The 55,147-nt window shown below is 65.2% G+C and carries 61 protein-coding genes and 2 pseudogenes (2 of these 63 only partly in view); 38 read left to right on the forward strand and 25 right to left on the reverse strand.

What is annotated here, in order from left to right:
- Positions 1-528: the start of an integrase gene (locus EB836_RS07135; protein ID WP_135538936.1), read on the reverse strand. 720 nt of this gene lie to the left of the window's left edge; the window shows 528 of its 1,248 coding nt (coding positions 1-528); it begins with the start codon at positions 526-528; its stop codon lies off the left edge, out of view.
- Positions 529-656: 128 nt separating this feature from the next.
- Here EB836_RS07135 and EB836_RS07140 point away from each other — a divergent pair, with 128 nt between their 5' ends.
- The 7 genes and pseudogenes from EB836_RS07140 (at position 657) to EB836_RS07170 (ending at position 5,749) form a co-directional block, all read left to right on the forward strand.
- Positions 657-1,685, forward strand: coding sequence for a WYL domain-containing protein (locus EB836_RS07140; RefSeq protein WP_135538938.1), 1,029 nt, complete (start codon positions 657-659; stop codon positions 1,683-1,685).
- Positions 1,686-1,891: 206 nt separating this feature from the next.
- The gene (locus tag EB836_RS07145; RefSeq protein ID WP_135538940.1) at positions 1,892-2,365 is read left to right on the forward strand and encodes a hypothetical protein; all 474 of its coding nucleotides are present in this window, start codon (positions 1,892-1,894) and stop codon (positions 2,363-2,365) included.
- Positions 2,362-2,859: a hypothetical protein gene (locus EB836_RS07150; RefSeq protein ID WP_135538942.1), complete on the forward strand. Its 498-nt coding sequence runs from the start codon at positions 2,362-2,364 to the stop codon at positions 2,857-2,859. The genes EB836_RS07145 and EB836_RS07150 overlap by 4 nt, the downstream gene beginning before the upstream one ends.
- A gap of 167 nt (positions 2,860-3,026) precedes the next feature.
- A pseudogene (locus EB836_RS18690) lies at positions 3,027-3,908 on the forward strand (glycerophosphodiester phosphodiesterase).
- Positions 3,909-3,921: 13 nt separating this feature from the next.
- Positions 3,922-4,701 carry a dihydrofolate reductase family protein gene (locus tag EB836_RS07160; protein WP_135538944.1) on the forward strand — a complete coding sequence of 260 codons (780 nt, stop codon included), beginning with the start codon at positions 3,922-3,924 and terminating at the stop codon, positions 4,699-4,701.
- Positions 4,698-5,207, forward strand: coding sequence for a flavin reductase family protein (locus EB836_RS07165; RefSeq protein ID WP_135538946.1), 510 nt, complete (start codon positions 4,698-4,700; stop codon positions 5,205-5,207). Before EB836_RS07160 ends, EB836_RS07165 begins: the two co-directional genes overlap by 4 nt.
- A 329-nt stretch (positions 5,208-5,536) precedes the next feature.
- Complete coding sequence (locus EB836_RS07170) at positions 5,537-5,749, forward strand: TrkA C-terminal domain-containing protein (RefSeq protein ID WP_240689693.1); 213 nt, start codon at positions 5,537-5,539, stop codon at positions 5,747-5,749.
- A gap of 18 nt (positions 5,750-5,767) precedes the next feature.
- Here the strand turns inward: EB836_RS07170 and EB836_RS07175 are convergent, their stop codons facing one another.
- From EB836_RS07175 to ligD, 4 genes are all read right to left on the reverse strand, one after another.
- Positions 5,768-6,190, reverse strand: coding sequence for an organic hydroperoxide resistance protein (locus EB836_RS07175; protein WP_135538949.1), 423 nt, complete (start codon positions 6,188-6,190; stop codon positions 5,768-5,770).
- Between the two features lie 61 nt (positions 6,191-6,251).
- Positions 6,252-6,668 (reverse strand): ChaB family protein, encoded by a 417-nt coding sequence (locus tag EB836_RS07180; protein ID WP_135538951.1) that lies wholly within the window; start codon positions 6,666-6,668, stop codon positions 6,252-6,254.
- A 101-nt stretch (positions 6,669-6,769) separates the two neighbouring features.
- Entirely contained in the window at positions 6,770-7,231 is a 462-nt protein-coding gene (locus EB836_RS18695; RefSeq protein WP_346763079.1) for a hypothetical protein, read from the reverse strand.
- 7 nt (positions 7,232-7,238) lie between these two features.
- Positions 7,239-9,239, reverse strand: coding sequence for a non-homologous end-joining DNA ligase (gene ligD, locus EB836_RS07185; protein ID WP_346763080.1), 2,001 nt, complete (start codon positions 9,237-9,239; stop codon positions 7,239-7,241).
- Between the two features lie 216 nt (positions 9,240-9,455).
- On the opposite strand from ligD, the gene EB836_RS07190 reads away from it, so the two are divergent.
- Entirely contained in the window at positions 9,456-10,886 is a 1,431-nt protein-coding gene (locus EB836_RS07190) for an MFS transporter (protein WP_205683328.1), read from the forward strand.
- Between the two features lie 196 nt (positions 10,887-11,082).
- A pseudogene (locus EB836_RS07195) lies at positions 11,083-11,706 on the forward strand (Ku protein); the annotation flags it as partial.
- Between the two features lie 41 nt (positions 11,707-11,747).
- On the opposite strand, the gene EB836_RS07200 reads toward EB836_RS07195, so the two are convergent.
- Positions 11,748-13,004: a phospholipase D-like domain-containing protein gene (locus EB836_RS07200; RefSeq protein WP_240689697.1), complete on the reverse strand. Its 1,257-nt coding sequence runs from the start codon at positions 13,002-13,004 to the stop codon at positions 11,748-11,750.
- Between the two features lie 46 nt (positions 13,005-13,050).
- On the opposite strand from EB836_RS07200, the gene EB836_RS07205 reads away from it, so the two are divergent.
- Positions 13,051-13,899 (forward strand): hypothetical protein, encoded by an 849-nt coding sequence (locus tag EB836_RS07205; RefSeq protein ID WP_240689720.1) that lies wholly within the window; start codon positions 13,051-13,053, stop codon positions 13,897-13,899.
- A 259-nt stretch (positions 13,900-14,158) separates the two neighbouring features.
- Here the strand turns inward: EB836_RS07205 and EB836_RS07210 are convergent, their stop codons facing one another.
- The gene (locus EB836_RS07210) at positions 14,159-14,569 is read right to left on the reverse strand and encodes a hypothetical protein (protein WP_135538953.1); all 411 of its coding nucleotides are present in this window, start codon (positions 14,567-14,569) and stop codon (positions 14,159-14,161) included.
- A gap of 103 nt (positions 14,570-14,672) precedes the next feature.
- On the reverse strand, positions 14,673-15,032 hold the full coding sequence (locus tag EB836_RS07215) for a hypothetical protein (RefSeq protein WP_135538955.1): 360 nt from the start codon (positions 15,030-15,032) through the stop codon (positions 14,673-14,675).
- A gap of 79 nt (positions 15,033-15,111) precedes the next feature.
- Between EB836_RS07215 and EB836_RS07220 the strand changes: the two genes are divergently transcribed.
- On the forward strand, positions 15,112-15,546 hold the full coding sequence (locus tag EB836_RS07220; RefSeq protein WP_167854387.1) for a hypothetical protein: 435 nt from the start codon (positions 15,112-15,114) through the stop codon (positions 15,544-15,546).
- 50 nt (positions 15,547-15,596) lie between these two features.
- Here the strand turns inward: EB836_RS07220 and EB836_RS07225 are convergent, their stop codons facing one another.
- The 3 genes from EB836_RS07225 to EB836_RS07235 are packed head-to-tail and all read right to left on the reverse strand — an operon-like array spanning position 15,597 to position 17,523.
- Positions 15,597-16,580: a M56 family metallopeptidase gene (locus EB836_RS07225; protein WP_135538959.1), complete on the reverse strand. Its 984-nt coding sequence runs from the start codon at positions 16,578-16,580 to the stop codon at positions 15,597-15,599.
- Positions 16,577-16,966, reverse strand: a complete 390-nt coding sequence (locus EB836_RS07230; protein WP_135538961.1) for a BlaI/MecI/CopY family transcriptional regulator — start codon at positions 16,964-16,966, stop codon at positions 16,577-16,579. Before EB836_RS07230 ends, EB836_RS07225 begins: the two co-directional genes overlap by 4 nt.
- The gene (locus tag EB836_RS07235; RefSeq protein WP_135538962.1) at positions 16,963-17,523 is read right to left on the reverse strand and encodes a hypothetical protein; all 561 of its coding nucleotides are present in this window, start codon (positions 17,521-17,523) and stop codon (positions 16,963-16,965) included. Before EB836_RS07235 ends, EB836_RS07230 begins: the two co-directional genes overlap by 4 nt.
- A gap of 119 nt (positions 17,524-17,642) precedes the next feature.
- Between EB836_RS07235 and EB836_RS07240 the strand changes: the two genes are divergently transcribed.
- The 5 genes from EB836_RS07240 to EB836_RS07260 all read left to right on the forward strand — a co-directional run bounded on the left by EB836_RS07240 (position 17,643) and on the right by EB836_RS07260 (position 22,502).
- Complete coding sequence (locus tag EB836_RS07240) at positions 17,643-18,362, forward strand: thioredoxin domain-containing protein (RefSeq protein ID WP_167854388.1); 720 nt, start codon at positions 17,643-17,645, stop codon at positions 18,360-18,362.
- A gap of 3 nt (positions 18,363-18,365) precedes the next feature.
- A complete protein-coding gene (locus EB836_RS07245) occupies positions 18,366-19,559 on the forward strand; it encodes a hypothetical protein (protein ID WP_135538966.1) in 1,194 nt (397 codons plus the stop codon).
- A 79-nt stretch (positions 19,560-19,638) separates the two neighbouring features.
- Positions 19,639-20,385: a thioredoxin domain-containing protein gene (locus tag EB836_RS07250; protein ID WP_135538968.1), complete on the forward strand. Its 747-nt coding sequence runs from the start codon at positions 19,639-19,641 to the stop codon at positions 20,383-20,385.
- Entirely contained in the window at positions 20,385-21,341 is a 957-nt protein-coding gene (locus EB836_RS07255) for a cytochrome c biogenesis CcdA family protein (RefSeq protein WP_135538970.1), read from the forward strand. Before EB836_RS07250 ends, EB836_RS07255 begins: the two co-directional genes overlap by 1 nt.
- Positions 21,342-21,344: 3 nt before the next feature.
- A complete protein-coding gene (locus EB836_RS07260) occupies positions 21,345-22,502 on the forward strand; it encodes a hypothetical protein (protein WP_135538971.1) in 1,158 nt (385 codons plus the stop codon).
- Between the two features lie 96 nt (positions 22,503-22,598).
- On the opposite strand, the gene EB836_RS07265 is transcribed toward EB836_RS07260, so the two are convergent.
- Positions 22,599-22,976: an IclR family transcriptional regulator C-terminal domain-containing protein gene (locus tag EB836_RS07265; protein ID WP_167854389.1), complete on the reverse strand. Its 378-nt coding sequence runs from the start codon at positions 22,974-22,976 to the stop codon at positions 22,599-22,601.
- Here EB836_RS07265 and EB836_RS07270 point away from each other — a divergent pair.
- Positions 22,944-24,011 carry an enoyl-CoA hydratase-related protein gene (locus EB836_RS07270; RefSeq protein ID WP_135538975.1) on the forward strand — a complete coding sequence of 356 codons (1,068 nt, stop codon included), beginning with the start codon at positions 22,944-22,946 and terminating at the stop codon, positions 24,009-24,011. The two genes, EB836_RS07265 and EB836_RS07270, sit on opposite strands and share 33 nt — an antisense overlap.
- Before the next feature lie 34 nt (positions 24,012-24,045).
- Here the strand turns inward: EB836_RS07270 and EB836_RS07275 are convergent, their stop codons facing one another.
- From EB836_RS07275 to EB836_RS07285, 3 genes are all read right to left on the reverse strand, one after another.
- Positions 24,046-25,329 (reverse strand): MFS transporter, encoded by a 1,284-nt coding sequence (locus tag EB836_RS07275; RefSeq protein WP_135538977.1) that lies wholly within the window; start codon positions 25,327-25,329, stop codon positions 24,046-24,048.
- A gap of 97 nt (positions 25,330-25,426) precedes the next feature.
- Positions 25,427-26,308 carry a formate dehydrogenase accessory sulfurtransferase FdhD gene (fdhD, locus tag EB836_RS07280; protein ID WP_135538979.1) on the reverse strand — a complete coding sequence of 294 codons (882 nt, stop codon included), beginning with the start codon at positions 26,306-26,308 and terminating at the stop codon, positions 25,427-25,429.
- Positions 26,309-26,312: 4 nt separating this feature from the next.
- Positions 26,313-26,879: a MogA/MoaB family molybdenum cofactor biosynthesis protein gene (locus EB836_RS07285; protein ID WP_240689699.1), complete on the reverse strand. Its 567-nt coding sequence runs from the start codon at positions 26,877-26,879 to the stop codon at positions 26,313-26,315.
- Positions 26,880-27,023: 144 nt separating this feature from the next.
- Here EB836_RS07285 and ftsW point away from each other — a divergent pair, with 144 nt between their 5' ends.
- Positions 27,024-28,289: a putative lipid II flippase FtsW gene (gene ftsW / locus EB836_RS07290; protein WP_167854390.1), complete on the forward strand. Its 1,266-nt coding sequence runs from the start codon at positions 27,024-27,026 to the stop codon at positions 28,287-28,289.
- A gap of 78 nt (positions 28,290-28,367) precedes the next feature.
- Positions 28,368-28,886: a hypothetical protein gene (locus tag EB836_RS07295; protein ID WP_135538982.1), complete on the forward strand. Its 519-nt coding sequence runs from the start codon at positions 28,368-28,370 to the stop codon at positions 28,884-28,886.
- Between the two features lie 44 nt (positions 28,887-28,930).
- Here EB836_RS07295 and EB836_RS07300 read toward each other — a convergent pair whose 3' ends face one another.
- Positions 28,931-29,425, reverse strand: coding sequence for a hypothetical protein (locus tag EB836_RS07300; protein WP_135538984.1), 495 nt, complete (start codon positions 29,423-29,425; stop codon positions 28,931-28,933).
- Between the two features lie 452 nt (positions 29,426-29,877).
- On the opposite strand from EB836_RS07300, the gene EB836_RS07305 reads away from it, so the two are divergent.
- The 4 genes from EB836_RS07305 to EB836_RS07320 all read left to right on the forward strand — a co-directional run bounded on the left by EB836_RS07305 (position 29,878) and on the right by EB836_RS07320 (position 32,801).
- Complete coding sequence (locus EB836_RS07305; protein ID WP_135538986.1) at positions 29,878-30,417, forward strand: MarR family transcriptional regulator; 540 nt, start codon at positions 29,878-29,880, stop codon at positions 30,415-30,417.
- 91 nt (positions 30,418-30,508) lie between these two features.
- The gene (locus tag EB836_RS07310) at positions 30,509-31,651 is read left to right on the forward strand and encodes an LLM class flavin-dependent oxidoreductase (protein WP_205683329.1); all 1,143 of its coding nucleotides are present in this window, start codon (positions 30,509-30,511) and stop codon (positions 31,649-31,651) included.
- Entirely contained in the window at positions 31,648-32,214 is a 567-nt protein-coding gene (locus EB836_RS07315) for an NAD(P)H-dependent oxidoreductase (RefSeq protein ID WP_135538988.1), read from the forward strand. Before EB836_RS07310 ends, EB836_RS07315 begins: the two co-directional genes overlap by 4 nt.
- A gap of 110 nt (positions 32,215-32,324) precedes the next feature.
- Positions 32,325-32,801, forward strand: coding sequence for a DoxX family protein (locus EB836_RS07320; RefSeq protein WP_135538990.1), 477 nt, complete (start codon positions 32,325-32,327; stop codon positions 32,799-32,801).
- 38 nt (positions 32,802-32,839) lie between these two features.
- On the opposite strand, the gene EB836_RS07325 is transcribed toward EB836_RS07320, so the two are convergent.
- Positions 32,840-33,466: a TetR/AcrR family transcriptional regulator gene (locus EB836_RS07325; RefSeq protein WP_135538991.1), complete on the reverse strand. Its 627-nt coding sequence runs from the start codon at positions 33,464-33,466 to the stop codon at positions 32,840-32,842.
- Between the two features lie 81 nt (positions 33,467-33,547).
- On the opposite strand from EB836_RS07325, the gene EB836_RS07330 reads away from it, so the two are divergent.
- Positions 33,548-34,102, forward strand: coding sequence for a DUF1453 family protein (locus EB836_RS07330; RefSeq protein WP_135538993.1), 555 nt, complete (start codon positions 33,548-33,550; stop codon positions 34,100-34,102).
- Positions 34,103-34,138: 36 nt separating this feature from the next.
- Here the strand turns inward: EB836_RS07330 and EB836_RS07335 are convergent, their stop codons facing one another.
- Entirely contained in the window at positions 34,139-35,353 is a 1,215-nt protein-coding gene (locus EB836_RS07335) for an FAD-dependent monooxygenase (RefSeq protein ID WP_135538994.1), read from the reverse strand.
- Positions 35,354-35,484: 131 nt separating this feature from the next.
- On the opposite strand from EB836_RS07335, the gene EB836_RS07340 reads away from it, so the two are divergent.
- Positions 35,485-36,480 carry a TetR/AcrR family transcriptional regulator C-terminal domain-containing protein gene (locus tag EB836_RS07340; RefSeq protein WP_135538996.1) on the forward strand — a complete coding sequence of 332 codons (996 nt, stop codon included), beginning with the start codon at positions 35,485-35,487 and terminating at the stop codon, positions 36,478-36,480.
- Here EB836_RS07340 and EB836_RS07345 read toward each other — a convergent pair.
- Positions 36,477-37,067, reverse strand: a complete 591-nt coding sequence (locus EB836_RS07345; protein WP_167854391.1) for a TetR-like C-terminal domain-containing protein — start codon at positions 37,065-37,067, stop codon at positions 36,477-36,479. The two genes, EB836_RS07340 and EB836_RS07345, sit on opposite strands and share 4 nt — an antisense overlap.
- Positions 37,068-37,173: 106 nt before the next feature.
- Between EB836_RS07345 and EB836_RS07350 the strand changes: the two genes are divergently transcribed.
- Positions 37,174-38,706 carry an MFS transporter gene (locus EB836_RS07350; RefSeq protein ID WP_205683330.1) on the forward strand — a complete coding sequence of 511 codons (1,533 nt, stop codon included), beginning with the start codon at positions 37,174-37,176 and terminating at the stop codon, positions 38,704-38,706.
- A 55-nt stretch (positions 38,707-38,761) separates the two neighbouring features.
- On the opposite strand, the gene EB836_RS07355 is transcribed toward EB836_RS07350, so the two are convergent.
- The gene (locus EB836_RS07355; protein WP_167854392.1) at positions 38,762-39,361 is read right to left on the reverse strand and encodes a TetR family transcriptional regulator; all 600 of its coding nucleotides are present in this window, start codon (positions 39,359-39,361) and stop codon (positions 38,762-38,764) included.
- Positions 39,362-39,432: 71 nt separating this feature from the next.
- On the opposite strand from EB836_RS07355, the gene EB836_RS07360 reads away from it, so the two are divergent.
- The 3 genes from EB836_RS07360 (at position 39,433) to EB836_RS07370 (ending at position 42,554) form a co-directional block, all read left to right on the forward strand.
- Positions 39,433-40,665, forward strand: a complete 1,233-nt coding sequence (locus EB836_RS07360; RefSeq protein ID WP_135539001.1) for an FAD-dependent oxidoreductase — start codon at positions 39,433-39,435, stop codon at positions 40,663-40,665.
- Positions 40,666-40,772: 107 nt separating this feature from the next.
- On the forward strand, positions 40,773-42,002 hold the full coding sequence (locus EB836_RS07365; protein WP_135539003.1) for a calcium:proton antiporter: 1,230 nt from the start codon (positions 40,773-40,775) through the stop codon (positions 42,000-42,002).
- A gap of 99 nt (positions 42,003-42,101) precedes the next feature.
- Complete coding sequence (locus EB836_RS07370) at positions 42,102-42,554, forward strand: PaaI family thioesterase (RefSeq protein ID WP_135539005.1); 453 nt, start codon at positions 42,102-42,104, stop codon at positions 42,552-42,554.
- Between the two features lie 16 nt (positions 42,555-42,570).
- On the opposite strand, the gene EB836_RS07375 is transcribed toward EB836_RS07370, so the two are convergent.
- The 3 genes from EB836_RS07375 to EB836_RS07385 all read right to left on the reverse strand — a co-directional run bounded on the left by EB836_RS07375 (position 42,571) and on the right by EB836_RS07385 (position 45,715).
- Complete coding sequence (locus EB836_RS07375; RefSeq protein WP_135539006.1) at positions 42,571-42,855, reverse strand: helix-turn-helix transcriptional regulator; 285 nt, start codon at positions 42,853-42,855, stop codon at positions 42,571-42,573.
- 48 nt (positions 42,856-42,903) lie between these two features.
- Complete coding sequence (locus EB836_RS07380; protein ID WP_135539008.1) at positions 42,904-44,505, reverse strand: AMP-binding protein; 1,602 nt, start codon at positions 44,503-44,505, stop codon at positions 42,904-42,906.
- A gap of 127 nt (positions 44,506-44,632) precedes the next feature.
- The gene (locus tag EB836_RS07385) at positions 44,633-45,715 is read right to left on the reverse strand and encodes a DUF1524 domain-containing protein (RefSeq protein WP_135539010.1); all 1,083 of its coding nucleotides are present in this window, start codon (positions 45,713-45,715) and stop codon (positions 44,633-44,635) included.
- Between the two features lie 270 nt (positions 45,716-45,985).
- On the opposite strand from EB836_RS07385, the gene EB836_RS07390 reads away from it, so the two are divergent.
- Positions 45,986-46,189, forward strand: coding sequence for a DUF5808 domain-containing protein (locus EB836_RS07390; RefSeq protein ID WP_135539012.1), 204 nt, complete (start codon positions 45,986-45,988; stop codon positions 46,187-46,189).
- 149 nt (positions 46,190-46,338) lie between these two features.
- Positions 46,339-47,052, forward strand: a complete 714-nt coding sequence (locus tag EB836_RS07395) for a hypothetical protein (protein ID WP_167854398.1) — start codon at positions 46,339-46,341, stop codon at positions 47,050-47,052.
- Between the two features lie 96 nt (positions 47,053-47,148).
- On the opposite strand, the gene EB836_RS07400 is transcribed toward EB836_RS07395, so the two are convergent.
- Complete coding sequence (locus tag EB836_RS07400) at positions 47,149-47,940, reverse strand: sulfite exporter TauE/SafE family protein (RefSeq protein ID WP_135539016.1); 792 nt, start codon at positions 47,938-47,940, stop codon at positions 47,149-47,151.
- A gap of 84 nt (positions 47,941-48,024) precedes the next feature.
- Here EB836_RS07400 and EB836_RS07405 point away from each other — a divergent pair, with 84 nt between their 5' ends.
- The 5 genes from EB836_RS07405 (at position 48,025) to EB836_RS07425 (ending at position 52,945) form a co-directional block, all read left to right on the forward strand.
- Entirely contained in the window at positions 48,025-48,780 is a 756-nt protein-coding gene (locus EB836_RS07405) for a helix-turn-helix transcriptional regulator (RefSeq protein ID WP_135539018.1), read from the forward strand.
- A gap of 116 nt (positions 48,781-48,896) precedes the next feature.
- The gene (locus EB836_RS07410; protein WP_135539020.1) at positions 48,897-50,162 is read left to right on the forward strand and encodes an MFS transporter; all 1,266 of its coding nucleotides are present in this window, start codon (positions 48,897-48,899) and stop codon (positions 50,160-50,162) included.
- Between the two features lie 115 nt (positions 50,163-50,277).
- Positions 50,278-51,684, forward strand: a complete 1,407-nt coding sequence (locus EB836_RS07415; protein WP_135539022.1) for an MFS transporter — start codon at positions 50,278-50,280, stop codon at positions 51,682-51,684.
- Positions 51,681-52,340, forward strand: a complete 660-nt coding sequence (locus tag EB836_RS07420; RefSeq protein ID WP_135539024.1) for a GntR family transcriptional regulator — start codon at positions 51,681-51,683, stop codon at positions 52,338-52,340. The genes EB836_RS07415 and EB836_RS07420 overlap by 4 nt, the downstream gene beginning before the upstream one ends.
- Positions 52,341-52,639: 299 nt before the next feature.
- Positions 52,640-52,945: a helix-turn-helix transcriptional regulator gene (locus EB836_RS07425; RefSeq protein ID WP_135539025.1), complete on the forward strand. Its 306-nt coding sequence runs from the start codon at positions 52,640-52,642 to the stop codon at positions 52,943-52,945.
- Between the two features lie 42 nt (positions 52,946-52,987).
- Here EB836_RS07425 and EB836_RS07430 read toward each other — a convergent pair whose 3' ends face one another.
- Entirely contained in the window at positions 52,988-53,950 is a 963-nt protein-coding gene (locus tag EB836_RS07430; protein WP_135539255.1) for a WYL domain-containing protein, read from the reverse strand.
- A gap of 152 nt (positions 53,951-54,102) precedes the next feature.
- Here EB836_RS07430 and EB836_RS07435 point away from each other — a divergent pair, with 152 nt between their 5' ends.
- Positions 54,103-54,468, forward strand: a complete 366-nt coding sequence (locus EB836_RS07435) for a VOC family protein (RefSeq protein WP_135539027.1) — start codon at positions 54,103-54,105, stop codon at positions 54,466-54,468.
- A gap of 54 nt (positions 54,469-54,522) precedes the next feature.
- Positions 54,523-55,147: the 5' portion of an aldo/keto reductase family protein gene (locus tag EB836_RS07440; RefSeq protein ID WP_135539029.1), read on the forward strand. Its footprint extends 386 nt past the window's final position; only the first 625 of its 1,011 coding nucleotides appear in the window; its start codon is at positions 54,523-54,525; its stop codon lies off the right edge, out of view.

Raw genomic sequence — 55,147 nt, forward strand, 5'->3', positions numbered from 1 at the left:
TTTCGTCGACACGCGACGATCCCGATAGTCAGCTGATCGCGCGGTGCGCAGGTACCGGTCGATGGAGGCCGGACTGACCGTCAGCAGCTCGTCACGGACTCGACTGCTGTAGCCGCCGCGGCCGGGCATCAGCGCACCGTGCCGTTCGGCCGCGTCAAGGAGCTGAGGCATCACCGCGGCCAGATACTTTCCGCTCTGATATCCCGACCATTCCCACACCTTGACGAGCAGGGCCCGTGACTCGGTCGAATACCGGCAGCACCGCGTGCTCGGTTCTCCCCCAGCCGGGCCCTGGGCATCGGATCCGACCGCAGCCGTGTTGTCACTCACCACCCCGGCCGCGAGCTGCGCCAGTCGCCGCCGAGCGTGATCACGCGACCATCCGGTGAGAGTCATGATCTCGTCGAGGATGCGCCCCTTGTCCTTCTTCCGCGCCTCGGAATAGAGGCCCAGAAAGTCACGGACCAGGATCTGCGAATCCGCATTCGAATTGCCGACGATGTCGTGATTATCCTGTTGTTTGCTCATGAACGTCTTTGTTCCTCCGAATTCTGGGGGGGGTCGCATCGTAGTTTTCGATCAACCCCAACTCAATTCGCACGATGCTATTCTGTGATTAGGCAGGAGGTCTTCCTAATCGTCGGAAGACAGCGGAAATGTCACAGACCGCAGCACGGTTGCTCGGATTATTGTCATTGCTGATGGTGCCCAGGACCTGGTCGGGCACGGAACTGGCCGATCGTCTGGAGGTGAGTCCTCGGACCGTTCGGAACGATATCGGTGCGCTGCGCGACATCGGCTACGTCATCGACGGCACCCGCGGCAACGAGGGCGGCTACCGGCTTTCCCCGTTCAATTCGGCCATTCCGCCTCTGCCGCTCGACTCCGATGAGGCGGTGGCCGTCGCTGTCGGCCTCCACTCGGGGCTGAGCTGCATCATCGGCGGTATGGAGGAGACTTCGGCACGAGCATTGGCCAAGCTCGAACACATCCTGCCCGCCACGGTCCGCACCAGGGTGCACTCGCTGGCCCACTTCACCGTTCCGGTCACAGGGAACCAGCCGATGCCGATCGTTGAGCCCGGTCTCATCGTCAGCCTCATCGATCACTGCCACCGACACGAGCGACTGCGTTTCCGCTACCTCCCCGAGGACGCCCCCGGAAGTCAACCGACCGAGGAGCTCCATCTCGAGGTCGAACCCTATCGACTCGTCAACCGCCAGCACCGCTGGTACCTTCTCGCCTTCGACCCCACGGCCGATGATTGGCGGGTCTTCCGCGCCGAACGCATTTCGCCGAAGACTCCCAGTGGGCTCCGCTTCGAACCGCGCCCTCTGCCCGCCCGTGATATCGGCGACTATGTCGAACGGCACTCCATCGGGCCTCGTTGGCGACACTCTGCCACGGTCATCGTCATGGCACCGACCGCCGAAGTGAAGTCGATGATCATGCCCGCAGAAGGCACGGTCGAACCCGTTGACGACGATCGTTCGCTCGTGACCATCGGCGGACAGGATCCGACCACCATGGCGTTGGCCCTGGCAAGGTTGGAGGTCGATTTCGCTGTCGTCGACAGTTCCGAGCTCCGCGACAGTCTGCAGACGCTGGCGGACCGGTTGGGACGAGCAGCTGAGCAGAACAAGGCCGTCGGTCAACCGGATCGCCCCTCGGACATCTCTGGGTGAAAGGTTCAATCGCACAGTGAGCGCATTGTGCGATTGTGCGGAATTTGGCGGGCATGACCGGTGAGTCGTGTCCATTCATTGTGCCCAGATAATCCCCGACTGTAACTTTTCTGGACGCCTTTCAATCACAGATGAACATGATCTCGACTAATCGTCTGATGAAGAATTCGAAGAAAACAGGCTTGTCCCCCGAATGGAGAACATCGATGCTCGTGCTGTTCCGACACGCTTTCATCGTCCTGGCAGCCGTCCCCCTCATAGCAGGATCCATCCCCGCCGAGGCGGTCCCGAAGAGCACGGATCCCCTCGGCCCCGAATCCGCCCAGTCCCTCGATATCCGTCCGCGCCAGATCGCCAGCGAGGAGTTCGTCACCGGAAAGAACTCGGTGCGTATCTCCGTCGAGGGCCTGTATCCGGACGAGGAGGTGCGACTCGATGTCGATGCCGCACCCCGCGAGATCGACGACTTCCAGCAGACGAAGCGGGTCGGTCAGAACGGGTCGGTGACCTTTGACGTCATGGGAGTCTCCGCATCGGACCCGAACCGGTATGCCGGGAACTACCGAGCTCAGGTCATCACCATCGGCGGAGACCGCACGGAACGGATGACCGCCGCGTTCACCGTGATCGCGGTCGCGCCCCACACTGACCGTCTCAAACTCGACAGCGTTCCCCGATGAGCAGCGACCGTTCATCTGCCGCACCCGCAGCGACCTTCCACGCCGAGCAGCTGACCACCCGCATCGGCAAGGTGAACCGCACCTACGCCCGCTTCTACGGTCCAATGTCGCTGCTGGTCATGCTCATGTCGTTCTTCCCCTACTACTCTCAGGGGGCCGAAAGCACGACGACCTACGGAAATCTGTGGCAGGAGGTCCTCCTCACCGGTCACGACACCGATGTCTTCGCCCTGGTCGTGCTGCTCCTCACCGCCGGATTGCTGGTCCCGGCCTCGGCTGGAAGGGTCTCGACGACCGGGCTCATCGGCATCCTCACCGGCTCGATCATCATCGGGTGCACGCTCCTGCAGTCGCCGGGCTATGTCAGCCCACCGGCGCTCACGATTTTCGGCATCGTCGATATCGTGCTGAGCTTCCTCATCGCATCCGTCGCCGTCATCCACGCCTTCCACCTGTTCGCCCTCGACCTCGAATTCCAGCAGCGCTTGAGCTGACGACGTCGGCCTCCGAGTCCGTCGGCCGCACGAACCGACACCTACGGCTCGAAGCGCCCTCGTCTCTCGCCTCCGGCCCGACCGTTCTCTGCCCGTTCGCCTGACCGGCCGGCGGCGTTCACGGCGTCTTCGCCGCAAGGTCGCCTGCTCTCCGTAGCGTCACCGGCATGACACCACAGAGAGCGACATCCACCCGTTTCCGTCCCGTGACGATCTTCGCCACTGCAGTGCTCGCCGCCTCCGCTGCCTTCGGCATCGGCCTTGCCCCCGCCTCGGCCGCCTCCCTCGGCTCGAGCGACGATGCACCGGGACTCGCTTCACCCGGTGACCACGACTTCGCAGCCCCTGACAGAGTCGCCGACGTCGCCTTCCCCACCACGATCTCCCACCGCGGCGGAGCCGACGTCTACCCCGAGGAATCGATGGAAGGATTCACCGCCTCGGCGAAGGACGGGTTCCTCCCGGAGATGGATATCCAGTTCCTCGAGGACGGCACCCCGGTCCTCATCCACGATGACACCGCCGACCGCACTCTCAACGGTGTCAGCTGACCCATTCGGGATCTCAGCCGGGAGGAATGGGACTCGGCGACGATCAAGCACCCCACCGGCGGAGAAGAGGCCGCGACGGTCACTCTCGACGAACTCCTCGACGAGATGGGCGGCGAGGTCGTCATGGCGCCCGAGATCAAGCCCGGGGCCACCTCGGCGGAGGTCGTTCAGGTCCTCGACGAATTCGACGAACGCGGACTTGCCGACTCCCTCATCGTCCAGTCCTTCGACTTCGAAGCGGCGAAGACGATCGCCGAACGCGGGTACACCTCGCTCTACCTCATGGGCGCCACCCTGCCGAAGGAATCACCTCAGGAGATCGCCGAAGCCGGCATCGAATGGGTGGGACCGAGCGCGAAGATGCCGACGAACACCATGCGCACACTCGACAAGGCCGGCTTCCACGTCGCCCCCTACACCCTCGATACCGCGAAGGACGGGCACCGACTGCCCGGATGGATCGACGGATTCTTCACCGACGATGCCTGGAGCAGATGAGTAGACTGCACGGATGGAGCCTCTCGAACGCAGTGCACCGATCCCGGACCCGCTGACGCCCTACCTCGAGGTCGACCGGTCTCAGCCGCGGCACGAATGCTGGGTGACCGGACACATGGTCGCCGGCCTCGACGGCACCGCCGCCATCCACGGCCGCGTCGGCGCACTGTCGACGGCACCCGATCAGGAACTGTTCCGACGGATGCGCCAGGTCGCCGATGTCGTCATGGTCGGTGCGCAGACGGTGCGCAACGAAGGATACGCACCGATACGGCTGAGTCAGGACGCTCAGGAGCAGCGGCGCCGAGGCGGCCAGTCCGCGATGCCGCCGGTGGCCGTGGTCAGCCGCAGCCTCGACCTCGACTGGTCATCATCGGTCTTCGCCGCCGCCCCTGACCATGCCAGGACGCTCGTCATCACCTGTTCGAAGGCGGACCCCGGTCGCCTGGCGGCTGCCGAGAAGGCGGCGACGGTGATCATCGCCGGCGAAGACCGGGTCGAGCCGGCAGCGGCCCTGCAGGCCCTGGCCGGGCTCGGGCATCGTGTCGTCCTCTGCGAGGGCGGGCCCAGGTGGCTCGGCGAACTCGTCGCCGCCGACCGTCTCGACGAGCTGTGCCTGTCGATCTCCCCGCTCATGGGCGGCGATCCGCTGCCGGTGAGCATCGCACCGTCGGGAGCGGGCATCGCCGACTTCGACCTCAAGTCCACGATGGTCGAGGACAGCACGCTCTTCCTCCGCTACGAGGCGGCCGCGGCGAAGACCCCGGCAGACGCTGAGAGGAGCCCGAAATGAGTGAGACGGGAATCGACGACCTCATGGCCTCGGTCGACTCTGCGCTGATCGTGGTCACCACCTCAGCGGAAGGGGAACCGGCCGGGTGCCTGGTCGGATTCCACACCCAATCGAGCATCTCACCGGAGCAGTACTGCTTCTGGCTGTCGAAGGCCAACCACACCTACCGGGTCAGCCTGCGGTCGACTCGCTTCGCCGTCCATTTCCTCACCTCCGCTGACCTCGAGTTGGCCCGCCACTTCGGGTCGCAGACGGGTGAGGACACGAACAAGTTCGCCGACCTCGACCACACCACCGCCGAGGAGGGGGTGCCCCTGCTGACGGATCTGCCGAACCGTATCCTCGTCGAACGCCTCGCCATGCTCGACGACGGAGGCGACCATGTGGCCAACACCTGCCGGGTGCTCTGGGCGGAGTCGGCCGGGTCCTTCGAGCCATTGCGTGCCTCGCAGGTCGGTGGCCTCTCCCCCGGTCATTCCAGCGAGGAACGTGCTGTGCATCCCTAGCCGTCGGCGCCCGCCTTGGCCCAGACGGCACAGCCTCGTTCAGCAGTCGGCTCTCACTCTGGAACGTGCGCCGATTAATGAGGCTGCACCAAAGACGACCCTTTGTGACCTTGGCGAACAGCAGTACTGTCGAGCCATGGTGACAATGGCGGAAGTCATTCGGAGTCGACAGCATGCCGTCTGTCCATAATCCTCATCGCAATGCCATCGACCGTGTGGTCGTGACCAATCTGGCCGCCTGCTCATCGGAACAGGCCTGCTGATGCTGCCCGCCGCGACAACCACTCCCGGCGGTATCTCGCTGCTGTCTACTCTTTTCACTGCGACCGGTGCGCATCTCGGATCCGCCGCTGGCCTCATTCGACATCAAGCGCGAATACGGAGTCAGCGTGGTGGCGTTCAGGCGGGACGGCGAGGAGAGCTGGGACATCGCCGATCAGGATGTCACTCTCTACGCCAACGATGAGATCCTCATCGCGGGAAGCCCCCGAGAGGTGGAGGACTTCAGCACCCTCGACGAAGAGGACGACGAGGAGGACTGAAGTCCCGAACCACTGCTCTCAGACGGCGACGACTTCGACCGGGATATTGCCGCGGGTGGCCTTGGAGTACGGGCAGAGTTCGTGGGTGCGGTCGACGAGCTTCTGTGCGGTCTCGTGATCGACATCGGGAATGGAGACCTCGAGCCTGACCGACAGTCCGAAGCTCTCACCCTCCTTGCCGATTCCCACCTGCGAGTTGACCACCGACTTCGAGGTGTCGATGCCCTGTTCCTTTCCGGCCAGGCCGAGTGCGCCCTGGAAGCAGGCTCCGTAGCCGACGGCGAAGAGCTGTTCGGGGTTGGTTCCGCCGCCCGGTCCTCCCTGCTCCTTCGGCGTGCGCAGATCGACGTCGACCATCTTGTCGTCGGTGGCTCCGTGTCCGTCTCGGCCACCGGTGATCTGGGCCTTCGCGGTGTAGGCGATGCTCTCAGGTGTGTTCAACTTCTTCTCCTTCTCGTCCGGGCTGAAATTGATTCAGCCGTGTGCTTTCGTGCTGGGCTGTTCAGGACCTGTTCTTCGTCTTCCGGCTGCTTTCGCGTTCGAGCGCTTCGACGAGTTCGTCCTTGGTCATGGTCGAGCGGCCAGAGATGCCGAGTCGCTTCGCCTCTGCATAGAGGTGCTCCTTCGAGGCATTCGCATCGACACCGCCGGCTGTCTGACGGTTGGTGTTCTTCCCGCCCTTGCTCTGGGAATCGGAAGGCCCGGGCGCAGGTTTGGCCTCCCACCGGTCGCCGACCTTCTCAAAGGTGTGTTTGAGCGCATCGTAGGCGACTCGGTGGGCCCGTTCCTCATCGTGATACTCATCCATCGCCGAGTCGTAGGCCTTGGCGAACGTGCGCTGAGCCTTCTGGCTCGACCGTTTCAGTGTTGCGGGCAGCTCCGACTTCTTCGGGGTTCCCGAACTGGTGGTTTTCGGCATGATGACCACTTCTCCTCAAGGTGTCGAGGTCATGGTGCCACTGACACTAACGCAGTTCCCCCGTTCATGTAAGGGGGCGCAGAGTCGGCAGCGATCCCCGTTCAGATACGGACGTCACCCGGGTCGACGTCATCGCGCAGGCCCCGCCAGATGGGGTGGCGCAACCGTCCTGCATCGGTCTCTCCTGCGTAGCGGACTTCACCGACCAAGGCGGGCCGGACCCAGTGAGCATCACGTGATTCGGCGTCCGGAACCTCGAGCGGCGGTGTCTTCCGTGACAACCGGTCGAGGCTGCGGCGCAGCGAGCGCAGCCCGTGTTCGTCGAAGCCGGAGCCGACGCGGCCCAGATAGACGAGATCGTTTCCGTCATAGGCTGCCAGCAGGAGGGAGGCGAAGGTCGGCGAGCGCTCTCCGGTGCCGGTGCGCCAGCCCACGATGATCACGTCTCGGGTCATGGAGTGCTTGAGCTTCACCCACGTCTGCGTGCGTCGACCCGAGAGGTAGACGCTGTCTCTCCGCTTGGCCATGACGCCTTCGAGTCCGAGCTGCTTGCTGGACTCCATCGCTTCGTCAATGCTTCCCTCGAAGGCTTCCGGGACATGGATGCTCTCGCCCTCGGACACGTGGCCCCCCCAGCCGCTGCCGCCGATCGACATAGGGCACGCGCAGGAGGGAGTCCTCTCCTGCCTCGAGCACGTCGAAGACCATGAGGTGCACGGGCGTCCTCCGACGCTCGCGCTCGACGTCGGCCGTGCGGCTCAGCCCCATGCGCCGCTGGAGACGCCCGAAGTCGGGGCGGCTGCCGGGCCCGAGGGCGACGATCTCTCCGTCGAGGACGCAGTCGGAGTCGACGCAGTCCGCCAGTTCCGCCAATTCGGGATAGGTCTGAGTCATGTCCTTCCCGTTGCGGCTGGTGAGGACGACTCCTCCGGGAGAGTCTCCGCTGGCTGCTCTCACCGTCGCGAGGGCACGGATCCCGTCCCATTTCATTTCGAACGCCCAGTCCTCGGCTTCTCGTCGTACCGAGCCGAGGTCTCCGATGCGAGCGAGCATCGGCTGGATGTCCGATGCTCGCGGCCCTCCGTCCTGGCCGGTCGCAGACTTCGAAGTCTGGTCGGACTTCGACTCTCTCCCGGTGATGAGGTGGATCATCCAGTTTTTTTCGGGGTCCTTGTTCGGACCATGCTCACCGGTGTTGAACAGGGCGAAGCGGCGCACTCCCCCGAGCCCGCCGTCCTTCCGGCCGTGGAGGACGGCGATGATCTCATGCCCGTCCTCCCACTTCTCGACCTCACAGGTCCCGGCGTCCCAGATCGAGACCTCGCCGGCGCCGTATTGGCCCTTGGGGATCCGTCCTTCGAAGTCGGCGTACTCGAGCGGATGGTCCTCGGTCTGCACGGCCAGACGGTTGTGCTTCGGATCGGTCGGCGGGCCCTTCGGCAGCGCCCAGGAGACGAGCACCCCTTCGTGTTCGAGCCGGAAGTCCCAGTGCAGGCTGCTGGCATGGTGTTCCTGGATGACGAAGCTGAGGTCGCGTCCGCTCGTACCGTGCCTGTCGGGGATAGGTTCGCTCGTGTGCTTCGGATCCCGTTTGCTCCGATAGATCTCCAATCGATCGCGCTCGGGTTCCTGCGGTGCTTCGACACTGCCGCCGGTCGCCTCGGTGAGGGGCTCGAGCAGGTCTCCGTCGTTGTCGAGACGGTCGAGGACCTCTTCGAAACGCAGCTGTTCGACAGTCGTCGGATCATCGAATTCGGGCCAGGTGCGGGGCGCGGCGACCGTCGGAGCGAGTCGACCGCGCAGGGAGTAGGGGGCGACGGTGGTCTTCGCCGCCGAGTTCTGCGACCAGTCGATGAGCACTCTGTTCTGCCGCAGGGTCTTCTTCATCGCCGAGACGATGAGGTCCTTGTGGTCGGCTTCCAGGCTGCGGGCAAGTTCGTGGGCGACATCGGAGATCTCCTGGGACGTCGCGGTCTCGTCCAGCGGAGCGTAGAGGTGGACACCTTTCGAGCCGCTGGTGACGGGGAATACGTCGAGGCCCATTCCGTCGAGCAGCTCGCGGACGAGCTGGGCGACTTCGACACAGTCGGCCAAGCCCCGTCCCGGTCCGGGGTCGAGGTCGAAGACCATCCGATCGGGGTGCCTGCTGTCCGAGGAGATGGTGCCGGGATCCTTCGCCCCGCTTCGCACCGTCCACTGCGGCACATGGATCTCGAGTGAAGCCATTTGGGCCAGATACGTCAGCGTCGCCAGGTCGTTGACCAGCGGGTACCGCTTGGATCCGGTGGAATGGCGGATCGCGCGCGAGGGGATCCACGACGGGGCGGAGTCGGGCAGATCCTTCTCGAAGAACACCTGTCCCGGCTCCTCGGCCGTGCCGACGCCGTCGACCCAGCGTTTGCGCGTAGCGATGCGATCCCGAGCATGACGGATGAACGGCTCGGCGACCCTGGCGAAGTAGTCGAGGACTTCGCCCTTGGTCGTCCCCGTCTCCGGGTAGAGGGTCTTGTCGAGGTTGGTCAGCGTCAGCCGATGGCCGTCGACGGTGACCTTCTGCTCCTGACGTGGCATGGGCACCTCCTGTGGACTGCAGGGTACTCGACTTCGGCGCAGCGCACGAGGGGGCACCACAACGCTGCCCGGACGTGGTAATGTCCCGAGCGCAAGCGCCCACCCTGCCTCGGGCAGGCATCCGGGCCGAGTTGGTCCGGCTCAGTTGAGCGACACGGAAACGGGTGTGAGACCACCGCTCGATCACACCCGCAGACAGTCGGGAGGTTGAGAATCATGAGCGAATCCTCATCGGACGAGAAGATCCCCACGCCGGACGGCATCGACATGAGCAAGATGCCGCCGGAGGACAAGCGCACACTCAAGCGCGCCATCGGAGGCTCGGCGCTGGGCAACGCCGTCGAATGGTTCGACTACGGCGTCTACTCCTATGTCTCGGTCTACATCGCCAATGCGTTCTTCCCCGGAGAATGGGGCGTGGCCCTCACCTTCGCCTTCCTCGCCCTCTCCTTCGTCTTCCGGCCGCTCGGCGGTTTCGTCCTCGGCCCCTTGGGCGACAAGATCGGGCGCCAGCACGTCATGGTCCTGACCATCATCATGATGACGATCCCGACCACACTGATCGGCATCCTGCCCACCTATGCCACTCTGGGCGCCTTCGCCCCGATCCTGCTGCTCCTGTGCCGGATGGTCCAGGGCTTCTCCACCGGCGGGGAGTACGGCGGTGCCGCGGTCTACATGGCGGAATCGTCACCGGATAGAAGACGTGGCTTCTGCGGTTCCTTCCTCGAACTCGGCACCGTGGCCGGGACCGCCTCGGCGGCTCTGGTCTGCACCATCCTCCTCGTCCTCGTCGGCAGCGACGGCATGGACGCCGGCTGGTGGCGTCTGCCCTTCCTGCTCACCCTGCCGCTGGGCGCAATCGCTCTGTGGCTGCGGATGAAACTCGATGAGCCCGAGGCCTTCTCCGAGGCGACGTCGCGGCAGAAGACGACGAGGAAGCCCTTCCGGGATCTGTTCCGCGGATATTCGAAGCAGATCACGATGCTCATGGCGTTCGTCGTCCTGCTCAACATCGGCCAGTACATGGTGCTGACCTATATGCCGACCTATCTGGCCGATACGCTGGGGCATTCGGAGGTCGAGAGCAACTTCATGCTCATCGGCCTGCTCGCGGCGATGATGGTCGTCATCACCCCGCTGGGGCGGCTGACGGACTCCATCGGCCGCAAACCGGTGCTGTACACCTCGGCGATCGGTTTCATCCTCCTCTCCGTTCCCGCCTTCATGCTCATGCACGCTGAGGGCCCCGGCTGGCAGATCCTCGGGTTGGGCATCATCGCCCTGCTCCAGGTGATGCTCCAATCCTGCGTCTCCGCGACACTGCCGGCGATCTTCCCCACGCAGGTGCGCTTCTCCGGATTCGCCATCGGCTACAACATCTCGACGGCGATCTTCGGCGGCACGACGGCGGCGGTGAACACCTTCGTCATCAAGCAGACGGGATTCGACCTTTTCCCAGCCTTCTACCTGGTCGCGGCCGGTATCATCGGTCTCATCGGCATCCACTTCTTCAATGAGACAGCCGGGCGGCCCATCAATGGTGACACGCCCCCGGGCTCCGAAGACGAGGAGCTCGCCGAGATGGGCTATGAGCTCATCGGGTTCAACGACAACGGTGTCGGCGAGGAGAAGGCGACCATGTGATCACACCTGCAATGCTGTGTTCCATCCATTGCCAGGCAGCAGCCGAGGCCTTCTCCTCGTAGAAGTCCCCGGGCGACAGGGGCTGGCCAAGCTTCGGGGCCTGCGTTTCAATGGAGGGATGAGAGCGATTTGGGCCGGGTCGATTGCGTTCGGCCCCGTCAATATGCCGGTGAAGCTGTAATCGGCGACCGAAAGCCACGATGTGCGGATGCACCAGGTGCATGAAAAGGATGGCGGACGCATCCGCAATCAGCTCCGCTGTCAGGAGTGCGGCAAGGTCACCGACTACGAGAACTTCGTCAAGGCCTACGATGACGGCGATCATCGCGTCATCCTCACGGACGAGGATTTCGAGGCGCTGCCCGCCGATGACAGCGACGACCTCGACGTGCTGCAGTTCGTCCCCAGTGATCAGATCGACCCGATCATGTTGGAGCAGTCGTACTTCCTCGAACCGACATCGAAGACGCCCAAGGCCTATCTGCTCCTGCGCAAAACGCTCGAGGACACGGACCGGACAGCGATCGTCAAGATCACACTGCGCACCCGGACCCGACTGGCGATCCTGCGGGTGTGCGGAAAGCTGCTCATGCTCCTGACGCTGCGCTGGGCCGATGAGATCCGTGACGTCGATTTCAAGGGTGTCAATTCCCGCGCCCAGATCTCTGACCAGGGTGAGACGCTCGACCTCGAGGAGGCCTTCCCCGAGGACGAGGAGGATGAAGCGCCGTCCGGCGACGTCATCGACCTGATGGAAGCGCTGTGCAAATCCGTGCACAGCATCCGTTCGCAGAAGCAGACGAAGAAGCGCACAGGCTGAACCTGCCGAAGACCAGGATCAGGGGAACGGATGAGCCCGCATCACAGCCAGGGGCGCATCGGCACGAGCACACGTTCGGCGAGCTTGGTCAGCCGGTGGCGGTTGAGCCACTCGGAGCCGAGTTCGACACAGTGTGCGGAGTCGCTTTCGAACACCTTCTCCATTTCAGCGGCGAATGCGCTGTCGATGACTTCGACATTGGTCTCGTAGTTGAAGGTCAGCGACAGTCGGTCGATGTTGGCCGTACCCACCGTCGACCATTCGCCGTCGACGGTGGCGACCTTCGAATGGATCATGCTCGCGGTGTAGAGCAGGACCGTGACCTCGGAGTTGATCATCTGCTCGAAGAACCCTCGTGAGAGCCAGTCACCGAGGATGTGGTTGGACTCCTGCGGAACCATCACCCGTACGTCCACTCCCCGACCGGCGGCTTCGATGAGGGCAGCCAACAGCTGCTGGTCGGGGATGAAGTACGGAGTTGTCAGCCAGATCCGCGTCCGGGCCCGGGCGAAGGCGTTGAGGTACATGTTCCGAATCGGATAGACGAGGTGGATCGGAAGATTCGCCGAGACCCGAAGCTTCGATTCCCAGGCCGCAGGAGGAACCCAGGGGATCTGTTCGTCCGCGTCGTGGAATTCGTTCCAGACCTGCGTGATCGTCTGCCGCAGACCCCAGGCCCCGGGACCGACCGATCGCAGGTGGGTGTCACGCCAGTGACGGGCGTAGAGAGCTCCGATGTTGAATCCGCCGACGAATGCCACATCATCGTCGATGACGAGGATCTTCGAATGGTTGAATCCCGAGTGGCGCATCGGTCCGCGCCAGAACCGCCGTGCCACCGTCGGCAGGCGCAGTACATGAATGGATTCGGAGAGCTGATGGTAGAACGAACTCGGGACCGACAGGTTCGCGAAGCCGTCGTAGATGAGGTGGACTTCCACCCCGCGTGCGGAGGCGGCGTTGAACGCGTCGATGAACCTCTGCCCCACCTCGTCGTTCTTCCAGATGAATGTCTCCATGAGGATCGACTCTCGGGCGGAGCCGATCGCATCGAGCATGTCATCGTAGAGGGTGGAACCGTCAGTGTAGATGTTGAGTTCGGACTGTTCGACCGTCGAGCTGAAGGTTCCCGGTCGCGGAGCGATGCGCGACTTCCGTCCTCGTTGCTGGATGAGATCGACGGCCATCGAAGCAACGACGGTCGCCGGCACCGCGCTGGCCACGCCGGCAATCGCCCAGGGGATGATTCGCTGCAGTCCGCTGACATGGCGGAGGGCCGAATTTCTCACAGGAGACACTCGTTCACTCTATCGCCTCCACCCCGTCAACCTCCATCAGGTGAAGATGCTGCTCACTCCCCCGAGTCCGACGAGGCAGCCGTCGACCCGACACGCGACGGCCACACCCTCTTACGCCTCTGCCGGAGCTGAACTATTCTGGCCGGAATTCGCCACCGACCTGCTGCAGTTCGCCAAGGGTGTGATCGCCGCGACCGCGGCGTGGTGGCTCTCGGACTCCGTCCTGGACAGCCAGATGGCTTTCCTTGCGCCGTGGACCGCGCTGCTGACAGTCCATGCCACCGTCTACAGGTCGTTGTCGCGAGGTGTGCAGACGACGATCTTCGTCCTCGGTTCCGGATTCGATTCTCAGCAGCCGCTGCTCGGCAACCGATTGCTCGAACTCGGTCTCGGTGTGGCCGTCGGCCTCGTGGTCAATCTCCTCGTGGTCCCGCTCCTGCAGGATCGGCAGGCGGCACGCTACATCGACAGCGTGAACCGGCAGATGGGAGACGTGCTCATCGACATGCCGGACCAGTTCCATCGCGCATGGGACGCAGATGCTGCCCAGCAGTGGTTCGAACGCACAGAAGCCATGACCCAGGAGCTCGAATCCGCATGGCAGACCGTGCGATTCGCCCGCGAGAGCCGACGCATCAATCCCCCCACAGCGCTGCGTTCCAGCAGACTGGGCCGACGGGCCGCCGCCGATGCCGGACGGTCCATCGCCGATCCCGATGCCGAGGTCCAACCGATCTTCGACCGCCTCGAGCAGCTGCCGACCGATAGCTCGAAGGATCTGACGCTTCCGCAGATCGCCTGGCCGTTCTACGGCTCACTCATCACGAGCCTGCGCCACATCGTCGTCATCGTCGACGACGTCGCCTCGGCACGCAGAGCACGAGAATCGGGCTGATGCGCGCGAGCTGAGTCTCCGATCACCCGTTGAGCCCGAGCCCGGCCTATGTCTCGTCACCTCGGCGCTCGAGCCTGCCGCGTCGATTGTGCCAGACAGCTCCCTGCCTGATCGCTTCGCGCACGGCCGCACGGAAGCGTCCCGCCCCCATCGGCGAGCCCCGATCGCGCGGTAGAGTTCCACCTCGCCGACAGGTTCCATGCGGTGGACGAAATCGATGATCCCGTTGACCTCGTTGGCAGAGACCCCGGTCGGAACATCACCTGAGGACGCCGAGGGCCACGGCGCATAGATGCCGGTCAAGTGTGACGGGGCCGGCGAAATCGCTCAGCGACCACAGGTAGATGAAGATCGGCACGTTGGCCATTGCCACACCGTAAAACCCGTGGAAGAGCGTGACGAGGTTGAAGGTGATTCCGTTGCAGAGGAACGCCTGTCCGACAAAGAGGATGAGGCAGAGGATCGACCGTTTGGGGTAGATCGTGAACGCGACCTTCATGATCTCGACGAAGGAGATCGTCTTCCGCTGTCGCACGGTGATGGTCTTCTCCGGTGCCGGCAGGGCCTGGGAGGTCTCCACCTCGACGCCGTCTTCGATGTCGCCGACGATGCGCTCGGCTCCGTCCTTCTGCCCAACAGGAACCGTTGATGATGAGGTCGATACGTCCACGCACGCGGGCCGGGATGAGTTCGTCGATTGCCGAATTCACGGCCGCGTATTCGCCGCCGATCCCGGCGCCGGTGAGGAAACGGGTGTATGACCCGACCGCTCATCACCAGGGGTTGGCGTCCTGCCACCGACGGAACCAGTACGGGTCGCCCTGATAGTGGGACTTCTCCGGTCGGCACCCGCGCAGATCCGAGTGCTCTCCCAGCCAGGTTCGCACCACGGACTGGACCTCATCCATGCGTTCGAGCCAGTCGTCGAGCGGCAGCAGGAGGACCGCCTCGTCGACGGCTTCGAGACGGCACGAATAGGTCGGCAGTCCCTCGGTGATCTGCGAATGCGTGTAGCTGATCTGGTCGCATCCGGTGGTGAGGTAGAAGCGGATGTACTCGCCGCAGACATATGAGCACAGCGTCTTGAAGTTCTGGTAACGCACAATCCATGCCGGCACCTCGTATTCGGACATAAGTTCTATTATGTGTTACTGAACGTCGTCTCACCAGCCCCGAGCACCATTCCACGTGTAATCGGGCCAGGGCAGATCGATGGGCGCCTCGAAGTCCTCCGCCAAGAGGGGCGGCATCGGCTCAGCGTCGACCCTGCGGGCGAATTCCGATTTCGCGTCGGCCAGAGAGCGGGTGACGAAACCTCTCGATGCAGGTGTCATCCGCATCTCAGCTATCCAGCCCGGCGGCATCTCGCGCAGCCGGTTCTCCATCGGTCTCGGGATCTCCGCCCGCGGGGACGTCAACGCAGTCCGAGAGCTGATTCTTGCCACACCAGCTATCCACTTCGCCGCCCGCACCCACGGCAGCTTCGACTTCATCGCCACCGTCCATGGCCAGGTCTCGAGCGAAGTGCTCGCGACTGTTGAGTCTCTGCGAACCCTGCCGGAGGTCGCTTACCTGGATTCGTGGACCCACCTCGACCTCGTCAAGGAAGGATATGCCCGCAGCGTCGGACACGAGCTGCGCCTGTGAGAGTACGGACGGAAGACAGAATCCGGCTTGCCCTCGCCCCAGGACTGCCTTCAGGGCAGGGTGCAGCCAGTGAGCAGGACCCCGACGTAGGTGGCGATGACCGAGGAGAACAGGACGCAGAAGGCGGCCAGAGCACTGCTCAGAGCCGCAGTCGGCAACAGCCCCGGGGACACCCTGACGGGCGCGACGAGCTGCCGGACCCGGTCGGGTCCGGCGATATTCAGCGCATATGAGCCGCCGAGGTGGCCGCTCTCCCCCACCTGGTGTCCGATCTTGAGAAGAGCACTGGCAAGCGCGGGTGTCCCTGCGACTTTCCGTGCACGGTCGTCGGCCGCGATCTCGAGGTAGAGAGGGACCGAGGCGGCGACCTCGGCGAAGAGCGGGATGAACCGCAGCGGCCGCACGAACGCCTCCACAACAGCCATGACGGCATGGTGGCCTTGGTCGACATGGGCTCTCTCATGTTCGACCACCGCCATCAGCTCACCGGGCTCCAGAGCCGAACACAGATCTTCCGACAGCACCACTCCCCCGTACCTGCGGGGCAGGGAGAACGCCAGAAGACGAGGACCGGCCACGGTCTTGACGATCCGTCCGGCCACCTCGACGTCCACGGCCTCGCGGCCGAGGAGACGCGCCGTCTCAGCGTTCTCTCGATGCCGCCGCCTGGCCAGAAGACCACCACGGATGAGGAATCCGAGGGAGACGACCAGAGGCAGGAGGAGGAAGAGGACCACGGGGACGAGCGTGTCGATCTGCGCACCGCCGAAGGGGTTCGCCGCGATGAGGCAGCGCTGGCACACGTCGCCGATGGGCATCGGCAGCACATCGGGGCCCTTGAGCAGCCATGCCGCCATGAGGCTGAGCGCGGACACCACGGCCCAGGACAGCAGCGGCAGGGACAGGAGGGCGAACACCGCCACGCGCGGCACGCGCATGAGCACCGGCGCGGCCGCGCGGACGAGAGCAGGGCCGGCCCAGGCAAGGACGAAGGCGAGAGCGGCGACGCACGCACCGCTGATCAGCATGCTCATTCGGCGACATCCTTCGCCTCGAGGTAGTCACGCAGCAAGCGGATGTCGGCGGCATCGATGCCTTCGACGAAGTGAAGGATCGAGGCCGCTCGGTCTCCGCCGTCGACCAGGGCCGCCTGCATCGTCCGCGCAGTGTGCTGCTCACGACTGACGACCGGAGCGTGGAGAACCGAGCGGCCGCGACGCTCGCGGCTGACGAGTCCCTTGCGTTCGAGGTTGGTCAGCACGGTCGCGATGGTGGTGTAGGCGGGCTCGGCCTCCGAGAGCTCGATGATCTGCCGAACCGTGAGCGGTTCGTGGTCCCACAGCAGTCCCATCACCTGCTTCTCGAGGGCGCCGAGGCGAATCGGCGAGGAGCTCGCGCCCCGGTCGTCGGTGTCAGTCATGAGCGGGTGCTCCGTTCGGGCGTGGGAAGCGGACACGAGTACTGGCCCTTGAGGCGGATGATCACGGCTGCCAGCAGGAGGATGACCGAGACTGCGGCCAGGAGTGGCTGGAGCGGTGCGAAGTAGGTCAAGGCGCCAGTGTAGCCCAGGGCCAGCAGCGCGATCTTGTTGCACACCGGGCATCCGACGGCGAACCATCCGAGCATTCCGCCCACGCCGCCGAGGACACCCGACCGCCCCTCGGAAGCGACCTCCGGACCGCGTGCCCCTACCTCGGGGGCGGAGTCCGGGCCGCTCGACCGCCCCTCGGATGCGGGCCCCGGGCTGCGCACATAGCTGGCGATGAGCATTCCGAGCAGCAGCGACGTGAGGATCCACACCGGGTAGTCCCACCACACGGGCGGGATGTCGCGGGCGAAGAGGGCATTGGGGATGAGCACCGTCGCGAACCCGATGATCACAGCGGACCCCGCGGCCGCGGCCGCGGCCACACCGATGCGCCTGCGGTCCCAGAGCAGGAGGCCCCGGTAGGCGTCTCTGAGCGCGTCGACAAACATGAGATCCCCTCTCTGACATGGTGACGACATGAGTCTACTATGCACATTAGTATACTATGGCCCATAGTAAATTGGTCGACTCGATCATGCCCCGACGCCCACACCCACAGGAGGCTTTTGTGCCCCGCACCGAACGCGGCCCCATGTTCTGGCTCGTCCCTCTGACCGTCATCATCCTCGCCACTGTCGTCATCGGCATCGTCATCGTCAACCAGGGAGGCTCCGATGCCGATACCCAGGGGCAGAGTACGAGTTCGCAGAACGATTCCGCCGAGGAGGACGTCGATCTGTCCTTCGTCGAGCACAGGGATTCCGAAGAGACGAACGCGGTCGGCGACGTCGATGCCCCGGCCACTCTCGTCATGTACTCGGACTACCAGTGCCCCTACTGTGCAACATGGAACGAGGACACCCTGCCGGCGATGCTGGACTATGTCGACTCCGGTGACCTCCGGATCGAAATGCGCGACCTCGCGGTCTTCGGCGAGGAGTCCGAGCGGGCCGCTCGTGCCGTCTTCGCCGCAGGCATGCAGGATGAGTACTGGGACTACCACAACGCCCTATTCGAAGGCGGCGAGCACCGCCCGAAATCCCAGCTCGACGATGACTCACTCGTCAGCCTCGGCGAGGAGCTCGGACTCGATCCTCTGCAGTTCAAGCGCGACATGAATTCGACTCAGGCCCACGAGGAGTTCGAAGCCGTCTCCGAGGAAGGGCAGTCGATCGGCGTCTCGAGCACCCCAGCCTTCGTCATCGGAGGCAAACCGCTGCTCGGCGCCCAGCCCACTCAGGAATTCATCGACGCGGTCGATGAGGCGCTCGCCCGGGCCGAGGACTGAATCATGACCCGCCCCGCAGCCCGCGCGATGATCCTGCCCGCCTGCCTGCTCACCCTGGCCTCACTGACGGCCTGCACGGGTCTCGATGAGAACAGCGCATCGACCGACCCCAGGCCGGTTCACTCGCCGGCCGAGACACTCGATCCGGCCGAGCCGGACGACCCCGGCACCGCCCGCGCCGGAGACAGCGAGACGGGCGTCGTCGACCCCGGCTGGGTCATGGCGGCACAGGAGGCCGACGGCGTGTTCCTGTCGCTGCACGAGAAGGACTCGGACCTCGAGTTCCGCGCCGTCGATTCCGCGGGGACGATCCTCTGGACGGCGCTGCGGCCGCGAGTCTGCTCCGGCTTCTTCGTCAGCGAATCAGAGGCCGGCCCCGTGGCCGTCCTCATGGACCAGCAGTCTGGATCGAACAGCTCACTGGCGACGACGGCCTCAGGCTTCGACCTCCACACGGGCAGAAAGCTCTGGGGCCCCGTCGAGGCGCCCGGGCCCCTGCTCGGCAGCGGGCTCGTTTTCGCCGGCGCACCGCAGGACTTCATCGGCAAGGGCGGCCCCCGCGTGGCCCTCGATCCCGCCACAGGGAAGAGGCTGGCTGCCGAGGCCGAGGACTCACCCCGGGTGATCACGCTGCTGGGCAGTCATCTCATCCTCGCCGACGGTGAGATGCTCATCGGCCAGGACCTCGGGGGCCACCGCCTGTGGATCCGCGACGCCGCGGACCTGGGGGTCTCAGCCGGCGAGGCCCGCGAGACGCCATGGGAAGCGATCGGCGGATCCCACGCACTCCTCGGCAGCGCCGGCGACCGGCAGCGCACCCTGATCGACCTGCGCTCTGGCGCCGCTGTCGCCAGCAACATCGACAGCGCCGGCTACGATGCGGGCAGCCACACCCTCATCACGGCCGATGCGCAGCTGCACGGCTTCGACCTCGACGGCACGAAGCGCTGGGACGCACCGCTGGCCGACGACGCCGAGCTCTCGGCCGTCGGCGACGGTCGGATCGTCACTGCAGCCGGGGCCGGGAACGGTCCGAACGGAACCGAGACGAGATCGGCAAGTGACGGCCAGACCATCGATGGGGCCGAGGACGATCCGGCCACCCGACGTTTCGGCGCTGCGCACCATATCGCCGAAACCGGCGCCCGCCTCTTCGGCGATCCCGACAGCCCCCTGCTGTCGCCGAAGAAGCAGTGATCGCGGCAGCGGAATTTTCGACCCGGAAGACCGATGATCTATAGTTTACTAAGCATCTTAGTAACCAAGGAGTGAGGGCATGGCCAAACATGCGGCGCCGCGCACGCAGTACCGCTGGTGGATCCCCGCCGCGGTGGTCGCCTCAGCCGCTGCGCTCGTGCTCATGATCCTCGTCATCGACCGGGGCGAGGACGACGGGACATCGCCCACGGCGGACAACGCCGGCCCTGCTCCGGAAGCCGTCGTCACGGAAGTCGCCGACCCTGAACAGTCCGACCTCGGCGAGGACGAATCCGCTGACGAATCCGATCCGATGTCCGATGGCCCTGTCGATGCACCGGTCAAACTCGTCGCCTTCTCCGACTATCAGTGTCCGTACTGCGCCTCCTGGTCGCAGGACACGCTGCCGACGATGCTCGACTACGTCGACTCCGGCGATCTGCGCATCGAGTGGCGAGAAGTCAATGTGTTCGGCTCCGCGTCCGAACAGGCCGCGAAGGCCGCCTACGCCGCGGCCCTGCAGAACAAGCATTGGGAGTTCCACGAAGCGCTGTTCGCCGACGGCAAGCCGCGCTCACCCGATGAGCTCACCCCCGAAGCGCTCACCGAGGTAGCCGACGACATCGGACTCGACACCTCCCGATTCTCCACGGACATGAACTCCGAGGAGACAGCGCAGGCCGTGCAGGACAACGCCGAGATGGGCACCGACCTCGGCGCGTTCTCCACGCCGACCTTCATCCTCGACGGCCAACCCTATGTCGGGGCTCAGCCCACGAACGTCTTCGTCGATGCCGTTGAATCGGCAAAGAAAGGACAGCACTGATGGACATCAGCCTGATCAGCGCCTTCATCGGCGGAATCCTCGCTCTGCTCAGCCCCTGCGCCGCACTCCTGCTGCCGGCGTTCTTCGGATCCACCGTCGGGGCGGGGTCTCGGCTGGTGCTCCACGGCCTCATCTTCTACGTGGGCATGCTGCTCGTCCTCATCCCCTTGGGCATCGGCGCCGGCACGCTCGGGGCACTGTTCACCTCCCATCGCGGCGCGATCGTCCTCGTCGCCTCGGTGATCCTCATCGTCTTGGGCATCGTCCAGTTCTTCGGATTCGGATTCGATCCGGCGAAGGTGCTGCCGGGAGCCGATGCCGCCCGGCAGCGCTCCGCGCAGGCGACGGGCTGGACGAAGACCTTCCTCCTCGGCGCCACGAGCGGGATCGCCGGCGTCTGCGCCGGTCCCATCCTCGGCGCGGTGCTCACCCTGGCCGCGACCAAGGGCAGTCTCGTCCTCGGCGGCATGATGCTCGCCGTCTACGGAGCCGGGATGGTCGTGCCGCTGTTCATCATCGCGGCCCTGTGGACCCGCGTGGGCACCCGGACGCGTTCGATGCTCCGCGGGGGTTCGGTGACGCTCTTCGGCCGCAGGATCCCGGTCGTCTCGATGGTCACCGGGATCCTGATGATCGTCATCGGCATTGTGTTCTGGGCGACGAACGGCTTGGTCTCGGCACCGTCGCTGGTGCCGACGACCACGTTGGCCCATGCTCAGGAATGGGTGAGCTCCTGGTCCTCGACCACGACAGACATCATCGTCGTCTGCGTGCTGGCGGTCCTCGCGATCATCCTGTGGTTCCGCCACGAGCGTCGGCGCGCCCGACGCGCCGCTGCCGCGGATCAGCGCGAAGCGTCCTCGGACAAGGACGGTGCGGCCGCCGACCAGAATGACTCGGACGCCTCAGCCGAGGCGTCAGCGAAGCCGTCTCAGTCACCGGGGGCGAAGCACTGAACCATGCGCAGCCGCAGACTCCTCTTCGCCCTCGCCGGACCGCTCATCGGTGTTTTCGCCCTCGCGGGCTGTTCCTCGGCCCCCGACGACTTCGACCGGGCACCGGAGCAGGTCACGACCGATCTCGATGCCGTCGACGCCTCCGATCTGCAGCTGCCGCTCATCATCGAACCCCTCGAACTCGTCGAGCCCGGGTGGGACCTGCCGCCGGCCCACCACGGTGAGGTCTTCCTCTCCGCGAGCACCGGCGACGAGAACCTCGAGTTCTCCGCCGTCGACGTCCACGGCTCGATGCTGTGGCAGGCGAAGCGCCCGAGCGGGTGCACCGGCTTCACCGTCAGCGTCGATGGCGACGGCGATCCCCTGGCCGTGCTCACTGATTCCGACTCGTCGACGGACTGTGACGAGGATGTCACCGCCAGCGCCTTCGATCTCGAGACCGGCAAGCAGAAATGGGGGCCCGTGGACGTGCCCGGCCCGATGCGCGGGCCCGGCACGGTCTTCGCCGCCGAGGATGCCGCACCCACTGACGCTCTCGCCCTCGACCCGGCCACCGGCGAGGCGGTGCAGGACGGATCCACGGATGTGCGCCACCTCGGCGAATATCGGGGAACGATACTGAGCATCGACGGTGAGAAGCTGCGCGCCACCGGTGAGGAGTCCTGGGAGCTGTCACTTCCGGACAACGGCTGGAACGCCGATGAGCTGCGTGCCGCGCCCGGGGCAGCCCCGGGTGAGACAGTCATCCACCTCGACGCCGGCGACGGTGTCGGGCCGGTGCTCGACCGGAAGACCGGTGAACTGCTCGATGACGATGCCCGCGGGGTGGCTGCAGACGCGAACACCGGGGCCATCGTCACCCTCGGAGCGCAGGGGCTGACGGTCATCGATGACACAGGTAAGAACGAACTGCCGGTCTCTGTGCCGAAGACCGTCGAGCTCGAGGCAGCCGTCGGGGGCCTGATCTATCTGCGCGAAGAAGGCACACTGCGGGTCCACAACGCCACGACGGGCAGTCTTGCCCGCGGCTATCCGGCCGAAGGCTCGGGTGTGGTCGCGGTTCCGGTGGCGTTCACCGAAGAGGGGCTGGGCACGCTGCAGGCCGGCGATCGGACACTGCTGGCCACGGACCGCGTCGTCGAGGATCCCGAAGAGTCCTGAGGAGGCGCCTGGACAGGTTCGGTCAGAGGGTGCCGACAGGACCGGTCAAGGATCTTCTCAGAGTCTCGTCCCGCTGAAACGCAGGGCGCCCCGTTCTCAGTCGCCCGGTCTCCCGACGGCTTGGCGGGCCGCTGCGGCGACGAGCGCACCGAGTTCTGCGAATCTCTCGTCGGGGATCCTCTCCTGCGGTCCCCAGATGCTGATGACCCCGATGGGGCTGTGCTGCTTTGCCCGGATCGCAGCCGAGACACCGTGCACGCCATGCTCCAGCTCTCCGGCGGCGACGCTGTAGCCTGCAGTTCGGATATCAGCGAGCTCGGCTTCCAGTTCCTCAGTACGCGTGTGCGTGGACTCGGTGTGACCGGTGAGCGGCGCGGCAAGAACGGCGCGCGTATCACTCTCGGGAAGCCACGCCAGCATCGCCTTGCCTGCCGAGGTCGCATGCAGCGAGACCCTGCGCCCGATCCACCGCACGGTATCAGGCTGGGAGTCGGCGGCACCTTCATCGAAGTCATCCGCGACTTCGTGACCCTTCTGCTGCCGGTCCGCCCCGAGGGGATCCGCACGGCCCTGCACTCCCTCAAGCTGTGGCCAGTGCTCGACGGGGCCCGCGGCCGACCACGCGCCGATGTCGATGCCGCTGTCGAGGCGATCAGCGTGATCGTCAACTGGGCCCTGGCCGACAGCACGGTCTCCGAGCTCGAGGTCAATCCGCTCATCCTTCGACAGGCCCCAACCACTGTCGAGACCATCGGCACGACGGCTCTGATCACCCTCGACCGGCCGAAGGCCAACGCCGTGGACGTCGCAACCAGCAAGGCCCTCTACGCGGCGTTCTCGAAGTTCGAGGCCGACCCTCAGCTGCGGGTGGCGGTGCTCACCGGCCGTGGCACGCGCTTCTTCAGCGCCGGCTGGGACCTCAAGGCCGCGGCCGGGGGTGAAGCAGTCGATGCCGATCACGGCCCCGGCGGCTTCGCCGGACTCACCGAGTACTTCACCCGGACGAAGCCGATCATCGCCGCCGTCAACGGCTTGGCCTTGGGCGGTGGCTTCGAACTCGCCCTGGCCGCCGACCTCATCGTTGCGTCCTCGGCAGCCGAGTTCGCGCTGACCGAAGTGCGGCTGGGCATGATCGCCGACTCCGGCGGGGTGCTGCGCCTGCCCAAACTCCTGCCCACGGCAGTGGCTCTGGAGATGCTCATGACCGGACGCCGGATGGGCGCGGCAGAAGCCGAACGGTGGGGCTTGACGAACCGGACCGTCGAGCCTTCCGAGGTCGTCAGCAGCGCACTCGAACTCGCCGAGGAAATCAGTTGCGGGGCGCCTCTGGCACTGCGGGCGATCAAGGAAGTGGTCTTGGCCACCCAGACGCTCGACGTCGAGGAGGGCTTCGCTCTCATGCGCTCGGGCCAGCTCGAGGGCTACCAGACGATGCTGAGCTCGGCCGATTTCTGCGAAGGTTCGCTGGCCTTCGCAGAGAAGCGCGGTCCTGTCTGGCAGGGTCGCTGACTACCTGTGCTCGGCCCTGGGATGCACCCTCGGTTCAGTGTGTCGTGCGCGCCGCGCGGATGAGCACGAGGGCGAGCAGCACGCACAGCAGATAGGACGCTCCGACGGCGACCCAGCCGAGCGGGAACCCGCCCGGCGAACCGACGACCACGCCCATTCCCAGCGGGCCGATGGCGAAGCCGAAGAACATTCCGGCCGTGACCATGCCGCTGGCCGAAGCCATCGAGCCCGCGGGGATGACGCGCATGAGCGCGGCCATGAGCACCACGGAGACCCCGAGTGCGGAGATGCCGTGGAAGGCCACGGCCAGCCACACCAGCAACGGCGAGCCGGCGGCGTCGGCGGTGAAGAAGAGGATCGCTCCGGCCAGGGCGATGAGGGCGAGGACGAGCAGAAGATGCGCCCCCGAGGCGCCCTTGGCCATGCGTCTGGCCCAGGTGACGCGGGCGATGACGCCGATGACTCCGGCCAGAGCCGCGGTAGCGCCGCCGAGGACGAGGGAGAAGCCCATCTCCCGCACGGCGAACAGGGGCATGTACACATTCGTCGCCTGCACGCCGATGCCGTTGATGAGCCCGAAGGCGGCCAGCGCCCACACCATTGCCGGGTGTCGGGCCGGTCCCGCAGGGGACGGTGCACGGCTGCGGTCGGCCGCCTCGGCGGGTGTGGCTGGGGTTGGGGTGCTCGGTGCCGCCTCTGCGGGCGCGTCTGCGGTGCCGACCTGTGAGCTCGGGGCGGGCAGCAGCGGGGTGGTGCGCAGGGATCGCCAGGTCATCGCAAGCAGGATGAGTGGAATGATCGCGACGGTCAGGGCGGCGCCGCGCCAGCCGACGCCGATCGCAAGCACGGGAAACACGAGGCTCGCAACGAGTTGGCTGACCTGGACTCCGGACTGTTTGATGCCGACCCAGCCGATCCGCTTGGCGACGGGGACGCGCTCGAGGAGGATCCGGTTGGTCACCCCGTTGGGGAAGGATTGGGCGATGCCGGACAGGCCTGCGGCGAGGAGCAGCATCCAGAACCCGTCGGGCACGGCCACCAGCAGCAGAGCGAGCGTGGCGAGGACGAAGATGAATGCCATGAGCGAGAGGTCGGAGTGCCGGTCGGCGAGCCTGCCCAAGGTCGCGTTGCCGATGGCCGCGGTGCCAAAGCAAGTGGTGGCCAGGAGACCGAATTGGGCTTCGGAGATGCCGAGCTCGGCAATGATCGAATCGCTGGTGGCGCTGAGGCCGTAGAGCAGGATGGGCCCGGCGGCCACGGCACCGAGGAGGACGGTGAGCAGCCCAATTCCCGGGGCTTTCCGGTCACTGCCGGTCATCGCCGACCTCTGCCGCTCATCCGAAGCTTCCCATCGCTGTTCTGTTCGTCTTGCTCCAAATGAGCATGGTATCCGGTAGGAGGCAGAGCCGGTCAGATCAGTCCACGCGCTCGGGATACGAATACACGTTGAACCTGCCCCTGCGGTTGAATCCGATGACGGTCACGCCGACCTCGCGGCCGTATTCGACGGCCATCGCCGAGGGGGCGCTGACCGCCGACATCATCGGAATGCCGGCCATCGCACATTTCTGCACGAGTTCGAACGACGCCCTGGCCGAGACCTGCAGAACGGTCGATCGCAGCGGCAGACCCCGGTTGGCCATGGCCCAGCCGATGACCTTGTCCACGGCGTTGTGCCGACCGACGTCTTCACGTCCGACGAGCAGTTCGGGTTCTTCTCGGGGATCTTCACCGACAGCGAAGAGTGCTGCGGCGTGGACTCCCCCGGTCTTGTCGAAGATCTCCTGGGTCTCGCGCAGCCGGTCGGGAAGCTCACCGATCCGGGCGGCCGAGATCAGCCGCGGGAACTCATAGTCTTCCTCGTCTTCGAGATGGCAGGAGGCGGGGATGAGCGGGAACGCCGAGGTCTTCGTGACCGCATCGGCGGCTGCGGTTCCGCAGATTCCGCACGAGGAGGAGGTGTAGACATTGCGGGCCGGGGCCGACTCGGGGTTCCACACCCCCGGTCGCAGTCGCACGCGGGCGACGTTGTAGTTCCGGGTTCCGTCGGGGGCGATTCCGGCAGAGAAGTTGATCTCCTCGATGTCATCCATCGCGGTCACGACCGCCTCGGAGAGCAGGTATCCGGAGATGAGCTCGACATCGTTCCCGGCGGTGCGCATGGTCACGGTGTACTGCTCACCGTTGAGCTGGATCTCCAACGGCTCCTCTCCTGCCAGGGAATCAGGTCCCGCGGAGATCTCGCCGGTGGCGTCGAACTTGTGGACTCGGGCGCGGACGGCCTTGCGCATCTGCATGGCTTCAGACCCTCGGTCCGTGATCGGTGGTGTCCTCGACCGACGTCTGGATGTGCTCGAGGAGGTCGTCGATGACCGTGATGCCGTCCTTGACCCCGCCCTTCGAACCGGGGAAATTGATGACGAAGCTGCGACCGCGCACACCCGCGACGCCGCGACTCATCACCGCCGTGGAGGTCGATTCCAGGCCCTTGCGCCACATCGCATAGATGAGCCCCGGCGATTGGCGCTCGAGAAGTTCGGCGGTGAACTCCGGGGTGCGATCGTCGGGGGCGAGCCCGGTGCCGCCGCTGGTGACGATGACGCGGGGACGTTCACCCTCCGGGGTGTCGACGAGGAGCGCGCGCAGCGCCTGACCGACGGGTTCGCCGTCGCGGACGACGACGGCATCGGGGGTCTCGTATCCGCGGCAGCGCAGCCAGTCGACGAGGATCGGGCCCGTGGTGTCGGCGGCCTCTCCCCTGGCCGCCGAGGTGGAGGCGATGATGACGGCGGCGGACCGTCCGGCGCCCAGGAGGGCATCGCCCTGACCATCGGCGGCGGAGTCGGTCACGTTCGTTGCAGTGCTCACGTCTCCATCGTACGTCCCACACTCCTGCACAGTCCGGCCGAACCTGACTACAGCTGGACTTGCAGCGTGGGCGGACTCCTGAAATGGTGGTCGGTCACAGCGGGACGAGATCAGTGAGGATTCATGGTGAGTCGGGAAAGTAGCATGGGCTCGGCACACTCCGAGTCATCGGCGAAGGGGCGCTCTCTGCGCGAGAAGTTCAGGAGACCTCCCCGCCTCCTGCCGGGAACGACGATGCTGGTCGTATCCTGCCTGTGCCTGGTCGGTCTCGGCCTGCTCATGGTGCTGTCCGCAACATCGATCACCTCCTATGACGGCTCGAGCGCCTCGTCCTTCTCCGTTTTCGCACGGCAGGGGGTCTTCGCAGTGGCCGGACTGACAATGATGGTCCTGGCCGCGCTCACTCCCGTCCGGGTCTGGCAGCGGATCGCCTGGCCTCTCATGGGCGGCGGTCTGCTGCTCCTCGCGCTGCCACTGGTGCCGGGGTTGGGCACCACGGTCAACGGAAGCACGAACTGGCTGCGGATCGGAAGCCTGCAGGCACAGCCTTCGGAGCTGTTCAAACCCATCCTCGCGGTCTGGTTCGCCGTGGCTCTGGCGCATCTGACCTCCCAGCACTACCGCCCCCGCAAGCTCCTGCTCACCCTCACTCCCGTCATCGTCGCGGCCGGGTTCATCCTCCTCGGAGGCGATCTCGGCACGACCCTGGTGCTCATGCTCATGGCATTGGCAGCGCTGTTCGTGTCCGGAGTGCCGAAGCGGTACTTCGCCATCGCCTTCGGGGTCATCGCAGCGGGCGTCACGCTCCTGGTCATCTCGAGCCCGTATCGGATGGCGCGAGTGCGTGCGATGTTCGCCAGCGACGCCCAGAGCGAGGCCGACGCCCTGGGCCAGCACTGGCAGTCCAACCACGGCCTGTTCGCTCTCGCCTCCGGAGGATGGACGGGAGTCGGTCTCGGAGCCAGCCGCGAGAAGTGGTTCTGGCTGGCCGAGGCCCACAACGACTACATCTTCGCCATCATCGGCGAGGAGATCGGACTCTTCGGAACACTGGCAGTCGTGGCTCTGTTCGGTCTCATCGCCGTGGGGCTCATACGCGCCTCACTGATGAGTCGGAACAGGCTGACGAAGATCCTGGGTGCGTGCGTCCTCGCCTGGATCGTCGGGCAGGCTCTCATCAATATGGGAGTGGTGACGACCCTGCTGCCGGTCATCGGAGTGCCCCTGCCGCTGGTGTCCTATGGCGGATCATCGCTGGTGGCCACGCTGACCGGCGTCGGCATCGTGCTGGCCTTCGCTCGCGCCTCTGACCCGGGTGCGGAACGCCCGCCTGCACACGGTTCGACGACCGATGTGAGCAAGACCGACCACCGCCGAGGCGAGCGCCGGGTTTCGCGGACATCAACGTGAGTCTCGTCCACCGTTGCCCTCTCACTGCCGGATGCGGACGATGGTGTTCGAAGAGCCGTACACGTGAGAGAGGACCCGATGGCGACTCCGAATGCGATCACCACTGGCCGGGGCGCCGATATCGACTCGTGGAAGCACCGCCTCGATGGCGGCTGTGCCCGCTTCTATGCACCTTTGAGCGTCGTGACCTTCGCGCTGACCTTCTTCGCCTATTACGCATCCGAGCCCGACAGCTCGGTTCGATATGGCAACCTCTGGCAGGAAGTCGCGCGGACCGGTCACAGCTTCGATGTCGCGGCCGTGCTCGTATTCCTCGCCGTCATCGTGCTCCTGGCCGTGGCAGCGCTCGAGAAGCTCGGTCCCGCTGGGCTGATCGCCTGTGCCACCGGGGCGGTCGTCATCGGCTCGATGCTGCTGACGACTCCTGGTTTCCAGCGCAAGCCCTCACTCACCGAGGCAGGGATCCTCGACGTCGCATTGAGCTTCCTCAGCGCCGCCGTGCTCCTCGGCCACGGACTGACCCTGATCATCCTCGACCTCGGCGAAAGGCGCCGCCGAGGCAGACCATCGGGATCGGCGCATGCGAAAAGCGCTTGAGAGACAGGCCGCGAATGTCTTCGAATGCCCATGGTCGGCCCGACTCACGGGCCCTGTGGGGATCCGTCCCGTTGCGAACGGATGAGATCGCTCTTCGCCGAGAAGCCGATCATCAGGGTCGGAACCGTGAGGACAAGGGCCCAGGCGACTCTGCGGGAGCGCTGTTCCCCGCAGAGGGCCACTCTGAACGTCTTTTCGGTCTCGAGCCTGTTCACCTTGGCTCTCGCCGTGGCGGCGACGCCGATGTCGGCGGCAGTGTCCATCGCGAACTCGGTCTCTTCGAACATGCTCACGGGGTAGGTCGTCGTCGGACCGAGGGCAGGGAAGCAGATGAAATGATCTCCCTCATAGAACCGCTGGTTAGCTCCATGACTGCCGAGCGTCGGAAGAATGAGCAGCAGGAAGATGACAACCGCGCCGCTCCAGGCGAGGATCCTCTTGCTCTTCGAACTCGACTCCAGACGCGTGTCCTGCCGCTGTGAGGATGCAGAAGTCCGCGCGGAGTGCGGATCAGGCGATGATTGTTCGTGTTCGGACATGTCTGACAGTGTGGCTGCAGGCAATGCCGGGGTCGAGGGCTTCACACGCCTCATAACGATGCCCGCGAGCTCCCCATGTCGATCCGGGGAAGTCCGGTCGCCCCTACCGTGCCACCGCATTCAGTGTCGCGTCATCATCGACCACCATCGTGTGATTGCAATTTCACCCACTCATGGAGAACGCTGTGCACGCTGCGAAGGGCGGCAGGGAACTCGACGGACTCCCCGCCTCGGCAAAACAGTGGTCGCCATCGGATGCTTCGTGCGCCGAAAAGTATCCGATCGTGACCACCGCTTGAGCCGCAGGCCCGCGCTATGAGTCTGCAGCGGATCCTCCAGCCGCTCCCGCAGCGGATCCTGCACCTGTTTCCGCGCCCATGCCTTACCCCCACTTCAGTCCAGGTATTGTGAGGACGAATCGCAGCGAGTGAGACGTCGGCAGAGGAGGCACAGTGGAGGAGCTGTCACTGAGCACGCTCATCTGGCTGCGGATGGCCCGCTTCGTCCAGAACAGCAATCAGCTGTCCAATGAGCACCTGCGTCGGTTCGGACTCTCCGTCGCCCAATTCGAAGCCCTGGCCCATATCCGCAACTTCCAGCCGATCACTCAGACCGACCTGGCCCGCGGACTGACGGTCAGCGGAGGCGGCATCTCCCGGATGCTCGCTCGCCTCGAGCGCGAGGGCCTCATCTGCCGGCAGCAGGACTGGAAGACCAAACACATCACGCTCACCGACAGGGGCGCCGAGGTTCTTGCTCGGGCCTACCCCTCGCAGCTCGAACAGCAGGCGTCGCTCTTCGACGAGGTCCTCGACGAGGAGGAGAAGACGACGCTGCACGCGCTGATGAAGAAGCTCTACGAGCACAGCGTCGATCGTCGCTCAGATGCTGACCAGCACCCCGCGCCCGAGCAGGCTCCGGAGACCGAGCAGGCTCCGGAGACCGACCCCTCGGATGAGACCAGTCCCTCGGAAGAGACCGACCCGCGCTGAGGAATAATTCGTCGCAATCATCAGTTGACATGGCAAATGACATTCTGAGGTCGCCCGTTCCGGTCGGCCGCCCTGCCACAGAAGAGAGACGATGAGCACAAACGCACCGCAGCAGACCACACCGGTGATGGACCAGGTCGGCATCGACCCCGGCCAGGGTCTGCAGTTCGGGATGTACAGCCTCGGCGATCACCTGCCGAATCCCGCCGATGGCACACGTGTCAGCGCCGGCGAGCGCATCCGCGAATTCGTCGGCTACGCCCAGGCGGCCGAGCAGGCCGGGTTCGACTTCTTCAGCGTCGGGGAGAGCCACCAGGAGTTCTTCGCCTCCCAGGCCCACGCCGTCATCCTCGGCGCCATCGCACAGGCGACGAACACGATCCGCATCGGCAGCACCTCGACGATCGTGAGCACCTCGGACCCGGTGCGGGTGTTCGAGAACTTCGCCACCATCGACCACCTCTCCGGCGGGCGCGCCGAGCTCGTCGCCGGACGTGCCTCCCGCGTCGGCCTGTTCCGCCTCCTCGGCTACGATCTGCGCGATTACGAGGAGCTGTACGAGGAGAAGTTCGACCTCCTGCGCAGAATCAACACCGAGGAGCGTGTCACCTGGTCGGGACAGTTCCGCGCGCCCCTCGACGACGCCGAGGTCCTCCCCCGCCCGGCCCATGGCAGCCTTCCGATCTGGCGCGCTGTCGGCGGCGCGCCCGCGAGCGCGATCAAGGCCGGTCTGGCCGGTGTGCCCATGGTCATGGCCCATCTGGGCGGGACCACCTCGTCGTTCAAACCCACGATCGATGCCTACCGAGAAGCGGCCCGGCGTTCGGGCTTCGACCCTGCCACACTGCCGGTGGCCACCGCCGGCTTCCTCTACACGGCAGAGACCTCGCAGGACGCCCTGCGCGAGTTCTACCCGCACATCAACGAGGGAATGAAGCGCACCAACGGGCAGGGCATGCCCAAACAGCTCTTCGCCCAGAGCGTCGACCCGGCCAGCATCGTCAACATAGGCAGTCCCCAGCAGATCATCGAGAAGATCCTCCACCAGCACGAGGTCTTCGGCCATCAGCGCTACCTGGGACAGATCGACTTCGGCGGCATGCCCTATGACCGGGTGATGGCTCAGATCGAGACACTCGGAACGGAGATCATCCCCGCCGTAAAGAAGTACACCGCGAAGCCCGAGGGCACCACCACCGAGGAGAACGCCCCCATCGAGGAGAACGCAGAATGAAGCTCGTCGCCCTGTCCGGTTCGAACGTCGGCACGAAGACTCGGACCGTCATGGAGCATGTCACCCAGACCGTGATGACTCGGGATCCGACCATCGAGGTAACGCTGATCGACCTCGCCGAGCTCGACATGGTCTTCGCCGACGGCCGGAATTTCACCGAGTACACCGGCGACACCGCACGGGTGGCTCAGGAGGTCATGGACGCCGACGCGGTCATCATCGGCACTCCGATCTTCCAGGCCTCGATCCCGGCGGCGTTGAAGAACGTGTTCGATCTGCTGCCGGTCGACGCCCTTCGCGACAAGGTCGTGGCCATGGTCGCCACCGCCGGATCCGCCAAGCACTACCTCATCCTCCAGCAGCAGCTGCTGCCCATCCTCACCTACATGAAGGCCCAGGTCGTCAGCCCGTATGTGTTCGTCGAAGAGAAGGACCTGCACCGGGGCCAGATCATCAACGAGGATGTCATCCAGCGGCTCGACCGTTTGGTCGAGGACTCCATCGTGCTGACAACCACCTTCTCCCGCATCCGGGAGGACAGGGAGGCCGCCTACGGGTTCTGAGCCCGGCTCGATCCCGATCACCTCGGGTGACAGACGATCCTGTTGCCAGGCTCTGTCCATATTCGGCCAATAACGTGTAGTTGTCATTTCAACCAACACCGGAGGTCTCCGTGTACGCAGCAGCTGGACTCCCGCCCCTCATCCGCGACATCGTCACCCTCATCGCTCGCATCGGCCTCGGCGCCATCGTCATCGCTCACGGATGGCAGAAGTTCGACGAATGGACCGTCGCCGGAACCACCGAATCGTTCTCACAGATGGGCGTGCCCTTCCCAGAGATCGCCGCGCCGTTCGCCACCTTCGTCGAGCTCATCGGCGGCGCCCTGCTCATCCTCGGTGCACTGACACCGCTTGTCGGCGTCCTGCTTGCCGCTGATCTCATCGGCGCACTGGTCATCGTGCATGCGGTGCCGACGCCGTTCGTCGACCAGGGCGGCTGGGAACTCGTGGCGGCACTGGCCGCAGGTGCCCTTCTGCTCGCCGCAGCCGGCCCCGGACGCTGGAGCGTGGACAATGCACTGTTCCGTGGGAAGAAGGGACAGCGCTCAAGTCGGTCCGTCGCCGCACACTCGCCGGCCGAAGTTTGAGGTCGCGTCGCCGCGCACTATCGACGGGCGACTGAGACTCAGCCCCTCAGCCCTTCAAGATGCGCAGAGAGCACGACCTTGGCACGGTCGGGCGTAAGCACGTCCGGGTGCAGGGTCGAGCGCAGCGTCAACCCATCGATGAGCGCGGCGAGCGAATCGGCTTCGAGCTCGAGGTCGAGATCGGCGCGCAGGACGCCGCGCCGGTCCATATTCTCCAGGGTGCGAGCCATGAGTGCGCGGGTCCCACGCACCGAGGTCTCGAAGACGTCGGCGAGATCCGGCTGCGTGCGCGCCTCCTCCTCGAAGGCGAGCCACACCACCGACTCCCGTCGACGCACGCCATCGAGCGGGAGCAGTTCGGCGAGGAAGTCGGCGGTCCTGGCCTTCGCCTCATCGCTGCTGAGCGTCCCGGACTCGAGCGCGGGCAGCAGAGCCTCCAGCCGCTCTTCGAGCCGTGAGCTCACCCGCTCGACCAGCGTCTCGAGGGCGAATCGGACGATACCTTCGGCGGTTGTGAAGTAGTGGCGGATCGACCCGATCGCCAGTCCGGTCTCCTCGGCGATCGCCCGCAGCGACACCCTCGAGAATCCGTGGCTGAGAACGATGTCGAAGACGGCATCGGCGATGACTTCGCGGCGGTGGGCGGGATCGACGAACTTCGGCATAGATCTTTTATAGCACACTCCTGCTACATCGTGATATCTTTTTAGCACGCTTCTGCTATATCAAGGAAAGGCAGACCTGCCATGCGTGCAGCACTGATCGCCATTGCCGTCATCGTCATCATCATCGTCGTCATCGTCCGACGGTTCCGCGGTGAGCCCGTCGACGCGAGGGACCTCGCAGTGCCTCCGGTCATCCTGCTGGCACTCTCGGCCAAGGAGCTGTGGGGCTTCACGCATTGGACGTCGGCGAACATCATCTTTCTCGCCGCCTCGATCATCGTCGGCATCGGTTTCGGCATGCTCCGCGGCGCCTCGACCACCCTGTTCGCCAGGGACGGGACGCTGCATCAGAAGTACACAGCGAAGACCCTGATCGTGTGGGCGCTCAGCCTCGCGGCGGGCCTGGGCCTGCACTTCGGCGCCCGTGCCATCGGTGCCGAGGAAGCGGTTCGTCCGATGACCCTAAGCATCGGCCTGAGCCTGCTGGGCGAGGCGATCACCTGCGGGTGGCGTGGTCTGCGCTCGGGCATTCCCTTCAGCCAGCGCCCCTCGGGAAGCCAGAAGGACTCGCAGAGCCGGGTCGACGACTTGAGTTCGCAGCTGTCTCAGCTGCTCGACCGCGAACGTCGACGCTGAGACCACCGCGACGATGCCAGGGCGACCGCGACCACCTCACCCATCGACAACGCGGCAGTCGGAATAGTCGGGCAGGACGATGTCGGCGGATTTCGCGAACTGCCTCGCCAGTAAGTCGCGCAGCGGCCACCGACCGGCCAGCCGCATCGATGTACGCATCAGCCAGATGCCGAGATCGCTTCTGGGCGCGAACCCCGCACCTCCGCCTGGCAGCTCCTGGGACTCGACTGCGTACGGGCGAACCAGGCGATCATAGGTGCGACCCGCGAGCCGAGGGTCATGGCATCGCGCGAGCTGTCCAGCCAGGACATAGGCGCCGACCAGCGCCACGCTCGTCCCCAATCCACTCAGCGGGCTCGGAGCCGCCGCCGCGTCACCGATGAGTGCACATCTGTCCTGCCACCATCGATCCATTCTCACCTGGCCGAGCTCATCGAAAGCGAAATCCTCAGCATTCGATGCTGCAGGGAGAAGGTCTTCGGTGTGCCATCCGGCTCCGTCGAACCGCTCTCTGAGCAGTGCGAGCTGCCCCTGGCGATCGTGCCGGTCAATGCCGGCCCCCTCCCCCGAACGAACACGGAAACTCAGCGCCGCCTTCGACTCTCCGGGCCGACGGCCCGGGCGAATGGAAGCGGCAAGTCCGCCCCGGCGATTGTAATTGTGATACCAGCCCTGACAGTCGGCAAACGCGGGAGCGGCGAACCAGGCGATGCACAGCCCGAGCGGCTCGACCACATCAGCCTCCTCGGCGAAGGCAAGCGAGCGGACAGTCGAATGCAATCCGTCGGCGCCGATGACATAGTCGAAGCGCTGACGCCGCCCAGAGAGGAAGACCACGTCGACGCCTTCGGCGTCCTGGGACAGTTCGACGATCGAGTCGTCGAAAAGGCAGTCGACTCCATCCACGCTCGCCTGAAGCAGCTCCACGAGGTCGCCGCGGAGGATCTCGATCTCAGAGACGAAGCCCTCGCCCCCGAAGGCATCGGCCGCCATCGAGGCCCTGATCCTGCCGTGTTCGTCGACCCAGGCGATGCCCTCCTGATCGAGGCTGCGCATGCGCGCCTCGTCGAGCAGTCCCATTCGTTCGATCACGGTTCGACCCGCCCCGCGCAGGTCGACCGCCTGACCACCGCTGCGCGGCGCCTCGGCGATCTCGACGATCGTCACCGTGAAACCATATCTGCGCAGCCAGTACGCGCATGTCAGGCCTGCGATGCTGCACCCGGAGATGAGGATGTGTCTGCTCTTCATGGTCGATGACCCTAGGAACAGGGCGGCAGCGAGGGCAATAATGTACTAGTGCACTGACGGTCACGTCGGCTCGCAGCAGGCCTCCGACCGCCGCACGATCGGTGGTGTTCTAGTACGGAAGGACGATCGACATGGTGTCCGCGGCCGATATCGCAGCCGAACTGCGGGAGACGATCCTCAGCGGGGATCTGACCGCTGGCGATCGGCTTCCTTCGGCGCGCGAAATCACGCGCACCTGGAATGTCGCAATCGCCACAGCCAGCAGAGCCCACGCACTGCTGCGCGCAGAGGGACTCGCCCACTCGGAGCCCGGAGTCGGGACCATCGTCACCAGCGGCCTCCCGATCGGTGGTAGATCAACGCAGCAGACGGCCGGAGCACACGGTCGACATTCACCTCCCGAGATCACCCGCGCCAAGACAATCGCCGTGAATCGGATCGTCGCAGCAGGCATCGCAGTCGCCGACGCCGAAGGTTTGGACGCCGTGACCATCCGCCGTGTGGCGCATGCTCTGCATACGGTGCCGAAGTCCCTGTACCGACACGTGTCGGATCGTCAGGAGTTCGAACGGCGCATGATCGATTCCGCGCTGGGAGGGTGGCATCCGGGCCGATGGAGTCCGTCATGGCGAGAGCGGCTCACGGCCGGCCACCGTGAACTCTGGCGGATCTTCCGGGCGCATCCCTGGCTGGCGCAGGTCGTCTCCGTGACCCGCCCCCAGCTGGTTCCCGCCGCGCTGAGCTTCGCCGAATGGGCGCTCGAGACCCTCAGACAGGCGGGGATGACCCCCGAAGAAGCGTTCGAGGCTCACATCGTCCTGTTCACCCAGACACGCGGCATTGCGATCCTGCTCGAACCCGAGATCGACGCCGAGTCAGAGACAGGGATCGACGCGGACGCCTGGATCGATGCCCGCAGGAACGACCTCGTCGCTCACATCTCCGACGGCCGACACCCAGCTCTCTCCGTTCTGGCCGACTCAGGCTACGAGCTCGATGTGGATCTGCTCTTCGAACGGAGCCTGTCTCTGCTCATCGCGGGACTCGCAGACCGCATCGGTCCGAGCCCCGGCAAAGACGTCGGGCTCGCAGCGCAGAAACAGCCGCCCCGCGAAGGGCGGCGCTAGGAGTCGGCGGAAGTCTCGCCGCTGCCGTTGAGCAGCAGGAAACGATCGACGAGACGCACCGCCAGGTCGTCGGTCAACGGCTCGGAGCTCAGAAGCTTCGCCGCGTAGATCGGAAGCAGCACGATCTCGACGAGGTCACGCTCGGACAACCGCATCTGCCAGCCGCGACCAGCCGCCTGGGTGAGCAGATCGGCGAGCGAGTCGAGGCGGGGCCTGACGACCTCGGCCGGGATGACGCCGCCCCTCTGGGCCGCTCGCATGAGACCTGCGATGAAGGGCGAGTGTCCGGGCGGATAGGACTCGAGCGCCTCAATGACCCTGCGGGCCCATTCGAGGAGCGCCTGCCGGAGGTCTCCCGACACCGGGGGAAGTGGACTCGATTCCTCGAGCTGCTCGAACGCGAGATCGGCGAGCAGCCCTGAGACCCCGCCCCACCGTCGGTGCAGGGTCGAACGATTCACCCCTGAACGACGGGCGACCTCGGCGGTGGTGATCTCTTCGGCTGACTGCTCGTCGAGGAGCTCGGCGACCGCTCGCAGCGCCGCGGCGCGCACCCGCGCACTGCGGCCGCCCGTTCTCTCCGTCACTGAATCTGCCTGCACGCCTTCAGGCTAACACGACGAGTGTTGCATTAGAGAATGCCGCTCTTTATGCTTAACACGCCACCTGTTGCATTAGACTTTTGGAGCGCGAATGATGAACACCGATGCCCCGACACCGAGGCGGTGGTGGACCCCGGGAGTGCTGATCCTCGGCCTCGTAGTCGTCCAGATGGATACCACGATCCTGGGAGTGGCCGTGCAGCGCCTGTCCCAGCCGGCACCAGCCGGATTGGGGTTGAGCCAGGGAGAGCTGCTGTGGTCGATCAACGCCTACACGCTGGTGATGGCCGGAATGATGCTCACGGCAGGCATGCTCGCCGACCGGCTCGGACGTCGACGAGTGCTGCTCGCCGGGATGGCGCTCTTCGGCATGGCTTCGTTGTGGTGCGCATTTTCAGTGAACGGCCCGATGCTCATCGGCGGCCGCACGGTGCTCGGTTTGGCCGCCGCGCTCATCACGCCGACGACACTGGCGGTCATCTCCCACACCTTCAGCTCCGAGGAGCGCCCGAAGGCCATCGGCATCTGGTCGGGTGGAGTCGGGATTGCGGTGGCATTGGGCCCGATCGTCGGCGGCCTGCTTCTCGACCATCTGCGGTGGGGATCGATCTTCCTGATCAATGTGCCCCTGGTGGCCATCGCCGTGATCGCTATGGCCGCGCTCGTGCCCGAGTCGCGCAATCCGCGACCGGGCAGAGTGGATGTCCCCGGGATCCTTCTGTCCATGGCGGGGATGGGTCTGCTCGTCGCCGGAATCATCCGCGGCGGAGATACGGGCGAGTGGGCAAGCAGCCGGGTCTGGCTGCCTGCCCTCGGCGGCGGCATCGCTCTCGCCACGTTCATCATGTGGGAGCGTCGCGCCCCGTCGCCCCTGATCGAAGTCGGCTGGTTCCGTATGAGGGCGTTCTCCGGATCGATCGCAGTCATGACCCTGGCGTTCTTCTCGATGCTCGGAACCACCTTCGTCATCGCGTTCTACCTCCTCAGTCTCCGACACCTCAGTGTGATCGCCACCGGTCTGCTCATGCTTCCCCTCGCCGCCGCTCAGCTCGCCTTCTCCTCCCAGACGCCGAGGCTCGCCCAGAAGTACGGTCCGCGTTCCACCAGCGCATTCGGCATGCTCGCCCTGGCATCGGCACTGCTGCTCTTCTCAAGCCTCGATGTCGACAGCTCGCTCTGGAAGGTCGGGACCGCCCTGTTCCTCATCGGCGTGGGGATCGCCTTCATCATGCCCTCGGCCTCATCGGCGATCATGGCCTCCGTGCCCCGGCAGCGAGCGGGATCGGCTTCGGCAACCAGCAACACCTTCCGGCAGATCGGCGGCGCTCTGGGCACGGCTGTGCTCGGGGCGATCCTCACGAGTGTCTACCGCTCGCAGATCACGGGCCACCTCGGCGACCTGCCTGCACAGCTGCGCGAGACTGCGGCGTCGTCGATCCAAGCGACTCAGGCCGCTCTCAGCACGGTAGGTTCCAGCGTCTCCGACCCGGCGACGATCATCGCCGCCTCGGATGCCGCATTCGTCTCGGGCCTCCACGTGTGCGCTCTGCTCGGGGCGTGCATCGCCTTGGCAGGGGCGGCGATCACTCGACTTGCGTTGCCCTCCCGCGCAGACTCACGCTGACAGGCCTCCGGTGTGCCAAGACTCTTTCCGACGCGGTCCGGCCCCAGTGATCGGGTCAATCGACGAGGCGTCTCTTGGTGAGACTCGCGTGCAGCGCAGGTGCGACGAAGTAGACGATCTCCTGGCGGCTCATGCTGACAATGGGCTCGATTCGATAGACATAGCGGGTGACGAAGACTCCAGCGATGGTCGCTGCGGCGCCGCTGGCCCAGCCTCGCGCATTCTCACCGCCGATCAGTGCAACCAGCCGCTCGAACAGCTGAGTCTCGATGTAGCTGCGTGACGCCGTGGTGCCGGCGGATGCGGAGTTCTCGTCCGCGTCGGAGAGGAGCCGGCGCAGTCGAGTCTGAGTCGTCGGAGCGTCCCAATAGACGATTGCGGCATTGAGGAGTCGACGGGCGAAGTCGTCGTCCGTCCTCGTGCTGGCCCCTGAGCCGGGCCCCGAGTCGACGACCGAGTCGAATACTGCGCCCGGGCTGATGACCAAGTCCAGTACGGCGTTGAAAAGCCCTTCCTTCCCGCCGAAATGGTAATTCACCATCGCATGGTCGACACCGGCCTCGGCAGCGATGCTGCGCGCCGAAACGGCACGGTACCCATGCGCGAGGAACTGCCGCCTGCCTGCATCGATCAGCCGGTCGCTAGTATCAGACACACCGCGGGGACGTCCTCGTCGCTTATTCACCACACTTGCCATTGTGCCTGCGTCCTCATCACGATCGCCACATGGCCGACGATGAGAATGCTCAGCAGAGAACAATCACCACTGATGCCTGCGTGGTCGGCGGTGGGCCCGCCGGACTCATGACAGGTGTGCTGCTGGCGCGTGCAGGAGTGGATGTCACCGTCATCGAGAAGCACGACGACTTCCTCCGCGATTTCCGCGGAGACACAATCCACCCTTCGACACTGGAGGTGCTGCACGAACTCGGCTGGGTCGACGAGTTCCTCTCCCTGCCCCACACCAGAATGGACTCCGTCGAGGTCGCGTTCGGAAACGATCGCGTCACCGTCGCCGATTTCTCTCATCTGCCGGTCCGGCATCGGTTCATCGCCTTCGTCCCGCAGTGGGACTTTCTCGCGTTCCTGCTGGAGAAAGGCAAGCTCTATCCCCACTTCACCTTCCTCCCCGAGGCCACCGCACTCAAGCTGATCACCCAGGGGCACCGTGTTCGCGGAATCCTCGGCCACCGCAGGGGGCAGTCCCTGCGCGTACTCTCCCGACTGGTCATCGGCGCCGACGGCCGTCGCGGCTTCACCAAGCGGGGATCCGGGCTGCCCGGCCACGACATCGGAGCACCCATCGACGTGCTCTGGTTCCGGCTACCCCGCTCGGAAGGCGAACGTCTCCCCCTCTTCACCGGCGGACAGGGTTCGCTGATCTCCATCAACCGCGGCGAGTACTGGCAGCTCGCCTATGCCATCCCGCCCGGCACCGGAGACGTCATTCGCGCCGATGGTCCGACGGCGCTGCAGCGGCGAGTGGCACACCTGCAACCCGGTTTTCGCAACAGGCTCCTCGGCCTCGATGATTGGGGCAAGGTGCAGGAACTCAAAGTCTCTGTGGATCGCCTCCGGAAGTGGCACCGACCGGGACTGCTCTGCATCGGCGATGCGGCACATGCGATGTCACCCGCCGGAGGAGTCGGCATCAACCTTGCGATCCAGGATGCCGTGGCCACAGCGAACCTGCTCGCCCCGGTACTGCGCACACGGACTCCGCACGAAGGTGAACTCGACGCCGTCCAGCGCCGTCGGTCCCTGCCGACTCGGATCACGCAGGCATTCCAAACGCGGATCCTCAGCGGCCTCTACGCCAGCTCCGTGGCGAAACGGGGCGCTGCCACGCTGCCTCTCCCGCTGAGGCTCCTGCGGCGTATTCCGCGATTGAGACATCTGACCGGTCGCCTCATCGGCTTGGGCGTGCGGCCGGAACACCCGAGGACACCTCCGATTTGAGGGCACTGACCAGCTTGGATATCCTGAAACTGGAAGGAACCGACCGGGACGACCCGGTCGCTGGATAGTCACGATGAGGACGGCCTCAGAGACAGGGAGACTCTCTTATGTCCGCCGCCCTCCGCACCATCATCACGCCGATCGCGATCGTTCGGCTCATCCTCGGCTGGGGCGCATTCCTCGCCCTGCAGCTGCTCGGTTCCCTGCTCACTCCTCCGGTGCCCATGCCGGTGCTCGTCACCGCGCTCATCGTCATCATCGCGGTCATCCTCATCTGTGCCTTCGGTGTCGTCACCGAGGCCGAACATCTCGCGACCCGCCTCGGCGATCCCTATGGCTCGCTCGTGCTGACGATTTCGATCTGCCTCATCGAGGTCATCCTCATCGCCGCCGTCCTGCTCGGCCCCGGCGATCACGCCACGATCGCCCGCGATTCGGTGATGGCGGTGTCGATGATCATCCTCGCAGCCGTGGTCGGCCTGTGCCTGCTCATCGGTGGGCTGCGCCACGGAGCCATGGAGCACAACCGCACGGGCGTCTCGTCCTACCTCGTGATGATCGTCGTCTTCGCCGCCCTCGCCTTCGCCGTGCCCGCCCTCATCGGCACGCCCGACGGCGCCTATGAGATCTGGCAGGAGATCCCGATCATCGTCGTCACCGTCGGCGCCTACGTCTTCTTCCTCTACCGGCAGATGGGACCGCAGGCCCACGAATTCACCGAGGTGGTCCCCGTCGGTGCAGCCTCGGCGGGTGCCTCATCGACTGCAGGAACGACGCACTCCTCCCCCACCGAGGCGGCGGGTCTTGGTGAGTCAAGCCGACCCGAGGCGGCCGACCAGGTTGAGAACGAGCTTCAGGGAATCGTCGAGATCCTCTCGACCCACCGATTGGAGATCATCATTCGGCTGGTCCTCCTCGTCGCCACGGTGTTGCCGATTGTCCTGCTCTCCCACGATATGGCCACGCTGCTCGATGACGGCCTGGGCCGCCTCGGCGCTCCAGTGGCGCTGTCCGGAGTGGTCATTGCGATGATCGTGTTCCTGCCCGAGACGCTCACCTCTCTGCGGGCGGCCTGGAACGGGGAGATCCAGCGCGTGAGCAACCTCTGCCACGGCGCACAGGTGTCGACGGTGGGGCTGACGATCCCGACGGTGCTCGTCATCGGAATGCTCACCGATCAGCAGATCGTACTCGCCGAATCCCCGATCAATCTGGCGCTGCTGGCGATCACACTGCTGGTCACGATCATAGCGTTCGCGGGCAGGCGGGTCACCGCCATTCACGGAGCCGCGCTGCTCATCGTCTTCGCGGTCTACGGGCTCGCACTGTTCTCATGAGCCGGGCCCACGACAGTCGGTGAGAGCTGAACGCACACGGGTAAGGTGGATTTCGAACGTTCAATCAGCCTCTGGTTGTGTCCCCTCGAAGGAGTACCTATGAATAACGACGCCGCCTCACAGCCCAACAGTGCGGCACTGCCCGATGTCTCTTTGCAGGGTTCGAGCCGGTTCGTTGCGGCCACCGGCCTCGTCGTCGAGGAGGTCACGGCCACCTCGGTGCGGGGACATGCGGATCTTGATGAGAACCACCACACTCCGTGGGGCGTCGTCCACGGCGGCGTCTACACCAGCATCGTCGAAAGCGCCGGCAGCATCGGTGCGAGCCATGCTGTAGCCGATCGCGGCGAGTTCGCCGTCGGTGTCCACAATGCCACCGACTTCCTCCGCCCCAGCCAGGGCGCTCGGGTCGCCGTCGAAGCCACCGCCCTCTACCAGGGACGGACGCAGCAGCTGTGGGAGGTCATCATCACGGATGCGGCGACGGGCAAACAGCTCTCGCGCGGTCAGCTCCGTCTGCAGAACGTGCCGCTGCCGAAGCAGGACAGCTGATGTGACGCTGCCCGCCTCAGACCAGCGCGACGCGCTTGTGCGCAACACGGGCCAACCGCTCCAGCATTCCTGTGCCGGGCATGACAGCTCCATTTTCGATTCGGGCGATGGCCGCCTGGGTTGTGTGCATTCGCTTGGCCAGTTCAGCCTGAGTCAGCCCGAGCTCCATCCGCTCGTCGTAGAACAGCTGAGAAATGCGAATGCCGGCGTCGATCTCCTCATAGCCAACTTCATATTCGGTGCGCTCTTTTTCGGACATCCGACCGAGCCGTTCCGCACGCATCTGCTCCAAAGTCTTCATGCTGCGAATAATACTCGCTCCTCCACAGAGCCGTCGTCCCAGAAGACTTCAGCTCCCCGCCATCTCCCGCAACGCGTTCTTGCGGATCTTGCCCGTCGACGTCGTCGGCAGCGCGTCGACGAATTCGATGCCGGCCGGTGCCTTATACGAGGCGATGCGGGTCTTGACGAAGGCGATGAGTTCGTCCGCGTCGAGGCTCGCTCCTTCTCTCAGCACCACGTAGGCCAACGGTCGCTGTCCCCACTTCTCGTCGGGCATTCCGACGACGGCCGCCTCGGCGACGGATTCGTGGGCGACGATCGCCTGCTCGACCTCGATGGTGGAGATGTTCTCTCCGCCGGAGATGACGATGTCCTTGGCCCGGTCGAGGATCTGGACATAGCCGTCGGGGTGCATGACGGCGAGGTCGCCGGTGTGGAACCAGCCGCCGCGGAAGGCCACCTCGGTGTCCTCGGGAGAATTGAGATACCCCTTCATCACGTTGTTGCCGCGCATGACGATCTCGCCCATCGTCGCTCCGTCACGGGGTACGTCGGCGAGCACATCATCGTCGCGGAGCTCGACGACGCGCATGCGATCAGCGCTGATCATGCCGATCCCCTGCCGTGATTTCAGGGCCGCGCGTTCCTCGACGGGCAGGCCGGTCCATTCGGGCTGCGGTTCGCACGAGGAGTACGGGCCGTAGGATTCGGTGAGCCCGTAGACGTGGATGACCTCGATTCCCAGTCCCTCCAGGAGAGCGATCGTCGTCGGTGACGGCGGGGCTCCGGCCGTGGTGATCGACAGCTCGCCGTCCATGGAATGGGCTTCCTTGGCACCGGCGATGGTGTTGAGCACGACCGGTGCGCCGGCCATGCGCGTGACCTGCTCGTCGTCGATGAGCCGCCAGGCCTCGGGTCCGCGCACGGCCCGGATGCACACGTGTGTGCCCGACACTGCGGTCAGCGCCCAGGTCGTACACCAGCCGTTGCAGTGGAACATCGGCAGCGTCCACAGGTAGCGGGTCAGCGGTGCGAAGTCCTGCGTGATGACCTCGCCGAGCGAGTTCAGGTATGCCCCGCGGTGGGTGTACATCACGCCCTTGGGTCGGCCCGTGGTGCCCGAGGTGTAGTTGACCGTGATCGTCGCGGTCTCGTCTGCGACCTCATAGGCCCGGGGTGATTCCGGCGCCGAGGCGGTCCAGTCGGCATACGCTTCCAGGCTGAGTTCCGCGGCGCTGACGTCACCGGGGGTGCCGTCTTCGTCGGGGTGGACGACGATGGTTTCGACTGCGTTCGCTGCACCGGCGTCGATGACCGGCTGGAGGAGGCCGGCGTCGCCGAAGAGGAACTTCACTTCGCTGTGTCCGAGGATGTATTCGACCTCGGGCGGGGCCAGGCGGGTGTTGAGCATGACGAGCACCCCGCCGGCCAGAGGGACGGCGTAGTGGGCGATGAGCGCCTCGGCGCTGTTCGGGGCGAGCACGGCGACGGTGTCGCCCTCCTTGAGGCCGCGGCGGACCAAGCCTTCGGCGAGGTTCTGCACGGTCTCGGCCATGTCTCGGTAGGTGAAGCGGCGGGGCCCGTCGACGATCGCCTCGCGATCGGGGTGAGCTTCGAGCGAGCGCTCGAGGAAGCGCAGCGGGGTCAGGGCGGTATCCAATCCGGACATGGTGGGGCTCCTCATCGTCGGTGACCAGGGTCGGTGTTCGCGGTGGGCTCGCCGTGGTCGAACATCGGGTCTGCGCTTAGATTACCTACCGGTTTTGTGAGCCAACACACCCACCCCGCCGAGGCGGCTATTCGCAGCCGACTCCATCGCCGTCCCGGTCGAGGTGGGACCCATATCCGGGGTCGCCGCGGTGGACGGGGGCGGCGCCGGCTTCGCGGGCGGCAGTGCAGTTTTCGAAGGATGTCGATGAGTTCGACGATCCGCTCGATGACGAGCCTGAACCTGACGCTCCGGTGCCCGACGGCGAGCTGTCCGAGGATCCTGAGCTCGAGGACTTCTGTTTCGCTGGGCGGGTCTCTTCTTTCGTGGTGACGTTGTCACCGTCGCCGGGGCCGGGCCAGTCGACATCCTCGGTGAAGGCGGGCTGGTCCTCGCAGGTGTCGAGGACGCGCTCCATGGCGGTCTTCTCCGGCGGGACCACCCACAGCTCGTATTTGTGTTTCACGGCGATCTGTCGGGCGACGTATTCGCAGCGGTAGGACTTGTTCGGAGGCAGCCAAGTCGCGGCATCAGCGTCGCCCTTCTGCCGGTTGAGGCTCGAGCTCACGGCGAGCAGGTTGAGGGGGTCGTTGCCGAATTCCTTCAGCGTCTCCTCGTCGAACTGTGCGGCACCGGTCTGCCAGGCATTCGATCGGGCGACGACGTGGTCGATGTCGACGGCATTCGCGCCGCGATCGAAGTCATAGGTCTCGCCCTTGTACGAGTCGGCGATCGTGCCGGCCAGGACGATGCATCCCTGCGTACCCGCCTTGAGCGTGATGTCCGTGAGATCGCGGCGGAGCACATCGTTGCGGGTGTCGCAGCCGTTGTGGTCGGTGTCCGAACGCCATTTGAACAGGTCACCGTCGTAGCCGGTCTTCGGTGCCCGGCCCTTGACCGCAAGTTCGTCCAACATCGCCGAGGCGGTGCCGGGCGTCGAACTGCCTGCTCGACCTTCGTCCCCGTCCTGGCCGTCGTCGTCGTCATCGGGTGTCGTCGGCGCAGCGGAATCGCTGGTCGGTTCCGGGGCCTCCCGACTGGGCTTGGGGTCGGCCGTGCTGGATGAGGCGGTGTCGACGGTCGGTTCGGTCGCCTCGGCGCATCCGGAGAGAAGGCCGAGAGTGAGGACTGCCGCGAGTGCCGCATGGGCGCGGCGTGGGGAAGAGAGCATGGGCATGGACTTTCGCAAGGTGCGGGCTCGCCGGTGGGGCGAGATCGTTCAGACGTGGACGTGGACCGAGCCGACACGAATGCCGCTGCTCGATCCACTTCGATCAGTGTAGAGCGGGCGGAGTGTCGATGGCGCACGATAGGCCAGAACGTATCCCATTCGTTAGATGACCGGAGAATCTCTCTGTAGAGCGCTGCCGAACGAGCGAATTCCGGGCGTAGGCTGACGACTACACGCATAATCTCGACCGCCGGAAGGCTGTGACACTCAATGAGCGAGGACCCCAACGTCGAGGCGCTGCGCCAAGACGATTCCAACTGGAAACTGGGCCTCTTCTACGCATCGATGCGAGACCACGCTCCGCTGATTCCCAAACGCTATGGGTGGGGCTGGACCATCAACTTCGGTAGTCCTTGGACGTGGCTGGTCGGAGTTATTCTCGCAATCGTGATCGTCTGGGGCGTGTTCTCCTAAAGGCTGGTCTTTCACGCATCAGTGCGGGCACAGCGCACGACCTGACTCCTGCCTACAGCCCCTTCTGCCGGCCACCGCCCCTGACTCCACCGGCGGGTGGGTGCATGATGGAAGGGGACGGTGAGCAGCCTCGGCGAGGAGGATTGTCGATGCGACACGATGAGGAGCGACCGCGCACCAGCGGATTTCTGGCCGACGGGACGGTGCCGGGGCACTGGACGCAGGTGCTCGGGTCGATGCGGGCGAATCCGTTCACCCATCTTTCCCCTGATGAAGTGCGCACCGAGGCGGCCGGCCAGCTCATCGTCGCGCCCTCCCCCGAGGTGGCCTGGGCGTGCTTCGGGGAGTTGCTCGCCTCAGTCGATCCAGGGGCTCGTCCCGGGCCACGCATCACAATCACCGCTCCCGACGACCTCGTTGCCTCCGACGTCCCCGCGGGGATGTGGGTCTACCTGCCGCACCGACAAGACGGGTGGACGGACCTCGAGGACGCTTCGGCGAAGTTGCGGGCGACCCTGGTCAAGGAGAACTCGACGCGAGAAGCAGGCAGCAAGCTGGTTCTCATGGAATACGGGATCAACCTGTGGATGTGGGCCGAGCCGCCGTCAAGCGGAGGCGACCCCGTCTGCCACGCGGGCGAGCTCATCAGCTGGGAGAGCGCGTGGGCCCTGGGCGCCGGCGGTGCCGCCGATGCCGGCAGCGCCGGTGGCTCGACGTCTGCCTCCGGCGATGACGCGGTTGCCACCTCGGCACACGCTGCCGATTCACTGCATGCAGCCGACTCAGTGCCCGGAGCTTCGGCGCGCCCGCCGATCTACTTCGGCCTGCCACCCATCCTGCGCAAGCGCCGCTGGGAGAGCTGAGCACCTTCTTCGAAACCACTGTCTTGCGCCGAGACAACGGTGCACGCACAGTGGTCTCGGCGCTCAGGCGTTGTCTCGACACTGAGCTGCCACCCCTCACGCCACCGCGACGACGACTCCGGCGGCGATGAGCAGGATGAAGTAGCCCCAGGCGTGGAGGATCTCCGGGATCTTCGGGACGCGCCTGCGCAGGAAGACGATGATCGGCATGCCGCCGATGAGCAGCGCCAATGCCGCGTGGAGGTCGAGGGCTCCGACGATGCCGGGGGCGTCGATAGAAGCCGGGGCGAGGATCGTCACGAGCACGGCCGGGCTCATGATCACCAAGGTCAGTGGGTTGGCCAGGGTCGTGGCCACGGTCATCGTCGCCCCCGACCGGCGCATCATCGGCACGGTCATCACCGATCCGCCGACGCCGAGGAACGACGCCAGTCCGCCGATCGGCACACCCCAGATCGCTGCGATTCCGCGCCCGCCCTCGCCGGTCTCCTCCCTGAAGCGGGCGGCGGGGCGGAAGAAGCCCGGACGCAGCAGCAGGTCGACGGCGGTGACGGCGATGTAGATGACGAATCCCCACTGCAGCAGCACATCCGGGGCGAAGCCTGCGCTGAGCGCCCCGAGCCCTCCACCGAAGGCGAGCAGCCCGAGCAGCCACCACCGTCCCTTGAGGTGGGCGAGCGTTTCCCGCTTCGTCGAGACCGTGGCGACGATGGCGTTGACGAGCATGACCAGCGCCGAGGTGGCCGCCGCAACCCGTGCCGTGTCTGATCCGAGATCGGCATCGACGAGCGTGATGATCGGGACGGTGACGAAGCCGCCGCCGAAGCCGAAGAGCACGGTCGTCAGCCCGACGAGGCAGCCGATGAGAATGAGTCCGATGAATTCCACTCACCTATCTCAGCGCACCGCACCCAAGGCAGGCAATCGATAGTCTGCCGCTGATCTGTGAGAATTCGCCACTACACTCGAGTCGTGCCCAACCTCGCCATCGACGACGTCGACTCCCATCCGTGGGACGTGCTGTCCGTCGGCACGCAGTACCCGCCGGACACGGTCCTGCCCTATCACCGCCACCGGCGTGCGCAGCTGCTCTACGGGTCGACCGGGGTTATGCTCGTCGAGACTCAGGACGGTTCGTGGACGGTCCCGACGCATCAGGCCGTGCTCATCCCCGCCGAGGTGGACCACCTTGTCCGCTTCCTCGACGTCACGACGTGGAGCCTCTACATCGAACCGGCCAGCGTGCCGTGGTGGCCGGAGACGTGCACGGTCATCACGGTCACACCCTTACTGCGTGAGCTTTTGAAAACCGCGGATTCGTTCGAGATCGCCGAGGATATGACCGCCTACCAGCATCATGTGTTCGCGCTCATCCTTCTCGAACTCCAGCGAGCCTCGGCGGTTCCGTTCGAAGTGCCGCTCCCCCGTGAGACCCGTCTGCGGCAGGTCTGCATCGACTACCTCGACGGACCCGAGCTCGGGCTGAGCAATCGCGACTGGGCCGGGCAGCTGCAGATGAGCGAACGCAGCCTCGACCGTGTCTTCCGTGCGCAGACTGGGATGAGTCCGGCGGCATGGCGGACCCGCGCACGCATGCTTGTCGGGCTGCGGCTGCTCCGGTCGGAAACGATCACGCAGGTCTCCGAGCGACTCGGCTATTCTTCACCGGCAGCGTTCTCCACGGCCTTCTCCCGCGAGATCGGCCGCGCCCCGTCCTCGTTCCAGTGAGAACTTCTGCGCCTAGGCAGTCCGCGAGCACATCAGCCGCCGCACCTGCCACGGCCGCCGTCTCAAACTGAGGCCGCCCATCGGCCTGGGACCAGCCGCGGCTAAGGTTGGCAGGGATGTCAGACGCACCCGATTCCCCATCGCCGCGGGGTCGACTTCCCCACCCGCTCGCGGCCCTGATCCTGGCCATGGCTGCGATCCTCCTTGTCGGGCTGAGTCTGCGGATCCCGACCATCTCACTGTCTCCACTCGTGCCCGCCATGATGGACGACACCGGACACGGAGAGACCTTCGTTTCCCTGCTGACCAGCGTGCCTCTGGCCCTGACGCTGCTGGCAGCGCCGATCGCTCCGGTGTTGGCGAATCGCCTCGGGCGCAGCCGCACTGTCAGCCTCTCCCTCCTGGCGATCGTGGCCGGAACGGTCATCCGCTCCATCCCCGGAGAGGCCCCGCTGCTCATCGGAACCGGGATGCTCGGCTTTTCGATCGCGATCGTCACAGTGCTCGCCCCTTCGATCATCTCCGCCGAACGCACCACCCTCCGTTCCCGCCTCACCGGGGTCTATTCGATGTCATTGAGCCTGGGCCCGGCACTGGCCCTGGCACTGACCGTCCCTGTCGGAGAGTTCCTCGATCTCGAATGGCGCGGCACACTGCTCATCTGGATCGTGGTCTCCGCCGGTGCGCTCGTGTTGTGGTGGTTCTACTCGCGCACCTACGCCGAAGGCACCGAAGGCACAACTGATGAATCGGTTGACCCCGCAAACGAACCGCGGGGCAGTAATCCACGTGGCGGGCACGATCCGCGCGGCGGACACGGGGCGAAGGCCGTCCTCGGCGATGTCGATGTGTGGATGCTCGCGCTGTTCCTCGGTGTCACCTCTCTGATGTTCTACACCACCTCGGCGTGGCTGCCTACGGTGTTCGTCGGCGACGGGATGTCGGCTCAGGTCGCCGGAGGGTTCGTCTCCCTCATCAATGTCATCGCCATCCCCTTCGGGCTCATCGCACCTGCTCTCCTCGGCAGAGGAGCCTCTCGCATCCTCGCTCCGTTCGCTCCGCTGCTGGCCGTCGGCGGCGTCGTGCTCCTGCTCATCGCAGACTCTCAGACCGCTCTGATCGTCACGATCCTCCTCGGTGTGGCCCAAGGTCTGTGCCTCGGGGTCTCCTACGACCAGATCATCGGATACGGCCGATCACCGGCTCACACCGCGTCCGTCTCGGCCGTGACCTCGGCAGTCGGCGTGGCACTGGCAGCACTCGGGCCCTTCGCCTTCGGCCTCGGCCTTGAAGTCGCAGGGTCGGCGGCGGTTCCGCTGCTCGGTCTCGCACTTGTCGCTGCTGCCCAGTCGGTCATCGGACTGCGCACCTCGCGGCTCTGAGCTGTCCCTGAGCCACCGTCTCAAACTCCGCACCCACATCTTGTATCCAAGATGGATCCAAGATAGTTTTGGCGGGTAACTCGACAGCACTACTGCGCAGGGAGGCGAGGCATCGATGACGAGTCGCGCTCGCGAACAGGCCAAACTCATCACCGCCCAGCTGCTCTCCGGAGCCGGCATCGCCTCGGGATATGCCGTCGGCGGTCTGCTCGCCGAGGAGATCACCGGCCAGACCTCGATGGCCGGACTCGCACAGATGAGCGTCATCCTCGGTGCCGGTCTCATCGCCTATCCCCTCGCGGTGCTCGCCGGCAGGTCCGGCCGTCGCAAGGCACTGACCCTGGGCTTCGGCATCGGCACGCTCGGCGCGGTAGTCGTGCTCATCGGTGTCGCCCTCCAGCTCCTCCCGGTGTTCATGCTCGGGATGATGATGTGCGGGTCCTCGACCGCCTCGGGGCTGCAGGCCCGTTACGCCGCCGTCGATCTCGCCGATCCTGCAGCCGCGGGCCGTGCGATGTCCCTGGTCGTGTGGGCGACGACAGTCGGGTCCGTACTCGGCCCGAATTTCACCGATCCCGGCGCCCACCTCGGCGAGGCCCTGGGCATGAACGGTCTGGCCGGGCCCTACATCATCTCGATGGCCGCGTTCGCTCTCGCAACCCTGTTCGCCTCGACCCTGTCGCGGTCGATCGCCGCAGGCACGGAGCAGCCGCCCGCGAACGCCGACCTCGACGCCGATCCGGCCATCGAACACGATGCCTCATCCGACGCAAACGCAGCGGCCACCTCGGCGAACGCTGTCGACGGATCCCCCGCCGAGGTGGTCCCCGCCCGATCCGCTCGATCGGAACAGACGGCACCGCCGGCCCAGTTGAGACTCGGCCAGGCGCTGCGGTTCGCGCTCGCACGCCCGGTGCCGCTGTTCGCGATGATCACGATCATCACCGGGCAGATGATGATGACCAACGTCATGGTCATGACCCCGGTGCACATGGATCACCAGGAGTTCAGCCTCGGCGCGATCGGCATCGTCGTGAGTATCCACATCGCCGGCATGTACGCCCTCTCCCCCATCTTCGGATGGATGGCCGACCGGTGGGGTGCGGGCGTGGTCATCGCCGGCGGCACGGTCATCTTCGCCGCCACGATCGCCCTCGGCGTCATGGACGCCCTCGCCCCGGTGTCGTCGATGGTCCTGCTGAGCACTGCGCTGTCGCTGCTCGGAATCGGGTGGTCGATGTTCCTCATCGGCGGTTCGGCGCTGCTGACCGCCTCGGTGCCGGCCCATGCGAAGGTGCCGCTGCAGGGGGCATCGGACTCGGCGATGAACCTCGGCGGGGCGCTCATGGCGGCCATGGCCGGCACCGTGCTCGAGGCCGGTGGATTCCTCTGGATCAATCTCATGGCGACGTTCGTCCTGCTCATCACCCTCGCCTTCGCGATCCGCGCGGTCCCGCTCATGACCTGGCCCGGCCGCCGAGCATCGACCCGCGCCGAGGCGCCCGCCGAGGTGTCCGAATGAGCACGAAGACGGAGTCGAAGAGCGCGGCCGAGCGCGCCTATTCATTCATTCGCGGGCAGATCCTCGATGGCGACCATCCCCCGGGAACGATGCTCGGCGAGGCAGCACTGGCGGCCGAGATCGAAGTCAGTCGCACCCCGGTGCGCGTGGCTCTGGCCAGACTGCAGGACGAGGGATGGATCCACATCTACCCCAAGCGTGGGGCAATCGTGCAAGGCGTCGACGAACGGACGATCGTCGAACTCGCCGATGCTCGCTATGTGCTTGAGACGACCGCAGTCGAGCGCGCTTCTGAACCTCTGAGACAGAGTCTGACCGACACACTCACTGAGCTCATCAGCCAGCAGCGGGCAGCCTTCGCCGAAGCGGACATCGCCCGGTTCATCGAGCTCACCCTGGAGTTCCACCGTGGCTTCGTCGAGGCCGGTGACAATCAGGTGATGCTCGAAATGTATTCGATGCTCTCCGATCGGCACAGGTTCATTCTGTTCATGAACGGCAGGCACCTCCTCAATCGCTGCGATGAGATCATCGCCGAACACGAAGCGCTGGTGAATCATCTCCGGGCAGGCGCTTCCGAGGAATTCGCGGCCACACTGCAGGGGCATATCGAGGAGAACGCCGGCCCGCAATCGGCCGGGTTCGGAGTACGCTGAGAGCCTTCTGCCGGTGACGGCACAATTCGAAACGAGCTGCGCCGGTTTGACCACGCCTGTGGCACCGACGCTGTCCAAGCCGAACGTTCAATAGACGGCCGACCAACTTCGCGGCTCCAGTAAGGCACCACCTCGGCGTTCATCCGTCCCACGCCATCAATCGTAGAACCTATAGTTTCTGCACTTTGTATATGTGGGAGGTGAATGTCCAACTGGACTCCGGTTGGCTCTCGTAACTGCCTCGATACACAGGAGCTGCTTGACCAACACCTGATGAGATTGAGAGGAAAGTGAAAACTATGGTTGAAACACTGAGCGATTTCCTCGACCACAATGCAATCAACCGTGAGAACGTTGACAACCACAGGCAGAGGATGCTCGCGGAAGTCCGCGCCTACCGTCTGAAGGAACTCCGATCAACCGCCGGACTCACTCAGCACGAGCTCGCGGACAGAATCGGCGTTTCACAACGTCAAGTCTCCAAGATTGAACACGGAGACCTAGAGAACACCAAGATCGGCACGGTTCGACGATACCTGGAGGCAGTTGGAGGAAATCTGACGCTCGACGTCGTCTTCGGAGAAACTCGAATCCAAATCGCCTGATCCGTTCTACTGGTTTTCACCGCTTGTCACACCGGCGATACCTCAGTGTCGTGCCGCCATGTCTCCGGCCAGCTTCTTGACCAGCTCCCGTGCCGAAGGAGGATCGATGACTTCGATGTGATCGGTGAACTGCATGAGCTGTCTGACCCCGTCGAGCTGGTCATAGGCGACAGTGATACGCATTTTCAGATCATTGGTCGGTAACGGTTCGACTGACCGCAGTCGACTGCCGAGGATCCTGTGAGCCAAGTCCTCTCTGTCAGCATCGAGATACGCAGTCACGATGACGTCATTCCTGCTCTCGAGCCGATCGACCAGATCACCCGCGACGTCCTGCAACGTCGCTTCCGGCCTGGTCCTCCGGTCGGCGTCAAGTTCAGTCCACCCCCTCAACCGAGACATGGCGAACATGCGTGGACGGCTATCGACATCGCCAACGAGGTACCACCGCCCACCGCGCAGGTAGAGCCCATACGGGTCGACCTCATAGATTCGCGATTCGGCTCTCCCGCTTGATCGGTACTCGACGCGAAGCCGTCGAGTCGACCGGAGAGTCTCGACGAGGTCAGCGAAGTCGACTGCTGCTTCGTCGGCGAACCAGCCCGAACTGTCGATCTCGACGACCTCGCTGAGAAGAACCCAATGCTGATCAGCCCGCCCCAATGGCTTCGAGCGACGTGTGTCCAGCCGCTGAAAGGCGCGAAGCATCCCTTCTTCGAGACCGAGTTGACGTGCGCTCCTGCTATCCAGACCGACCAGCGCCAATGCTTCAGCTTCCGTCTCCGAAAGCCGATTGACATCGATCTGAGTCCCCACTTGCAGGGAGATTCCGCCGTAGCGGCCAGGCTCGGCAGCGACTGGCACATCGGCCTCGATCAATGCTTCTATGTCACGCAGAATCGTTCGCGCCGAGACACCGAACTGTTCGGCGAGGCGGGCCGCCGTCGTCTGCCCCGCGGACTGGAGCGCCACGATGATCGACAACAATCGCTGCGGACGTTTCACTGCAGACTCCCTCCGACCACTTTCTTCCGAACCGCATCGCCAAACACGACATGGACTGTCACCTATTGCTGTCAGTGTAGAACCACGGCCCCGCAAAGAGTGGTTGCCGAGTACAAGAAGCCCCAAGACTGAGCAAAGAAAAGGAGTTGCCCGTGCCCACACCCAACCTGTTCCTCACTTACGTCACCGACACCGCCTCCGCAACGGATTTCTACAGCCGCCTCTTCGAGATGGAGCCCGCCATGATCACACCCCGGTACGTCTCGTTCGAAATCGCACCTGGCGTTCTGTTCTCCCTCTGGAGCGGCGCCAGCGATGCGGTGACGGCAACACCGGTACGCACCTCAGAAGTCGGGCTCATGGTGCCCGGATCCGCCGAGGCAGTCGATGCCGTCTTCGCCGACTGGTCCGCAAAGGGCGTCGATGTCGTCTCAGAACCTCACGACGCGGTCTTCGGCCGAACTTTTGTCGTCGCCGATCCGGATGGGAATTACATCCGCGTCTCACCGGTGGACTGAACCTCGGGCCCAGTGTGCACCTCACCCCTTGACCTGCGGACGTAGGCTGGGGACATGGAGCACAGATATCTGGGAAACAGCGGCCTTAAGATCTCCGAAATCACCTACGGAAACTGGCTCACGCACGGTTCACAGGTCGAGAACGACACGGCGACGAAATGCGTCCATGCCGCACTCGACGTCGGCATCTCGACCTTCGACACCGCCGATGTCTACGCAAACACCGTGGCCGAACAGGTCCTCGGCGATGCCCTGAAAGGTCAGCGACGCGAATCGCTCGAGATCTTCACAAAAGTCTACTTCCCCACCGGCCCGAAGGGTCACAACGACACCGGCCTGTCCCGCAAGCACATAATGGAGTCCATCAACGGGTCGCTGTCTCGACTCGGCACCGACTACGTCGACCTCTATCAGGCGCACCGGTATGACTACGAGACCCCACTGGAAGAGACGATGCAGGCCTTCGCCGACATCGTCCGCGCCGGCAAGGCCCTTTACATCGGGGTCAGCGAGTGGAATGCCGATCAGCTGCGGGCGGCCCATCATATGGCCCGCGAGCTAGGAATCCAGCTGATCTCGAATCAGCCGCAGTACAACATGCTGTGGCGAGTCATCGAGTCGCGAGTGGTGCCGACGTCGAAGGAGCTCGGCATCTCTCAGATCGTCTGGTCCCCGATCG

Source organism: Brevibacterium sp. S111, assembly GCF_004745075.1.
GTDB lineage: Bacteria > Actinomycetota > Actinomycetes > Actinomycetales > Brevibacteriaceae > Brevibacterium.

Bases quoted from the DNA above. Each gene is read 5' to 3' on its own strand.
- EB836_RS07395 (WP_167854398.1), top strand. From the start codon at position 46,339: ATGCGACACGATGAGGAGCGACCGCGCACCAGCGGATTTCTGGCCGAC.
- EB836_RS07215 (WP_135538955.1), bottom strand. From the start codon at position 15,032: ATGTCCGAATACGAGGTGCCGGCATGGATTGTGCGTTACCAGAACTTC.
- EB836_RS07140 (WP_135538938.1), top strand. From the start codon at position 657: ATGTCACAGACCGCAGCACGGTTGCTCGGATTATTGTCATTGCTGATG.
- EB836_RS07150 (WP_135538942.1), top strand. From the start codon at position 2,362: ATGAGCAGCGACCGTTCATCTGCCGCACCCGCAGCGACCTTCCACGCC.
- EB836_RS07160 (WP_135538944.1), top strand. From the start codon at position 3,922: ATGGAGCCTCTCGAACGCAGTGCACCGATCCCGGACCCGCTGACGCCC.
- EB836_RS07190 (WP_205683328.1), top strand. From the start codon at position 9,456: ATGAGCGAATCCTCATCGGACGAGAAGATCCCCACGCCGGACGGCATC.
- EB836_RS07425 (WP_135539025.1), top strand. From the start codon at position 52,640: ATGGTTGAAACACTGAGCGATTTCCTCGACCACAATGCAATCAACCGT.
- EB836_RS07180 (WP_135538951.1), bottom strand. From the start codon at position 6,668: ATGCCGAAAACCACCAGTTCGGGAACCCCGAAGAAGTCGGAGCTGCCC.
- EB836_RS07365 (WP_135539003.1), top strand. From the start codon at position 40,773: ATGTCCGCCGCCCTCCGCACCATCATCACGCCGATCGCGATCGTTCGG.
- fdhD (WP_135538979.1), bottom strand. From the start codon at position 26,308: ATGCAGATGCGCAAGGCCGTCCGCGCCCGAGTCCACAAGTTCGACGCC.
- EB836_RS07385 (WP_135539010.1), bottom strand. From the start codon at position 45,715: ATGCTCTCTTCCCCACGCCGCGCCCATGCGGCACTCGCGGCAGTCCTC.
- EB836_RS07415 (WP_135539022.1), top strand. From the start codon at position 50,278: ATGACGAGTCGCGCTCGCGAACAGGCCAAACTCATCACCGCCCAGCTG.
- EB836_RS07410 (WP_135539020.1), top strand. From the start codon at position 48,897: ATGTCAGACGCACCCGATTCCCCATCGCCGCGGGGTCGACTTCCCCAC.
- EB836_RS07220 (WP_167854387.1), top strand. From the start codon at position 15,112: ATGGGCGCCTCGAAGTCCTCCGCCAAGAGGGGCGGCATCGGCTCAGCG.
- EB836_RS07360 (WP_135539001.1), top strand. From the start codon at position 39,433: ATGGCCGACGATGAGAATGCTCAGCAGAGAACAATCACCACTGATGCC.
- EB836_RS07375 (WP_135539006.1), bottom strand. From the start codon at position 42,855: ATGAAGACTTTGGAGCAGATGCGTGCGGAACGGCTCGGTCGGATGTCC.
- EB836_RS07380 (WP_135539008.1), bottom strand. From the start codon at position 44,505: ATGTCCGGATTGGATACCGCCCTGACCCCGCTGCGCTTCCTCGAGCGC.
- EB836_RS07260 (WP_135538971.1), top strand. From the start codon at position 21,345: ATGCGCAGCCGCAGACTCCTCTTCGCCCTCGCCGGACCGCTCATCGGT.
- EB836_RS07300 (WP_135538984.1), bottom strand. From the start codon at position 29,425: ATGTCCGAACACGAACAATCATCGCCTGATCCGCACTCCGCGCGGACT.
- ftsW (WP_167854390.1), top strand. From the start codon at position 27,024: ATGGGCTCGGCACACTCCGAGTCATCGGCGAAGGGGCGCTCTCTGCGC.
- EB836_RS07420 (WP_135539024.1), top strand. From the start codon at position 51,681: ATGAGCACGAAGACGGAGTCGAAGAGCGCGGCCGAGCGCGCCTATTCA.
- EB836_RS07145 (WP_135538940.1), top strand. From the start codon at position 1,892: ATGCTCGTGCTGTTCCGACACGCTTTCATCGTCCTGGCAGCCGTCCCC.
- EB836_RS07310 (WP_205683329.1), top strand. From the start codon at position 30,509: ATGAGCACAAACGCACCGCAGCAGACCACACCGGTGATGGACCAGGTC.
- EB836_RS07270 (WP_135538975.1), top strand. From the start codon at position 22,944: ATGCAGCGAGACCCTGCGCCCGATCCACCGCACGGTATCAGGCTGGGA.
- EB836_RS07350 (WP_205683330.1), top strand. From the start codon at position 37,174: ATGATGAACACCGATGCCCCGACACCGAGGCGGTGGTGGACCCCGGGA.
- EB836_RS07295 (WP_135538982.1), top strand. From the start codon at position 28,368: ATGGCGACTCCGAATGCGATCACCACTGGCCGGGGCGCCGATATCGAC.
- EB836_RS07165 (WP_135538946.1), top strand. From the start codon at position 4,698: ATGAGTGAGACGGGAATCGACGACCTCATGGCCTCGGTCGACTCTGCG.
- EB836_RS07275 (WP_135538977.1), bottom strand. From the start codon at position 25,329: ATGACCGGCAGTGACCGGAAAGCCCCGGGAATTGGGCTGCTCACCGTC.
- EB836_RS07315 (WP_135538988.1), top strand. From the start codon at position 31,648: ATGAAGCTCGTCGCCCTGTCCGGTTCGAACGTCGGCACGAAGACTCGG.
- EB836_RS07390 (WP_135539012.1), top strand. From the start codon at position 45,986: ATGAGCGAGGACCCCAACGTCGAGGCGCTGCGCCAAGACGATTCCAAC.
- EB836_RS07250 (WP_135538968.1), top strand. From the start codon at position 19,639: ATGGCCAAACATGCGGCGCCGCGCACGCAGTACCGCTGGTGGATCCCC.
- EB836_RS18695 (WP_346763079.1), bottom strand. From the start codon at position 7,231: ATGGAGTCCAGCAAGCAGCTCGGACTCGAAGGCGTCATGGCCAAGCGG.
- EB836_RS07335 (WP_135538994.1), bottom strand. From the start codon at position 35,353: ATGAAGAGCAGACACATCCTCATCTCCGGGTGCAGCATCGCAGGCCTG.
- EB836_RS07225 (WP_135538959.1), bottom strand. From the start codon at position 16,580: ATGAGCATGCTGATCAGCGGTGCGTGCGTCGCCGCTCTCGCCTTCGTC.
- EB836_RS07325 (WP_135538991.1), bottom strand. From the start codon at position 33,466: ATGCCGAAGTTCGTCGATCCCGCCCACCGCCGCGAAGTCATCGCCGAT.
- EB836_RS07255 (WP_135538970.1), top strand. From the start codon at position 20,385: ATGGACATCAGCCTGATCAGCGCCTTCATCGGCGGAATCCTCGCTCTG.
- EB836_RS07205 (WP_240689720.1), top strand. From the start codon at position 13,051: ATGCTGCTCACTCCCCCGAGTCCGACGAGGCAGCCGTCGACCCGACAC.
- EB836_RS07370 (WP_135539005.1), top strand. From the start codon at position 42,102: ATGAATAACGACGCCGCCTCACAGCCCAACAGTGCGGCACTGCCCGAT.
- EB836_RS07340 (WP_135538996.1), top strand. From the start codon at position 35,485: ATGGTGTCCGCGGCCGATATCGCAGCCGAACTGCGGGAGACGATCCTC.
- ligD (WP_346763080.1), bottom strand. From the start codon at position 9,239: ATGCCACGTCAGGAGCAGAAGGTCACCGTCGACGGCCATCGGCTGACG.
- EB836_RS07330 (WP_135538993.1), top strand. From the start codon at position 33,548: ATGCGTGCAGCACTGATCGCCATTGCCGTCATCGTCATCATCATCGTC.
- EB836_RS07235 (WP_135538962.1), bottom strand. From the start codon at position 17,523: ATGTTTGTCGACGCGCTCAGAGACGCCTACCGGGGCCTCCTGCTCTGG.
- EB836_RS07245 (WP_135538966.1), top strand. From the start codon at position 18,366: ATGACCCGCCCCGCAGCCCGCGCGATGATCCTGCCCGCCTGCCTGCTC.
- EB836_RS07230 (WP_135538961.1), bottom strand. From the start codon at position 16,966: ATGACTGACACCGACGACCGGGGCGCGAGCTCCTCGCCGATTCGCCTC.